Source organism: Aquimarina discodermiae (assembly GCF_040786235.1).
In the GTDB taxonomy this organism is placed as follows: Bacteria; Bacteroidota; Bacteroidia; order Flavobacteriales; family Flavobacteriaceae; genus Aquimarina.
The window spans coordinates 57,672-115,342 of the sequence record NZ_JBFMKP010000020.1 but is presented as its reverse complement, the minus strand read 5'-3'; the positions used below and the strand labels follow the sequence as shown (position 1 = coordinate 115,342).

Here is a 57,671-nt window from a genome sequence, read left to right as displayed (position 1 = left end):
TACCTCTACGATATATGCATACAACGGTAGAAATGGTTCATAGAGATGATGTTGAAAATGTAATCAAGCTTATCTACGAAAGCATTTTGAATATTAAGGATGGAGACACTTTTAGCTATTTCGATTAATTTAAAACATTGATAAATAAATAAAAAGCCCTCGTTTATAGTAACGAGGGCTTTTGTTTTTTACATACTTATAATGCATTTTCCATAATCTCTTCTACCACTTCTGGATTTAAAAGTGTAGAAGTATCTCCTAAATTAGAAGTATCGCTTGATGCTATTTTTCGTAAGATTCTTCTCATTATCTTACCACTTCTTGTTTTAGGCAACCCGTTTACAAACTGAACTTTATCTGGTTTTGCAATCGGTCCAATGGTATTTGAAACTTGGTTTCTGATTTCTGAAATAAGAGAATCATCTCCTGTTTGTCCTTCATACAAGGTTACATATGCATACAATGCGGTTCCTTTTATATCATGTGGAAATCCAACAATAGCAGATTCTGCCACTGCCAAATGCTCATTAATAGCATTTTCTATAGGAGCTGTACCCAAATTATGCCCAGATACAATCACTACATCATCTACTCTACCCGTAATCCTGAAATTTCCAGTAGCATCTCTATATGCACCGTCACCTGTAAAGTACATATTCTGATAAGTAGAGAAATATACCTCTTTGTATCGTTGGTGATTTCCATAAATAGTCCTAGCTATCGAAGGCCAGGGAAATTTAATCGCCAGGCGTCCTTCTGATTTTTCTGACTTAAATTCTATCTCATTTCCTTCTTCATCCATCAAAACCGGTTGAATCCCAGGTAATGGCAAGGTTGCAAAGGTTGGGCGTGTTGGTGTGATTCCGGCCAAAGGAGAAATCATGATCCCTCCTGTTTCTGTTTGCCACCAAGTATCTACAATAGGAGCATTTCCTTTTCCTATATTATCATTATACCAATGCCAAGCTTCTTCGTTTATAGGTTCTCCTACCGATCCTAAAACTTTAAGCGATGACAAATCATGTTGATTTACTAATTCTATGGGTTGTTTGGCCAATGCTCTAATAGCGGTTGGAGCCGTATAAAAATGAGTAACATTCAGCTTATCACAAATTTCCCAGAAACGTCCATAATCAGGATAACTTGGTACTCCTTCGAACATCACTGTCGTAGCTCCTGTTGCCAGGGGACCATAAATAATATACGAATGCCCTGTAATCCAGCCTATATCTGCTGTACACCAATATACATCACCGTTATTTCCTCCTTGAGACTTGTTTCCGGAAGCCGCTATGTGATCACATTGAAACACATTTGCAAAAGTATAGGCAGTATATACCATATACCCTCCTGTTGTATGCACCATTCCTTTGGGCTTTCCTGTAGAACCAGATGTATACAAAATAAACAACATATCTTCTGCATCCATAACTTCTGCAGGGCATTCTTTGCTCACTTTTTGCAATTCATCAAACCAAAACTTATCTCTTCCCTCTTGCATTGGTGTAGGCTCTACCGTTCTTCTATATACGATTACGGTTTCTATAGATGGAGTCTGCTTCAATGCTTCATCACACATTTCTTTTAGTTTTACTGGCTTTGCTCCTCTATAGACTTCATTAGCCGTAATAAGCATTTTACATTGCGAATCATTAATTCTACTAGCAATTGCTGTACTTGAGAATCCTGCAAATACAATAGAATGCACTGCTCCTATACGAGCACAGGCCAACATGGCAATTGCAAGCTCTGGAATCATAGGCATGTATAAACACACTCTATCTCCTTTTTTGATTCCATTATTCTTTAAGACATTAGCAAAGTGACATACTTTAACATAAAGTTGTCTATAGGTGATATGTCTCGATTCTTCATCTGGATCGTTAGGCTCCCATATGATTGCGGTTTTATTTCCAAGTTTTTCAAGATGACGGTCCAGGCAATTTTCGGTAATATTCAATTTACCCCCTTCAAACCATTTTATTTCAGGTTTTGAAAAATCCCAATCTAATGTTTTATTCCATCTTTTATGCCAGTAGAATTTTTCTGCTACTGTATCCCAAAATGCTTCAGGGTTTGTTACACTTTCCTGATAAGCTTCCTTATATTCTGCAAAAGAACGAAGTTGAAGCGTGTCTCTTATTTCCATGATTCGTGATTAATTTTGATGATGTTAATTTCAAATAAAATAGTCTAATGTCAAAAAAAAATCGACCATTAACTTTTAATTTAAAACCAACAACATATATTTTCAATTGATATTCGTATCTACGTTATTGTATTTGTAGATTTTTATTCATTTAATGTGTCGAAGATGCTCCTGCATTATTTGGTATTCTAATTTGTTCTACTATATCTTGTACATCTCTTGGCGGAGGTGAAGTAAAATAGCAGATTACTAGGGACACGATAAAATTAATGAGCATTGCAACCGCTCCAAAACCTTCTGGAGAAATCCCAAACCACCATTCATCAGGAGATGGAAGCACCTCATCAAACCACCCGAGTTTATATTTTACCATATATAATAGCATACAAACGATACCTACTAGCATTCCGGCAATAGCTCCTTCTTTGTTCATTCTCTTGTAAAAAATCCCCAGTACAATTGCAGGAAAAAAGGAGGCAGCTGCTAAACCAAATGCCAATGCCACTACAGCAGCTACAAAACCAGGAGGGTTAATCCCAAAATACCCTGCTACACAAACGGCAGCAACTGCAGATAATCTTGCTGCAATTAATTCTCCTCTTTCTGAAATATCTGGCTTAATCATTTTTTTAATCAAATCATGAGATACCGAAGAAGATATTACTAATAACAAACCTGCAGCAGTTGACAGTGCTGCTGCCAATCCACCTGCTGCAACCAAAGCAATTACCCAATTAGGAAGATTCGCTATTTCTGGATTGGCTAATACCATAATGTCTCTATCTACAAACAACTCATTTTTGGTTGCTACGTTAACATTGGTAATCCTTCGCTCTCCATGTTGTCCACGTTGATCCGGATCGAATATAGGTTTATTTTTATTTCCTTCTACTGCATGCCCATTGGCATATTGCACTTTACCATCTTTATTTTTATCTATCCATCCTAGTAACCCGGTATCTTCCCAATTCTTAAACCAAGTAGGTAGTTCCTGATATTTTTTGTGTTGTACTGACTCTATCAAATTTGTTTTTGCAAACACGGCCACCGCCGGAGCGGTTGTATAAAGTATGGCTATTAGTAATAAGGCATATCCCGCAGATTTGCGAGCATCTTTTACTCTTTTTACAGTAAAAAACCGAACAATAACATGGGGTAATCCTGCCGTGCCCACCATTAATGCCAATGTAATTGCAAACACATCTAACACCGATTTGGAACCATCTGTATATGCAGAAAATCCTAAATCGGTACTTAAACCATCTAATTTATCCAAAAGGTAGGTTCCTGATCCATCTGCTACGGTATCACCAAAACCTAATTGAGGAATTGGATTACCTGTCATTTGTATTGAAATAAAAATCGCGGGTACCATAAATGCAAAAATCAACACACAATATTGTGCTACTTGCGTATAGGTTATTCCTTTCATTCCTCCTAATACCGCATAAAAAAGAACAATGACCATACCTATGACTACACCCGTATTAATTTCGACCTCGAGAAATCTAGAAAACACTATTCCTACACCTCTCATTTGCCCTGCAACATAAGTAAAAGATACTAGAAGTGCACAAAAAACGGCTACCGATCTTGCTGTTTTCGAATAATACCGATCTCCTATAAAATCTGGAACTGTAAATTTTCCAAATTTTCTTAGATAAGGAGCCAAAAGAAGAGCTAGTAATACATAACCGCCGGTCCACCCCATAAGATAAACAGCACCATCATACCCTGCAAAAGCAATAATTCCTGCCATGGATATAAATGAAGCGGCACTCATCCAATCTGCCGCAGTCGCCATTCCATTAGCTAATGGAGACACCCCTCCTCCTGCAACATAAAAATCTTTTGTTGATCCTGCTCTTGACCAGATCGCTATTCCTATATATAAAGCAAATGTAATCCCTACCAAAATGTATGTCCAAACTTGTACTGTCATCTTAATTCGATTTATCGTTTAAGTTGCTATCATCTTTATCATATCCATATTTTTTATCTAGTTTATTCATTAATCTGACATAGATAAATATCAAAATCACAAAAACATAGATAGCTCCTTGTTGTGCAAACCAAAACCCTAGTCTAAATCCTCCCACCTTAATTTCATTGAGCGCTTCTTTAAATAAAATTCCTGCTCCATAAGAAACAATAAACCAAACAGAGAGAAGAATAAGTAAATATTTCACATTCTCCTTCCAATACGCCCTAGCGTTAGCATTATTTGAAGACATACATTATTTTTTTAGTCAATTAAAGTATTGAACTTTATACTTTCAATTTAAGCCAATGAAGTTAATCAATATTTATTATTTTGTGATTGAATCTTCTTTTTAATTAATTTCACTTTTTATAAGACTTTGTAATACAAGATGACAGATGAATACATTGATATATTAGATAAACACGGAAAACCAACCGGAGTGGTGCAATTAAAATCTGAAGCACATCGTTTGGGCCTATATCATGCAAGTGTACACATATGGTTTTTTAAATCATCCGGAGAGTTATTATTGCAAAAAAGAGCTTTTGATAAAGACACCTACCCAGGTTTATGGGATGTTTCTGTCGCGGGACATATAGGGACCGAAGAATCTGTTGTAAATGCTGCGATTAGAGAAATTAAAGAAGAAATAGGAATAGCTATTGAAATTGCTAATCTAGAACATATTGGTCTTTGGCTGTCTCAAAAAATACCTGTTGCTTATTTATTTGACAATGAGTTTCAACACATCTTTCTTGTACGATCTAATATTAACTTAGAGGATATATCTCTTCAAGAAGAAGAGGTCTGTGAAATTAAGTTCATTGACATCAAAAAACTACAAATGCATCTCAAAGACCCCATATATTCTAAAAAAATATGTGCCACATGGGGTCGAGTATTTTTCATTTATAATAGAAAGCGTTTTGAATCGATTAGCATAATAGTTCTATCATAACTAACTATTGTAATTTTAATTGTTCATAAGAAAACTATAGTACATTTGAATTAAAAACAAAAATGCAATAAACAAAAACTATAATGAAAGCCATTACAAAACCTAATCCTGAAATAATTGAAACGCTAAATACGGTAATACTCGATTATCATTTGTATTATCAAAAATTACGTACATTCCATTGGAGTATCTCTGGTCCGTATTATTTTGAATCTCATGTGAAATTTGAAGTGCTTTATGAAGCTGCCAAACAAAAAATGGACGAAATTGCAGAAAGTATATTAACCATAAATGGAACATCTGCAAATAACGAAACTAGCAATTGGTCAATCTTAAATTTTAAAAAAAAGGAAACTGATTTGACGGATGATAAAATAGTTTCAATTATTCATGAGTTGATTTCGACTTTACTTGAAGACAATGAAACATTATTAAAGGAATTAAATGTAATGACTCAGAAAGCAAGTGATGTTAATGATAAAGTGACTTTGGATATCATAGGAAGTTATTTAGAAGAATTAGAAAAAACAAGTTGGATGCACAATGCTTGGAATCAAAGAAAATAAGATATCGCGCATTACTTACTATATCCTTTTTTTACTGATAATAATAAGCTGTAAGAAATTTGGTAATGATAATTTAAAGGTTATTAATAAACTCGCAAAACCACTGGGTGAACTATCTGGAATTACCATATTATCTGATAGTTTGTTATACGGAATTAATGATTCTGGCAATAAGAATGAAATTTTTATTTTAGATCAAAAAGGGAATATTTTAGATAAAAAACGTATTCCAAATTCTAAAAACATAGATTGGGAAGATATAACTTATGATGCTCATAATAATTTGTATGTTGGTGATTTTGGAAACAATAAGAACGTACGAAAAGATTTAGCCATCTATAAAATTTCTGGTTTATTCGATTCAGAATTAAACGTCTCGAAGATAACTTTCTACTTCGAAGATCAGAAAAAATTTCCTCCAAAGAAAAAACGATTACGTTTTGATGTAGAAGCAATGATACATCTAAAAGGGTATTTATACTTGTTTACAAAAAACAGGATAAAAAACGATGATATACTTACCAATCTATATAAGGTACCTAGTACTTCTGGTAATCATGCTGCCCAATTTATCGGTAGTTTTAAAATTAATCATGATGCTACCGATTTTATAACAGGTGCAACTATTAATCAAACTAAAGATAAAATTGCTCTTTTAGCTCATAGTAAAATATGGTTGTTAAGTGATTTTAATAAAGATCCTTTTTTTGATGGTACTATTACAGTAATAGACTTAAAGCACTCTTCTCAAAAAGAAGGTATTTGTTTCAAAAACGATAGCACACTACTCATTGTTGATGAACGAAGAACACACACAAAATCATATCTATATGAGTACAAGCTACAGTAACGGCATTGTGTTAAAAATATTCAAAAAAGTTATTAACAACAACACACTTAAACCTATAATTTAACCTTTTATCGATCAATCCTTTAAAACTACTATGCTTGAATAGGTAAATTGTAATAAAAAACCTACTTATTAACAATTTATAAACTTTCAAAAGACAACAACTGTCGACGAACGGTTATTTATTATATCAATAATCCTTAATTTAGCACTAGCTGATTAAAAGAATTATAAACCCCAAAAAAAAATTACATGAAGGCCGCCCCTACCTATTTAATGTTTGTTTTTATAATATTATCAGGAACTCTATATTGTCAAAAAGATAATACATTCTTAAAAAAACAAACAAACGAAAACATTTCCAGAATCGAAGCTCCTCTTAAAAAACCTAATCAAAAAAAAATTATCCAGGAATCTAAACTTCAAGTATTTCCTGAAAGTAATATACATTCGAAAAACGTTGTAAATTCTGAAGTAAGCACAAAAGATTTGAATAAAACAGAAAATCAAGCCAAGGTTATCTATGAAATATCAGAAGTTGCTACCCCCAGAACTACAATAGATTTTTTCTAGCAAAATTTTATTTGGTTACTAATTAATTACTATTAAACTAAAGGGTTTATGATTATAATCATAAACCCTTATTTATAAATTAATTACATCAAAATCTATATCCATTGCATTACCTCAACAGAAGTTATAATGAATACAGTGATTATTCTAAAAACTCATTCCAAAACCAAAAGTAAATCGTATCCCTTCATCGCCAGAAAACACTCCTAATTGCCCTCCGAGTGTATCTACTGCATTTAACCACAGTCCTCCTCCAAAATCATCATGCCATACATCTATATCATTATCATCATACCACACACGACCAATATCATATCCACCAAAAACTCCTAATTGCAAAGGCATTATTCCTGTTTTAAATTTATTAAAACTATATCGAAGATCTCCGCTAAATGCTAATGCACTATTTCCTGTAAACCTTTCTTCTCTAAACGCTCTTAATCCTTTACTTCCTCCTAAGGTCGCTCCTTGATAAAACTCAAAATCGTTACCTAAGATAGTTTCTGCCATTACTTCTGTTTTAAGCACTAGTTTTCTATTTCTTGTTATCGAATTATAAAACCCCAGCTTTGGTTTAATATACCCAAAAACTCTATCGGTATTGTTTATATTCATAGTACCACCTGTAACCATTTTAAACAACATTCCTCTTGTTGGGTTAACAGGGTTATCATAGCTCCCAAAAACATATTGGACAGTAAGGTTTGTAAAGAATTTTCTATCAAAGAAATCATTATCCGTTGTTACAAAACCAAGTCCAGAGGTAATAAATCTATTTTCACTATCTTGAACTTCTACTCCTTGATACTCGGCTTTTAATAAAAACTCACTTCCCGAACGCCCTTTCTTAGCGATTCCCATACTACCAGACCACATACTGGTTTTTACTCTGTTATAGTCTAAATCAAGTTCTTCATCTGGATTAATTGTATTGTTTCCAAATCCAAAGAAATTTTGTGCATAATTCTCGCTAGTATATCGTCCATCAATAAGAAAATTCCAATTTCCGAGGGCATGAACAAATTCTCCAGAGTATGTCAATTCATATCCGTTTGTTTCAAAAAAATAAGCGGTTCCAAATTTGTGTCTGCTATGGTACGGATTATTTTTAAACCCTTTTACGGTATAAACATCGGTAACATTAATATTCATTCCGTCATCTGGATTAAACCCTATAAAAGGAGTAATCGTATTTGTTCTATCTATATATTTATAGTGATCAAACACGTTATAAGAGTAGATATCACTAAAAATAAACTTTGCACCTCCCTTTTTACGAATAGTATTAGGTTTTGATTTATGATCATATACCTTGATTTTTTTACCATTTTCGATTTCATAGATATCATTATTTTGTCCTCCAACTATTCTTATTCTAATAGGGTTTTGTCCATTTCCTTTTACTACAAATCGATCATCATCATCCAAGCCATACACCCAAATTTCTTTAGTTTCTTTCGAATCAAAAGTTCTTGTGCTATAAGGCTCTAATGGTTTTCCTTTTTTAATTCTGGATACATTTATAATCGTCTTATTGTTCTCTCTAAGTATTTCGAAATAATCATCCTTATCGGTTCCTTTTATAATACCATGTTTTGAAAGGTAATCATAATAATTGCCAGCAATGTCTTCTACCTGATTTCTTCTGGAAATAAGTGCGTTCATTATTCTTGTACTGGTTTCATCCCGAAGTTCTTTGGGTAATTCTGAAAATGCATTTTTTATGGCAGTATCTGATAAGTTCTCTTTGATATATTTTGCCTCTGTTAGCCAAATATTTTTCTCTGAATTCTGAGTCAAAATTCTATCCAAAGGAAGTCCGGACTGATTCATCCATCTCGGTTTTTTTATTTCGCCATCATAAACTTGAAATTTTCTCATTAAAGGAACTACAAATTTTATAGCATCTATAATCAAGCCGTCGTAATTACAAAACACTTGATCTCTGTCTTTAGGAATCGGTCTATATGTCTTACCGTTTTCTGTATCAAAACGAGCCCACCTCCATTGGTCTGAATGCCTATCCCAATCACCCAAAATCATATCAAAAAGACGCGTCCTGATATAATGTTTTTGATCTATCTGATATTCTTCATCTTTTCGTAGTTTTCGTAAAAAGTCTTCGGTCCCTTCAATATCATCAGGTTTACCAAAAGATATTTGATCATTATGTTCTTTTCCAGGTCTTTCTTCCAGAAAGTATAGTTCATCTCCAAAACTTTCGTTGTAGGTACCAAGAGCAGGGTGCTTAGGTATGAAATAAACTTTTGGATTGGCATGGTATACGCCTATAGCATCTGCCAACGTACCCACAGTCAAAAACGCATATGGATAACCAGAGGTATAAAAATCTAATAACAGATCTTCGGTAAAAGTATTATCAAAACTATCTTCGAGGTACGTATATTTAAAAACACCCTTTTGCAAGAATTGAGTAACACTTTTTCTCATTGCTCTAAGGCTATAGCGTTTACCCGTTTCTTTATTGACAAGCCTTAAGGATCTTGTAACCTGTCCTCCTCCTTGTCTTTCTATGGTAAATCCTCCCATCAAAGTATCTAATGTTGCTACTGGAAAAACAATACCCTTACCATACACTTCTCGATAATGGTCCCCCCAAAAGGATTGAAATAGTTTTGATTTCTTCACTTCATTCTTATCATAAATTGAAGCTGACATTTCATTTTTAAAAGAATTCTTATACGAACTGTAATCAAACACTTCTCTCTTTTTATGAATTTGTGTTTGATACACCAATTTAGGAGTTCCGTTTTCGCCTGCATAAAAACGAACATTCGATGCGCCATTTTTATATACATCTACAATTGCAAACCCTTGTCCCGGATAAGAGAATAAACCATCTTTGCCTAATCTGGCAGCAGTCACTTTCGAGCCTGACCCAGATACTATTTGCTTAAGGCCGTTGTCATCGATATATTGTAACGAATGTTCATGTCCTGAAGCAAAAACTACCCTATCCAAACCTCGTGTCATGGTAGCAATCCTTTTCATTAACTGGGTATAATGTAAATTTGAAGCATCTTGTACAGATACTCCTCCTTGTGAACGAATTAAAGTGGCTAGTGAACCTAAAACAGGTAAAGGAATCTTCTTTTTTGACGGAAAAATATGTTTGTCAAAACTATACCCTCCTCCATGCGGCCCATTCGTATGCATAGGATGATGCATTGCAATAAGAATAGTCTTTTTGCTATGTTTTTTTAACTCTCCTTCTAATTCTCCAAAGAATTTTTCTCTAGTTTTAATTTCACAATCATCATTTATAGTAGGATGTTTATCCCAATTGGCCAAATACCACTGAGTATCCAGAATAAGTAAATGTACTTCATCACTTACTTCAATACTTTGTATAGGGCACCCTTTGGCAGGCAAAAATGCCTTTTTGTTTTTAGTTTTCTTTTGCACATATTTTTCTTGCCTGGCTAGTCCTTCCAGACCATTATCATACCAATCGTGATTCCCTGGAATAAAAATCATTTCTCCTTCGAACTTTTTGGCTGCCTGTATTTGTGCATCAATTCTATGTTCTGATAATGCTCTATCTGCCGCTTCTTTTTTAGGCATTCCTTTTTGGTAAATATTATCTCCCAAAAAAAGCAAATAATCTCCTTTTGTTTTTGCAGTATCCAATACTTTTTCTAAAAGCGATAAGCCTTCTGTACTTTTATTCATAGTAGCATTTCCTGCATCTCCAACTAGATAGAATGTTTTCTCTATGGGTGTGTTTGGTAATGTTTTATCATAATTTTCGACTTTATACCTGGGAGAATATGTTGCGCATGAAGCAAGTAATAGTGTAATATAAATCGTTAGAATCTTGTTATATTTATTCATTATGTGAAGTATAATCTCTTTTTTTTAATTACTTTGTTATCGAAAAATTATAAGTATGTCTTCTTTACTAGAAAAAACAGATCGATTTGTTTTAGATCTTTTTGAAAACGAACTTCCTAAATCTTGTATATATCATAATTATGATCATACAAAAAGAGTGTTTAAAAGTACAAAAGAAATCATTGATAGTATGGGTTTATCCGAAGAAGATAAAGAGATTCTGTTGTTAACGGCTCTTTTACACGATACTGGATATTCTGTAAGTTCTCTAAATCATGAAGAAAGAAGTGTCGATATCGCTAAAGGTTTTTTAGAAAAGCAGGACATCTCGCAAAACAGTATTGATAGTATCGTTTCTCTAATTATGGCTACCAAAATGGAGCATCAGCCTGTTAATACAATGGAAGAAGTTATACGTGACGCAGATGCTTCACATTTGGCAAAAGATTATTATAAAGAGACCAGTGAGTTATTAAGGTGTGAGTTTATGCTTAATCATGGTAAAGATCTAAGTGCATCAGACTGGCTCAAGGCTAATATTGATATGTTTCAAAATAAACATCGATATTATACTGCATATGCTATTGAAAACTGGAAACCTAATAAAGAAAAAAATCTTTCGAAATTATTAGAAAAACAGGCCACTCTAAAAAAGGGAAAGAAAAAGGAAAAATTAAAAAAATTAGTAAAAGAAGAAAGTCCAGAAAAAGGAATACAGACATTATTTAGAGTTTCTTTAAGAAACCATTTAAAACTAAGTGATATTGCAGACACCAAAGCCAATATACTATTATCTGTAAATGCAATTATCATGTCATTAGCTTTGTCTAATCTGATCCCCAAACTAGATAACCCTTCTAATCAATATCTTATTTACCCCACGTTAATCTTTGTTACATTTTCTGTGATTTCTATTATTCTTTCTGTAATAGCGACAAGACCTAATATCACCGAAGGTGAGTTTACCCTCAAAGAGATTAAAGAAAAAAAAGTGAACCTATTATTCTTTGGTAACTTTCATAAAATGCCATTAAATGATTACAAATCTGCAATGCATGAACTGATGGAAGACAAAGAATATATATATGATACTATGATTAAAGACCTATATTTTTTAGGTAAAGTGTTACATAAAAAATATAAAACATTAAGAATTACCTACACGGTATTTATGATAGGTGTGATTGTAACCGTTATTTCTTTCGTTATTGCATTCAATACTTTACAATAAATAAAATTGAGATAATCTAGATTTTATTAATTTAGTTCTTTCATTAAATCTTCATAGGTATAATATTCTTTATCTTTTTCATTTTTATTGTAAAGAATATTGATTCGCAGTGCTTTTAACCCTGTGACTCCTTGTAAGTTTTCTAATTCTACTATTTCTATTTCATCCTCGAGATAGTTCTTAGACTGTAAAAAGTTAATGTATTTTATATATTCTCTTTCATCTGATCTTTGCGAGTAAATAATTACCAATTTACCTTTTTCGGTAACCCGCTGATCTGTTCCTTTTATCTTTGATTTATCAACACGTTTTTTTACAACTTCATACCTAGCATTATACGTACCATCTACATCAAATCTTTTTTCATCCATTCTAAACCTAACTGACAATGAAGAATTAAAAACCAACACCATCGAAGCTACATCCAATGCCATAGGAAGATCCTTTTTCATTTGATAATAAGCATTTTCCATCTCGCACATCATCTGTAATTGCCATAGTCTTAAATTATAAAGATACACTTCATTAAAACTATCTTGTTTTGTAATCGACTCACCAATATACATATTATGCTCTACTCCATCAGACTTAAAACGCTCAAAATAATGAGGGTAAATTTTTTGAGCTTCTTCTTGTTTTTGATCTAACAACGTTGCCATCTTTTTATTGATCTGCAAAACGCTCTCATCATATGCTTTTCTATGTTTATATATGGTGTTTATAACAGGGTCCAGGTCATTCTCATATTTCGTGATCAGCGTATCTAATTTTTGATCTTTACCTCTAATATGTTTAAACAGTGTGGTTATTTCCTGCTCTATAAAATTTACAATATTTTGTTCACTATCTACCTGTAATTCTTGTGTAATAGAGTTTATGTAAGTATCTGCTCTAAACTTTAATTGTTCATAAAAGGGTATTGGTTCTAAAGTAATTAAACGATTAATTATATTAGATACTCCTTTAAGTTGTAGAGCCATATCTTTTTGAATTGCCAGGTTACGGGCATCAGAAGATCCTTTGATATCTATCTGACCGTATAAAGGATATACGTTTTCAAAAGCAATTTCTCTAAATGAAACAGGTGTCTTATCTACTATAGCTCTTAAATATCTTTTTGCTTCTTGCTTAAATTTCCAATGTACGCTAGAGTGAATCGAAGTACATTCTTGCTGAATAATAAGTTCTATTTCACTTTCTGACTTTTCTTTAGATCGTAATACCGAGTCTACTAAATAAGGCATTACATCTTCTAGCTTATTAGCATTAATACTATTTAGATCCCTAACATTGGGAGAAACGATCTCTAAAACTCCTAAAAGCTCTCCATTACTCATGATCGGTGCAATAATTGCGCTATTAACACCTTGCGCCACCAAATTCTTATACATTTGCTCATTAGGGGCCATTTTTTCATATTTCTTTACATCAGAAATGGCAAAATAGGTTGATTTTTCGAACAAATGGTAATAAGTTCCTCTGCAAAGTGCAGCTTCACAACTATTAGAGTTGCTATCGTATAGTAGGTAGCTATCTATATTTTTAAAAGGTACACGTTCAAAAACTTTATCCTCTTGATTAAAACTGGAGAAACCTATTTTAATCTCTTTTAGATTGAAAATAGCTCTGAAAATTTGTTGAAATTCATCAGAAAAATCTACTTTATCCTTATCATATTTAATCAAACTGGTTTTAAAATCAGATAGGGAAACATCTGTAGTAACATCAAACATATTTGCTATGATGATCCCTTTAAACACCCAACTATTAGGGGGGAATTTTTCTTTCCAAAGCTCGACATTATCAAAATTATCTACCAGCTCTGCCACATCTGCATCGGTAATATCCTTGGCTTGATCTGTTTTGATAATATCTATAAAATCTGCATTGTATAATATCTTATAATGTCGTATTGTTCCTGTTGCATCAGGAATATCGTAGAAGAAAGGTCTTCTAAAATCAATATTATAATTATAATACATTCCTAAAATAATACTACATCCCATGATAAAATAATAGTCCTCATCAAAGTTCTTGATATGAGGTTCAAAATCATCACCAGCTGTTTTTATGATATTTTTATAACGAAGTGAGGATTTTAATACAGTACTATTAAATGGAATCGTTGCAATCTTTATTTCATTCAATTCCAACACTTTTGGAAAAGAATCTTCTAATACCAAATTAATTTGTGGTAATAACTCCTGCACTCTCTCTTCTGTCGCTATACCCTCTTCTAATTCGGGATATTCTTCTGCAATTTTTAAAATCATAGAAGCACGTTCTTTAAGCAACTCATTATCGCTATCCAAAAACGTTCTATACTGCTCAAAAAACTTCGAAAAACTGATCCATATATCTAATGGAAACTCTTGATCCAAAACATTCATACTACTACATTAAAAAGGATATACAAAAATACGATAATCAAATTAGGTAGTATCCCACCATTAACAATTTATTAAACCCATTTTTATACAATATAAAATATCTACTGTACATTATCAAAAAAACATTGTTTTTGTATTCCTTACATTGGTAAATTAATTAGTCTAAAAGCGCCTCTAATTATTACAACTCTAACAGATATTAACATTTATTTTTATATGCAACGTTAATTTTTGGAGTTTATATGTTGGATTCTTTATTTTTACATCTAATAAATTAAAACATTATGAAGAGAATTGCATTTATGGTTACAGTTATTTTACTCGTAGCTTGCCAAAAAGAGAAAAAAGGGTATCATATCTCTGCAGACACTGTAGGTTTTGATGACGGTACTGTCGTTTATGTAAACGCTATTAGTCAGTCTAACAGACCTGTAATCATTGATTCGGCTACAGTACAAAATAAAAAAATAGAAATTGCACTATCTTCTCCAGAAAGTAATGATTTTAATTATCTAACTTTTAAAGATATTTCTGGTAATGTTTTGTATTTGGCAGAAAACAATCCTATAAACATGACTATTTATAAGGATAGTTTACGTTCTTCTGTTGTTGAAGGTGGACCAGAAAATCAATTGTTTTTCAAATATCTTTCTACCGTACAAGAATTTGGTAAGCAAAAAATAGAATTGGATAAGCAATATCAAGTTGCCGCTAAGTTAGGCGAAACAGATAAGCTTCAGAAAATAGAGACCGATCGAAAAACATTGATCGAGAAAGAAAAGCAATTTAGAGCTGATTTGGTAAACAATAACAACGGTTCTCTTGTATCTGTTATGGCGCTTACAGATCTTGTAAATATAAGAGGAATAGCTGCCAAAGAAGCAAAAGAAAAATTTGACGCAATCAAAGATACTTTAAAAACTACGCGTTTAGGTAAAAACTTAAATCTAACCATAAACAATCTAGTAGCGCTAGCTTCACAAAAAAAGATTGATGTTGGTGTTGAGGCAGAAGATTTTTCTGCTCCAACCCCTTCTGGTAAAATTTTATCCTTAAAAGAAGCTATGGGTAAAATTACGATTATTGATTTTTGGGCTTCTTGGTGTAAACCCTGTCGAATGGAAAATCCAAATGTTGTAAAAGTATACAACAAATATCATGACAAAGGTCTTAACATTATAGGCGTTTCTTTGGACAGAAAACAAGAAGCTTGGACCAAGGCTATTGCCGATGATAATCTTAACTGGAGCCATGTATCTAACCTACAGTTCTGGCAAGAACCTATTGCCAAAGCATATGGTGTACGATCTATTCCTGCAACTTTTATTCTTGATGAACAAGGAAACGTAATTGCAAAAAATCTTAGAGGTCCTGCATTAGAACAAAAAATATCAGAATTGTTAGAGCAGAAAGCTTTATAAAACGAATCATTATACGACAATAAAAAAACGACCCTATTACGGGTCGTTTTTTTATTGATTATATTTTTCCTAATCGCTGTAAAACAAAAAGTATGATAATAGGAATTGCTAGCAATATGATCATCAATAAATTTTCCTGAAACAACCATGGGGCTAAAAACAAAGTAACAACATATCCCCCAACAGCTCCTCCAAAATGAGCATCATGTCCTATGTTACCAATACTATTTTTCATACCAAAAATTGAGTATAACAAATAACCAATACCAAAAACATAAGCTGGTATCGGAATGGGGATCAACATTAAATATAATTTCATATCTGGTCTAAACAAAATACCAGAATAAATAATCCCAGAAACGGCTCCACTTGCTCCAACAGCACTATAATGGTATTCATCTTTATGAAACACCAGAGAAAATAGATTCCCTACTAGTAAACTAACAAAATAAACTACCAAAAACTTAACACTCTCTAAATAACTCACCACTACAGGAGCAAAAAAATACAGAGTAAACATATTAAAAAACAAATGCATCATGTCTACATGCAGAAAACCAGATGACAACATTCTTATTTGTTCACCACGTCGTATACCTCCTATATTGAATTTGTATTTTTCGAAAAACGAAAAATCACTAAACCCCTTTAAGGACACTAAAATATTTGCGCCTATAAGGACTATGACCACCATATCAAGTTTGCCCATACATCTATAATTTTGCTCAAATATACCATATATTTTCGCCTCAGAAAATCTAAACTATTTTTATCATCTTAATAACAAAAAGTTTACAAAAAAAACGATTATTAGTATATTTACAGACTTCAAAAATCATGATAGATGCAGTTATTAATATATCGGTTGGTCTATCCAATTTTATGGATAATCTCTAAGCTACCCTGGCCATTATTTTATGCTTTTTCTACCAGTATATTTGTTCTTGTATACTATATCCTAGGGTATCGTAAAAAAACAGTAACTCAAAATCTTCAATTGGTTTTTCCAGATAAGTCAATGAAAGAAATCAGAAAGATTAGGTTTGCTTTTTATAAACATATGTGCGATATGTTTTTAGAAATGATCAAATCCATCTCAATTTCTGATGAAGAGATGAAACAACGTTTTAAAGTAACGAATATTGAAAAATTACATGAGTTAGAAACCGAAGGAAAAAACATTATTGTATTAATGGCGCATTATGCCAGTTATGAATGGTCTACTACCGTAGATATTCTTACTGGTTTTCAAGCTGTAGGCGTCTACAAAAAAATTAAGAATCAGTATTTTGATCAATTGGTTCATAAAATAAGAGCTCGATTTGGTTCTCGTTTAGTAGCAAACAGAGATGCTATGAAAGTGATTACAGAAGATCAAACCAAGCAAGGGTTATATATGTACGGATTAATTTCTGATCAAACCCCTTCGTTACAAAAAGCCAGTTATTGGACCGATTTTATGGGCGTAAAAGTGCCTGCATTTATGGGAGGTGAAGTGTTATCAAAACGACTAGATCTGAATGTTTATTACCTTCAGGTTGAAAAAGTAAAACGAGGACATTATGAAGCCACTTTTATAACAATTACCGAAGATGCTGCAAATTGTGATGATTACTCAATTATAAAAAAGTACCTGCGTTTGCTTGAAAAACAAATCCACAACAAACCGCAATATTATCTATGGACACATAAACGATGGAAACATAGAAATGCTATTCCACCACAAGATGCGGTAATCGATTAATCTATATTGCCTCTTCTATCTGATAAATAAGTTTATCTTTGTCGGTTTTAATCTTTTCTTTTATGCAGTTAGTGATTTATAGATTGGTGTACCCAATACTTTGGGCAATATCAAAGTTACCTTGGCGATTATTTTATTTTCTTTCAGATTGCGTGTATGTTTTGGTATACTATATTATACGATATAGAAGAAAAACCGTTATTCAAAACCTACAACTTGTTTTTCCAGAAAAATCTATAGAAGAAATCAACAAAATACGTAAAGCATTTTATAAACATATGTGTGATATGTTTTTAGAAATGATCAAGTCCCTTTCTATTTCTAAAGAGGATCTAATAAAAAGATACAAAGTGGTGAATCTGGAGGAATTTCATGAATATGAAAAAAAGAACAAAAGTATCATTACTATGATGGGGCATTATGGAAGTTTTGAATGGTCCAATGCTATTGACCTGGTATCATTAAACCCATGTGTTGGAATCTATAAAAAAATAGAAAACAAGTATTTTGATCGCTTAGCACATCGCATTCGAGGTCGCTTTGGGTCCAGATTAATTGCCAGTAGTAAAGTGGCACGTCAAATTATTAAAGATAAACAAGAGAATAATATCTGCGGATATGGTATGATATCTGATCAAACCCCTAAAATAAACAGTACAAAATACTGGACTGATTTTATGGGTGTTAAGGTTCCTATTTTTATGGGAGGTGAATTCCTAGCTCAGCGTCTTGATGTAATTGTTTTATACTTACATGTTGAAAAAGTAAAACGAGGACATTATGAAGTTCGATTTATTCCTATTACAGAAAATAGCAAAGAAGAAGATCCTTATTATGTTACTAAAAAATATCTACGTTTGTTAGAGGCTCAGATTCATGAGAAACCAGAGTTCTACTTATGGACTCATAAACGCTGGAAGCATAGAAATGCAGAAATTCCAGAAGGAGTTACGGTAGAATAACTATTTTGATGATACTAAAAACAAAACCTATCCCTATTGGATAGGTTTTGTTTTTAAAAATTATTTCTAAGCTCTGTATTATTTTGAATTAGCGTTTTTTTCTACTTCCTTCTTCAGGTCTTGAGCAAACTGTTCAAACACGTCATCAAACGGTGGTATTTTACTGGCAAATAATGGAAACATAAACCCTCCTATTTTCTCAGTCATTGTAAACAGAGTGCCGCTGTCTAATTCTTTCAGCGTATACGTACGTTTTCCCATAGCATCTCCCCAAACCATTTTTTGGTTAGTAATCATCTCTTTGATCTTTAATTTAAAAGTTCTTTTAGGGTCGAGAATACTTTTTAATTTAATCTTTTCACCTTGTTGAATTTTTCCTTCAATAGAAACGATAGTAGAATTCCATTTAGGATAATCCGCACTATTTGTCAATACATTCCATATCACCAAAGGATCTGCGTCAATGATTTGAGTAATGATTGTAGTACGGCTAAAGGTTGTCTTTTCTGTAGTAGCTTTTCCGTTTTGAGCGTTGATTGATAAATTGGTCATAAGTAAAACAAATATTAAGTAATTTTTCATCGTTTAGATTTTAAAAATCTAAAAAAGTAAAAATCTAACCAAATTCATTTAACATTTGTTAAAAAATCATTTTTTGCTTTGCTTTCCAGCTCTTATTCTAGATAAAGTGACCTGGGATACCTGTAACATAGAAGCAATGTCTTTTAGCGGTGCTACTTGTATAAATCTTGGAAACATATATTCTATATATTGATAATTTCTGGTAGCATCATTAGACAAAAGACTAACAAAAACATCAATAAGGTTAATATGTACTTTTTCGGTTAGATAGATACCAAACAATGCCCAGTTTTGAGATTCTTTATACAGTTGTAGCAAACGTTCTCTAGAAATAAACCAAACTTTGGTATCTTCATAAAACTGTAAACTAAACTGTGATGAATCCTGCGCTACAAAACTCTTATATTCTGTAATAAAAGTCTGTTCTGGTTTCATCCATAAAGTTTGCTCGGTTCCTTCAGAGTCCAAATAAAAGCATCTAGTGATCGATTTTTCTGCAAAAAAAAGATAATTAGAAATTTCACCAGCTTTAGATATAAGGTCTTTAGACTTAAACTCTTTTTCTTCAAAATACTTAAGCCCAAATGCTATTTCTTCTTTTGAAAAAGCACTATTATAATCTAATAGTGCTTTTGTAATAATATCTTTCATTTTCACATAACTTTTAATAGCTGTAAGGCATCTTATTATATCCCTGCGATTTCCTTTAATGTTGAAATAGTAGATTCTGCTAACTGATCTGCCTTTTCCTGGCTAAATGCTTCTGTATAAATTCTTATGATGGGCTCTGTATTACTTTTGCGTAAATGTACCCAACAATCTTCAAAATCAACTTTTACACCATCTACCGTAGATACTTCTTCTGCGTCATATTTTTTATGAAATCCATCCAATATAGCATCAACATCTAATTCTGGTGTTAACTGAATCTTATTTTTACTCATAAAGTAAGACGGGTAGCTATCTCTAAGGTCGCTTACACTACATTTTTTTTCTGCCAAATGTGTTAAAAACAAAGCAACACCTACCAAAGAATCTCTTCCGTAGTGAGATTCGGGATAAATAATACCTCCATTTCCTTCACCACCAATAATAGCATTATTTGCTTTCATTGTTTCTACTACGTTAACCTCTCCTACTGCACTGGCTTCGTAGATCCCATTATGTTTTTGAGTAACATCTCTAAGTGCTCTACTAGAAGAAAGATTAGAAACTGTATTTCCAGGAGTTTTACCCAATACAAAATCTGCGCATGCCACCAAAGTATATTCTTCTCCAAACATTTCTCCATTTTCACTCATAAAGGCTAAACGATCTACGTCTGGATCTACCACAATCCCTAAATCAGCTTTTTCCTTTACTACCAATTCTGATAAATCTGTTAGATGTTCTTTTAATGGTTCTGGATTGTGAGGAAAATGACCATTAGGTTCGCAATATAATTCTACGGTTTCTACCCCCATTTTTTTAAGTAATCCAGGTATTGCAATTCCTCCTGTAGAGTTTACTGCATCTACCACTACCTTAAACCCTGCTTCTTTTACCAAAGTAGCATTTACCAAAGGTAGATTAAGTACCTCATCTATATGCTTATCGATATAAGTATCATTAACTGTGATACCACCTAAATCATCAACTTCTGCAAATGTATACTCATCATTTTCTGCAATTTCAAGAATCTTTTTCCCGTTTTCTGCATTCAAAAACTCTCCTTTACCATTCAGAAGTTTTAGTGCATTCCATTGTTTTGGGTTATGGCTTGCTGTTAGTATAATCCCTCCATCTGCTTTTTCTATCGGCACTGCTACTTCTACGGTTGGTGTTGTAGAAAGTCCTAAATCAATCACATGAATTCCTAATCCAACCAAACTGTTCATAACAAGTTGCTGAATCATGGATCCAGAAATTCTGGCATCTCGCCCTACAACTACGGTGGGGTGTTCTTTACTTGATTCATTTTTTAACCAGCTACCATAAGCCGATGCAAATTTTACAGCATCTACTGGGGTAAGATTATCTCCTACCTTACCTCCTATGGTACCTCTAATCCCTGAAATTGATTTTATTAATGTCATGCTATTTTGTGTATTGTTTGTTTGATTTGAGCACAAATGTACAAGGTATGACAGACTACCGCAACTTTACATTTAAAGTTTACAAAAAAACAATTTAGGTAATGAACTCATCTTGGCTTTCTCTATTTCCTAAAAAATGGCTGAAATTCAACCATATTTCGTTACTTTCCTTAACCGTAGCGTTGCTATGATTTTCAAAAAGTGCCTCGTCTGGTCAAATTTCAACTCATTTTCGGTTAAAAACAAAAAGTCAAGATGAGTTCAATTCAAAAAATTGTAACTTTCACTAATGAATTTTTTAGCACACATTTATCTTTCGGGAGAAGATCCAGAACTTAAAATTGGTAATTTTATTGCTGATTCTGTAAAAGGAAAGAATTTTTCACAATTTCCCAATCGTATACAACAAGGAATTAGGTTACATCGCAAAATAGATTCTTATACAGACACTCATCCTATTGTAAAAGAAAGTGTCTCTAGATTATTTCCTAAATATGGACACTACAGCTCTGTCATTGTCGATATTCTTTATGATCATTACCTAGCAGCATATTGGGTAGAGTATTCTGACACCCCATTAGAAATATATGTAGCTGATTTTTATGAGTTGTTACAAGAGCATTATGTTCTTTTACCCAAGCCAATTCAGAACTTCCTACCATTTATGTTACGAGATAACTGGTTATTAAGTTATGCTACCATTCCTGGTATTGGTAGGATTTTATATCAAATGAATCATCGAACCAAAAATAGATCTAAAATGAACTTTGCAGTGGTAGAATTAGAAAAATACTACGCTGATTTTGAAAGAGAGTTTAGAGCTTTTTTTGAAGAACTTGAATTGTTTACTAAAAATGAAATGAGAACACTATGAAATTAAAAGTTATATCCTATTTGATCTGTGCACCATTATTTTTTCTTAATTTTTCTTGCAAAAAAATATCTGAGCTCAAAAAGAGTAGTGAACCAATTCTAGGGGTAATTACCGAGAAAGCAATGGTTGTTTCTGCAAGAAAAGAAGCTTCAAAAATTGGAGCAGACATCATGAAAAAAGGAGGTAATGCTTTTGATGCTATGATCGCTACAGAAATGGCACTTGCCGTAACCTACCCATATGCAGGAAACTTGGGTGGTGGTGGCTTTATGGTTTATCGTATGGCAGATGGATCCAGAGGAGCTCTTGACTATCGTGAAAAGGCGCCTTTGGCTGCTTCAAAAGACATGTACCTAGATGAAAATGGAGATGCTATTCCCGAAAAAAGCCAATTAGGTGCCATGGCCATAGGGGTACCGGGTACTATTGCCGGTATTTTCGAAGTACATAAAAAGTTTGGAACACTTCCTATAAAAGATATTCTAAGTCCAGTAGCCTCACTTTCTAAAAAAGGTTTTGTCATTACTGAAAAACAAGAAAAAAGATTCTTAAAATACAAAGATTTATTACTTAAGGTGAATGAAGATACCATTCCTATCCTAAGTGGCTACAAAGCTGGAGACACTCTAAAAAATCTTGCATTGGCAAAAACACTTGAACGAATCATAACCAATGGAAAAGACGAGTTTTACATAGGTGAATCTGGTAAAAAACTGGTTAATTTTATCCAGTCCAAAGGAGGTATAATAACACTCGAAGATCTTTCGAAATACGAAACAAAATGGCGTAAACCGGTTACATTTGACTACAAAGATCTTACCGTTACCTCTATGTCACCACCCTCGAGCGGAGGAGTTTGTTTGGCGCAAATCATGAAAATGATTGCTCCATATGATTTACATACCTATGGACACAATAGCCTTAAAACAATTCAGGTTATTACTGAAGCAGAGCGACGAGCATATGCAGATCGAAGTTTTTATTTGGGAGATCCCGATTTTGTTGAAGTTCCTGTAGATTCTTTGTTAAGCAATTCTTATCTTAAAGATAGAATGCAAAGTTTTGACTTTGATAAAGCGACTCCTTCTTCTGAAATTAATTGCGGTATGATCACTGGATACGAAAGTGATGAAACTACACACTATTCTATTGTAGATCAATTTGGGAATGCTATTTCGGTAACAACAACTCTTAATGGCGCTTATGGTTCAAAATTATATGTCCCCGAATTAGGTTTTTTTATGAATAATGAGATGGACGATTTTAGCGCAAAACCCGGCACCCCTAATATGTTTGGATTGGTTGGAGCCAAAGCTAATGCCATTGCTCCCGAAAAAAGAATGTTAAGCTCTATGACACCAACTATTGTAGAAAAGAATAATAAATTCTGGATGTCTGTCGGTACTCCAGGTGGTTCTACAATTATTACTTCTGTTTTGCAAACCATTTTGAATGTAGAAGAGTTTGGCATGACTATGCAAGAAGCTGTTAATGCTCCTCGCTTTCATCACCAATGGCTACCAGATACTATCTATTTTGAACCTAATTTGTTTCATCAAAAATTGTTCGATAGTCTACGCCAAAAAGGGTACGTTATTAGTGAAAAAGAATCTAAAATAAGTAGTAAAGTAGACGGAATATTAGTATTGCCTGATGGTCGCTATGAAGGAGGTGCCGATAAACGAGGTGATGATGCAGCAGTTGGCTTTTAAAACAATTTTACATGGATTTCATTTCTTCTTTAGTTACTCTATTAAAAAAAAATGCTAACCCAGATGAGGCTGGCAAAATGCAAGCGTATATGAGAGAGTTGTTTTCTTATTATGGAGTCAAAGCTCCTATAAGAAAAGCATTACTAAAAGAAACATATGCAACATATTTACCTGATTTATCCCATTCTTCTATAATTTCTATTGCGAAAGAACTTTACGAAAAACCTCAACGTGAGCTTCATTATTGTGCTATGGAAATAACCGATCGTTTTCTAAAAAAGAAATATATCATTGACGATATTCACTTTATAGAGTTTCTCATTACAACCCATTCATGGTGGGACACAGTAGATTTTATAGCAAAGCATATCCTTGGTAATTATTTGCTTCAGTATCCAGATCAGATACCTGCAATAATAAAGGAGTATTCAGAATCAAACAACATGTGGTTAAATAGAAGTGCTATCCTGTTTCAGTTAGGATATAAAAATAAGACAGATGCTCATCTTTTGTTTGCATTATGTGATCAGCACAAATCATCAACAGAATTTTTTATAAAAAAAGCTATAGGCTGGGCATTGCGAGAATACTCTAAAGTAGCTCCAGAAGCTGTTGTTTCATACATTTCTACTGCAAAACTACAACCTCTGTCAGAAAAAGAAGGGTTAAAAAGAATACCATGAAATAAGTTTTTGTGGAAATAATATTTTTGAACAAACGTAACTAAGGTCATCTTTCAAACCGCTTTTATTCCTAATTTTTCATTCTAAATCTGTGGGGTTACGTTGAATGTATATTAAAGTTTAATACATTATCAAAAAACTATTTATATATCAAATCCACTGATAATTATGGCAAATACCCTCACTATTTTTATCCCTTTAATCATAATGATAACAATAGTACTTTGATAACTATTCTTGTCTTTAAGAGCCTAAATTAACAATCATAACAACTACTTGATATTAAAATTATAATCTACAAGCCAAACTAACTCATATTATTCATAATCCATCTATTACAAAGCCAAACTACTTGCTATAATTGGAAATACTCTAAAATTGTATAGCACAAAATTGAGCTACAATTCTTTCACTAAAAATTTTCTGTGCTTCTCAATTCTATTGGTATTTTGACTTCTCATTACGAAATCTGATGAATAATATGGCAACCGATATAATTTCAAAAATTACTAAACAAACCAATTGCAAAATGCATTTAATATCTTAAAACAAACCGTTTATACAATCAAACAAACAGTTCACACATCAAAAGACTAACAAACAACAATTTACACATACTTTTAAAAACAACTTAAAAACTCTAAAACTTACAACTAATGAAAGTAACAATCATTAAACCAAAACAAATCATATGGGTTTACTTTATTTTATTTGGTGTTAACCAAATAAAAGGGCAAACCGTAAAAGATCATCATTCTGATCAAACATTTGAATCAAATGAAACAAAAGAAGTCAAACCAGAAAATTACTTTTTGATGGAGCAAAGCTTTGAATTTGAAAGTACAAAAAACCCAAAAACCAATAAAATACCGGAAGGAATCCGTGAAGCTGAAATCCGTTTTTCTAAAACTATTCCCGAAGGAAGCTTCTCTAAAAGTAACATCCAGGCTTCGAAAAATGGAAAATCTTCTAAATATTACTATTGGAAAAACAGAGGACCCTATAACCTCGGTGATGAAACAGTAGTACTAGCTATAGATACCTCTAATGAAAATGTAATATTTGCTGGTGGTAACCATTCGGGTTTATGGCGCTCTAAAAATGGAGGTAAATCATGGAGAAATGTGTTTCCACGAAAAACGTCTCCAAATGTCTCTTCTCTATTGCAAGATCCCAGATCAGGAAAACAACATATCTGGTATATGGGCACAGGGCTTAAATTGAATGGTTCTTCTTTAAATCCAGAAAATGTTGGTTCAGGGCTTTTTAAATCTTACAACGGGGGTAAAAGCTGGTTTCACATATCCTCTACTTTTCTTAACCTCTCATCTAAAACATTAGCTTTTGATGTCATTAACAATATGGTAATCAACCCGATTAACGGAGACCTATACGTTGCAGCCTATGATGGAATTTACAGATCTAAAGATAGTGGTCGTTCCTTTGAACAGGTATTAGAGAGTGGTAACAATTCGTTTACCAGAATAGCAATTACTTCTAAAGGAAAACTATATGTATCTATTGCCAGAGGGGATGTAGCAAAAGGATATTATACCAGTACTAGTGGAGACTCAGAAAGTTGGCAAGATATTACTCCTAAGTTTTTAAAAAACAAAATTATCGGCAGGGCCATTATTGAAATAGATCCATCCAGAGAGAATATTGTCTATTTCTTATCAGGTTCAGAGATTTGGGACAAAGCTTATCTGTTTAAGTTTGATGATAATTCTAGTAAATTTGAAGATGCATGGACTGATCTATCGGATAATGTCCCAAGAGGTAAACTTAGTATTTTACCTCCGGATTCATTTGACTATGGAGTAGCATTTGGGTATTCTTTAACCTTTGAAGTAAGCCCTGATGATCCCAATCTTATTATAATGGGAGGAACCAATTTATATCGCTCCACAACTGGATTTACTACCCCACCAGAAACCTTAGCTCATATTGGCGGGATCAACCCTAAGCAAGGGCTTACTTTATTTGATTCATTTGATTATCCAGATCATGGTAGGTTTCAAGGAGGTTTTGTTTTTTATCCTTCAAATCCAAAAAAGGCATTGTCTGGAACATACAAAGGCATTTCAGTTACTCAGGATATTACATCCAATCTTTCCAAGGACGAACTTGTTGATTGGATATCACTAAACAATGGATATATTACTACAAATATAGCAGATGTAGCTTTTGACCCCAACTCTAAACACGATCATATTCTAGCTAGTTTTCAAGAAAATGGATGTTGGTATACTTCATCTACCCACCCAAAAACCACATGGAAAAACCGATACTATGCTATAGAGCATACCTCGGGAGGCAATATTGCTATAGCAGATCAAGGAAAAACAAAATATGTTTCAAATAGATTAGTAGACGATATATATAGATTGGATTTAGATGAAAACGAACAGGTAATAGCTCGAACAAAAGTTACACCACGTTCCTCCTCTTTTTTTTCCTTTGGAGGGAAATTTATTTTAGATCCACGAAACGATAATGCAATGTATCTTGGTAAATCACAAACATTATACAGAAATAGCAATCTTGATGAAATCCCTAAAAATGGTACAGCAAATACTGATATAAACTGGAATTTTCTAGCAACTATACCACAAAATACAGGAGGAATAGAACACATAAGTGCAATTGGGGTTTCTTATTATCCAATTGCGGATAGATTATATTTTGGAACCACTAAAGGAAGACTCTATAGAATAGACCACGCAAATTTAAACCCAGTAGAGCTAATTGATATATTTTCAGAGAAAGGGTTTCCAGAAGAGGGGTATATAAGCGATATAAACGTAGATCCATCTAATGATAAAAGAGCAATCGTTACTTTTTCCAATTATGGTGTTATTAGTCTATTTCTTACTGAAGATGCGGGAAAAAATTGGGTAAATATTAGTGGCAATTTGGAGGAAAACCCTGACGGATCTGGTAATGGCCCATCTGTGAAGAGCACAGCATTTTTTGGAGGAAGCCAAGGATATTTGGGGTCTTTTCAAAAAATACTTACGGCTACAAGCACCGGATTATATTATACGTATAAGCTAAATGGTGAGGATACTTTTTGGTACAAAGAACCTTTTGGTATTGGTAATATTCAGGTAAACACTGTTAAAACTAGACGTGATGGATTCATAGTAGCGGCAACAAAAGGAAAAGGTGTGTTTTCTGCAAAATTTCCTGTAATCAATAATATTCCAAAACCATTGCTTAGAGTAAATAATGAACAAGATGATATATTGGTTACCAAAAGAACAAAGAAAGAAATAGATATCAAAGATTTCTTCATCCACTCCAAGGGAGATCCCATTACTATAACATCAATAAGCTCAGATCCGGGACTAGTAAAGACTTCTTTAAAAAGTAATTCTTTAGTACTTGATTTTGATCCACAGAAAAAAGGTAAAGTAAACATTACTCTTTTTGCTACTGCGGGGAAAGAAAAAGTATCCCAAAGATTTGAAATAGAATTAGAAGATCCATTTCTTTTGTACCGAAACAATGAAGATTTTGAAGTTTTTTATAACTTTTTCCCTTCTACCAAATATATTGGTTCTGATGTCCTGATTGAAGGTGCAAATGACTTTGTCATTCCTCAAGAAGAATCCTGGAGCATTAATGAAGTAAAAGCAAGAGGGCATGTAAGTAAGAAGTCGGTCATAGAAGTAACTAAGGCAACAGCGATTATTTATAAAAATGATAATGGAAAACCAGGCGAAGAAATTTATAATAGTGGTGAAATTTTGGTCACTCCAATTATAACACCTGTAACTGGATTTTATAGTGATTACAATTTTGTAGATATACCAATAGAGTTTCCTGAAAGAGTTAATTTAGAAAGTGGCATATATTGGTTGTCTATATATGCGATAACAGATGCAGCACCCAATGATAGTAATCAATGGTTTTGGATAGGATCCAGAAATATTATCGGGGAAGAAAGTTATTATAGAAATGAAGATGGTTTTTTTAAATTTGAAGCTCCAGATTGGACCAAAGGCTCTGTAGCATTTGCCCCTATTACATCTTCTAAGTACGATGGTGTCTTTAGAATTTTAGGAGAGGTTATGGATCAAAAACAAAACTCTAAATCCAATATCTTCGAAAAAAGTATCATTGTATCCCCCAACCCATCAAATGATAGTTTTATGTTTAGTTTTAAAAAAGGTACCACAAGCAATAATCAAAAAATTACTATTAAAATTTACGATATCACAGGTAAAGAGTTATTTTCAAAACCTTTAATTACAAAGAATCCTAAAATCACCTGGGATGCTTCCAAAATGTCTTCCGGATTGTATGTGGCAAAGATTTCGAGTCAAAAGCATTCGTATACACTTAAAATTTTTAAGAAATAATTTAAAAAATTTTGCGGCAATAAGAGGGAAGTGACTTAATTTTTATAATGTCACTTCCCTCTTTATTTAATTTCCAAAAAAACAAAGCACACTTATATTCATATGATCATAACAATAAAATCAAACAATTTTAAAATTTAATTCAAAAGCAAATAAACTATAAGGATAAGTCTATTAGGAATTCAACTGAAAATAATTTTTAATATTCCAAAGTAAGCTTCTAGATTACAATACTCAAAAAAGTCAGTTCAACTACCTGTTTTAAGTTTTCTATAAAACTACTTTTCAAAATAGAGCTTCATTAATATTAATCAAATAATATGATTTTAGAATAAAAATTTCGCATATAATCACATTCTTTTTCTACTATATTTTCTTCATAAGATAAAACAATAATTACGGCTTTTCTTTAATTTGATTCATCAATCTAGCGAAAAATCGTTGCAATTTCTTATACAAAATTCTCATCCAAAAATCATATACCTTATAATCTATTACGTCTTTTTGAGAAATTTAACAAAACAATTAGATAATATTATATTATCTAATATATGATTTATTTATCTTAGATATAGCTAATTTTTTACACAAATCATAAAGTAATCAATTGTTTTATTTTTATTCATATATAATTAATAACAAGTATTGTCTTCTTTGAAATCTACAAATTTTACAATTGATAACTTCTTTAATTTTCAATATTCTATAAAACCTTTTAATATGAAACTAAACTCAACATTCTTAGAAAAAATAACTTTAAACTTTCTTAAAACCACTTGTACCTTGGTTGCCGCCTTGTGCTTTGTTACATCGATGTATTCTGGCAATTTAACCACTGCATCAAACCTTAACAACCAAAATTTGGATACAGAGGCCCCAACAACTCCTACTGGTTTATCATATAATTATGATGCCGATAGCAATACATCATGGATTTCTTGGAATGCTTCTACTGATAATGTAGGGGTTTTAGTGTATGAAGTATTGGAAAACGGCAATCACTTTTATACTCTAGATCGAACAAAACTAGGTTTTGGAGGAAAGCCTAAAACAACTTCTACCTTTACCGTTTCAGCAATTGATGCAGCTGGCAACAAGTCTGCATTAAGTGTACCGATTGTAGTATCAGCAGATGAAGACCCTAATCCTTGTAATAGTGTTGAAGCATGGAGATCAGGAGTATCATATCAAACCGGGGATAGAATAACCTACAGAGGTCATCTATATGAATTACAAGCTTCTGGATGGGTATTTATCTCTTCTTGTCAGGGTTCTAGATCTACAAATAACAGTAGTAATATCACTAAGCTGGATACTGAAGCTCCAACAACTCCTACTGGTTTATCCTGGGAGTATGATGCAGATCGTAATGCTACATTTATTTCCTGGAATGCTTCTACAGATAATGTAGGAGTATCCTATTATCAAGTTTTTGAAGATGGCAATCACTTCTATTTCATAGATCGAACCAAATTAGGGTTCGGAGGAAAACCTAAGAGAACCGCTACTTTTACTATTTTAGCAGTTGATGCAGCTGGTAACAAGTCTGCATTAAGTGCACCACTTGTAGTATCAGCAGATATAGATCCTAATCCTTGTAATGGTATCGAAGCATGGAGATCAGGAGTATCATATCAAACTGGGGATAGAGTAACCTATAGTAGTAATCTATATGAATTACAAGCTTCTGGATGGGTATATATCTCTTCTTGTCAAGGTTCTGGATCTGCAAATAACAGTAGTAATACCACTATGCTAGATATAGAAGCTCCAACAACTCCTACTGGTTTATCATATACCTATGATGCAAATAATAATACATCATGGATTTCCTGGAATGCTTCTATAGATAATGTAGGAGTTTTAGTGTATGAAGTATTGGAAAATGGCAATCACTTTTATACTCTAGATCGAACAAAACTAGGTTTTGGAGGAAAACCTAAGAGAACTTCTACCTTTACCGTTCGAGCAGTTGATGCAGCTGGTAACAAGTCTGCATTAAGTGAACCGCTTGTAGTATCAGCAGATGAAGATCCCAATCCTTGTAATGGAGTTGAACCATGGAGATTTGGGGCTTCTTATCAAATAGGAGACAGGGTAACCTATAGAGGTAATTTATATGAACTTCAAACTTCAAGATGGGCATTTATCTCTTCATGTTCAGGCTCTAAATCATTAGCTAACGATAGCAAAATGGTTGACAATACTTTTGTTGCTTATCCTAATCCTGTGAGCAACAGGTTAAAAATTAATACTAACCCTTTTATTAGCCCATCAACATACTCAATCATTGATATGCAAGGAAGATTAATCTCTACCAAAGATTACTCCTCTTCTATTGATGTAGAAAATTTACCAAAAGGAGCTTATATAATTACTCTTATCGGAAAAGACAATAGCAAAATAGGAGAATCCCTTTTTGTAAAAGAATAATAATTTCAGGACGAGACAATACTTCCAAAAAAGGCTACTGTATAAATCAGTAGCCTTTTTACATTTTCACTTTGCAAAAAGTTGATCAATATTTTTAAATGCTTTAAACTCTAGCGCATTATTTTCTGGATCGTAAAAAAACATAGTAGCCTGCTCTCCTACTTCACCTTTAAACCTAATATAAGGTTGTATAACAAACTTGATATTTTTTTCTTGTAATGTATTTGATAGTGTGATCCAATCATTCCAATCCAACACCACTCCAAAATGAGGCACAGGTACCTGATGCCCATCTACCGCATTAGAAACAGGGTTTTTATTGATCACCATTCCTGCTTTTTGATGAATTACTAATTGATGCCCAAAGAAATTAAGGTCTACCCAATTTGCATCGCTTCGGCCTTCTTGACAGCCTAATACTTCTTTATAAAATTGTCTACATACTTCTAGATTGGCAACAGGAATTGCTAGATGAAAAGGAGTCATAATCGTTTTTTTTATGTAGTCTTAAAAAATGATGGTTACTTTCAGTACGACCATTTTTTTTAACTACGAGAAATACTAATATAAAAAAATGCGCAACGTATAGCTGCGCATTTATATACTATCCAGAAGTTTTATTACTTCACTTCTTCGAAATCTACATCTTCTACATCATTTCCTGAAGCATCTCCTCCTGTTGGCTGTCCTGCATCAGCATCGGGCCCTGGCTGTTGTGCATTTTGCTGAGCCTCGGCTTGTGCTTTGTACATTTCTTCACTAGCAACTTTCCATGCTTCATTGATTTTATCAAGGGCAGGAGTAATCACAGCAAGATCTTTAGTTTCATAAGCTTTCTTAAGCTCTTCTAAAGCCTCTTCGATTGGTTTTTTCTTATCATCAGATAGTTTATCTCCAAATTCTTTAAGTTGCTTTTCAGTTTGGAAAATCATTCCATCTGCTTCATTTAGCTTATCTGCAGTTTCTTTTGCTGCTTTATCAGCTTCAGCATTTGCTTCGGCCTCTTTCTTCATTTTTTCGATTTCTTCTTCTGTTAATCCTGAAGAAGCTTCGATACGAATATCCTGAGACTTATTTGTTGCTTTATCTGTAGCAGATACTTTAATGATACCATTTGCATCAATATCAAAAGTCACTTCGATTTGTGGCACTCCTCTTTGAGCTGGTGGAATACCATCTAAGTGAAAACGACCAATCGTCTTATTATCTGCAGCCATAGGACGCTCACCTTGTAAAACGTGAATTTCTACAGATGGTTGATTATCTGCTGCCGTAGAGAATACTTGTGATTTTTTGGTAGGGATAGTAGTGTTAGCTTCGATAAGCTTGGTCATTACGTTACCCATAGTTTCTATACCAAGAGAAAGTGGAGTTACATCTAATAATAATACATCCTTTACATCTCCTGTTAATACTCCTCCCTGGATTGCTGCTCCTACTGCAACAACCTCATCTGGATTTACTCCTTTACTCGGTGCTTTTCCAAAAAAGCTTTCTACCGCTTCTTGCACTGCAGGAATACGAGTTGACCCTCCTACTAATATAATTTCGTCGATATCACTAGTAGATAATCCAGCAGATTTAAGTGCTGTACGACAAGGCTCTATAGTACGTTTTACTAAGTCATCTATTAATTGATCAAATTTTGATCTTGTTAACGATCTAACCAAGTGCTTTGGTCCGCTTGCAGTAGCAGTAACATATGGTAAATTAATCTCTGTCTGCGCAGAAGATGACAATTCGATTTTAGCTTTCTCTGCAGCTTCTTTAAGACGTTGTAAAGCCATTGGATCTTTTCTAAGGTCCATATTTTCATCTGCTTTAAACTCTTCTGCCAACCAATCGATTATTTTTTGATCTACATCATCCCCTCCTAGGTGAGTATCTCCATCGGTTGATAACACTTCAAATACACCATCTCCTAATTCTAGAATCGATACATCATGTGTTCCTCCTCCAAAGTCAAATACAACGATCTTTTGATCTGTACCTTTTTTATCTAATCCATATGCCAAAGCTGCTGCTGTTGGCTCATTGATAATTCTTTCTACTTTAAGACCTGCAATCTCTCCTGCTTCTTTGGTAGCTTGACGCTGTGCATCATTAAAATATGCCGGTACTGTGATCACTGCACTAGAAACGTCTTGCCCTAGGTAATCTTCTGCTGTTTTCTTCATTTTCTGAAGTGTCATTGCAGATAATTCCTGAGGAGTATATAAACGACCATCGATATCTACTCGTGGTGTATCATTGTCACCTTTTACTACTTTATAAGCAGCTCTTTCTGCTTCTTTTGAAGATTCAGAGAATTTATTTCCCATAAATCTTTTTATAGAAGAAATTGTCTTGGTTGGGTTGGTTACTGCCTGACGTTTTGCAGGATCCCCTACCTTTATTTCCCCACCTTCAACAAAAGCAATTACAGAAGGAGTTGTTCTTTTACCTTCTGCATTAGGGATTACTACAGGCTCATTACCTTCCATTACAGAAACACAAGAGTTGGTTGTTCCTAAGTCTATTCCTATTATTTTACTCATTTTATAATAATTGTTAAACTATTTCTATTTTGTTCGTTATAATTTATTGCAGTAAGGACAATGATTATGCCATTACAATCTATATGACAGGATGTCACAATTACCGCTCGTCCTTCTGCTTTTCACCATACATAACCTTTTTAAAATAAGCAGCCTTATTGACACTATACCTTTATAATATATTCTTTAACTTAAAAATCTAAGTAAGAAGTTAGCGTAAGTAACCAAGTACGTCTTTTGTATAATTTGACAAACTTATATCACAACATCTAAAGAAAGAAATGTTTCTTAAAAGAAAGCCTAACTATGTGTCACTTAAGGTTTAAAAATGAACATTTGACAATTAAACTTAATATAATTAACTATTCATAAAAAAATAAACTTATTTGCTATCAAAAAACTATATTTACCGCAAAATTTTATCAATAATTAGTATATGGAATGTATCAGTATCTTTGATATGTTAAAAATTGGCGTAGGCCCCTCTAGTTCTCATACATTAGGGCCTTGGCAGGCAGGAAGAAGATGGATTTGTGAGCTTAAAGATGAGAATGTTTTTGAAGATGTAACAGCTATTACAATAGACCTTTATGGGTCTTTATCTCTAACGGGAAAAGGGCATGCAACCGATATTGCAGTCATCTTAGGACTGTGTGGACATGATCCAATAACCATTGATGTAAGTGCCATTGATTCTTATATAGATAACATAAATACAAATAAAACACTTCCTTTTAATAGTGAGTTACAAATATCTTTTGATCCTGCAACTCATATTATTTTTAATAAAAATTTCAAAGAGTTTCATCCCAACGGCATGACATTTCATGCCACTTTAAAAAATGGAAAAAAAATCTCGTCTTCTTTTTATTCTATCGGAGGTGGTTTTGTGGTTAAAGAAGAACGTAAACGAAAAGAGAAAAAGCTTACAGAGTTTAAAGAGTTTCCTATGCCTATAGAAAAAGGTACTGATCTATTGGCTTATTGTACTTCTAAAAATAAAAAAATATCTGAAGTTGTTCTTGACAACGAGCGTTCTTTACGTACTGACGAAGAGATTGACAAAAGAATCTTACAGGTTTGGAATGTCATGCTGGAATCTATGTATACAGGCTGTCATACTGAAGGAATATTACCTGGAGGGTTAAATGTAAAAAGGAGAGCGTATGATACTCATAAAAGACTAATAGGCTCTACTCCTTATACTACTCCACAAGAATGGATAGAAGCAATTCGTGATACCAAGGTAGAATTTAGACAAATTTTAAAATGGGTCTCTTGTTTTGCTTTGGCTGTTAACGAGGTAAATGCGTCGTTGGGTCGTGTAGTTACTGCTCCTACAAACGGAAGCGCAGGTGTAATCCCTTCTGTAATGATGTATTATATGGTTATAGAAAATCATGATGCTAATTTTGACGATATTAAACAATTTATGCTCGTAGCAGGAGAAATTGGTAGTATATTTAAGAAAGGAGCCACGATCTCTGCTGCTATGGGAGGTTGCCAGGCAGAAATAGGAGTATCCTCTGCTATGGCAGCTGGAGCGTTGACAGAACTTATGGGAGGTTCACCAGAACAGGTCTTAATGGCTAGTGAAATTGCTATGGAGCATCACCTGGGGTTAACATGTGATCCTATTGCCGGATTGGTACAAATACCATGTATCGAGCGAAACGCAATGGGAGCTATAAAAGCTATTAATGCCTGCGAAATGGCACTCGAAGCAGATGCTGCACATGCAAAAGTACCGTTGGACAAAGTGATTGAAACCATGTGGGAAACTGCGCAGGATATGAATACAAAATACAAAGAAACAAGCGAAGGTGGCTTAGCAATAAAAGTAAATTTAAGTGATTGCTAGTCGAACAATGTATGTATTTACAAATAATTGAATGAATATTCATTTCGTAACAGTTCCTTAATTTACAAAAAATCAAGGCGTTATATTTCAACTTAAAAAATAGTTACAAATAAAAGTAAAATACATAAAGATTTGTCTTGTTTTATAAGGTATAGCTTCATATATTTGCACCGCTTTTGAAATAAAGCAATTCATAAAAATAATGGTCGCGTAGCTCAGCTGGATAGAGCATCTGCCTTCTAAGGAGATTTTAAGATAGATTAGTGACCTGAATGTAAGTTCTTTAAAATATTAAAACAAAAAATTGCCCGAAAATTGCCCGATTTATTTATCGGTTTATTACATTTGGCAATTCAAAAAATAATGGTCGCGTAGCTCAGCTGGATAGAGCATCTGCCTTTAATGCTAGAGATTTTTAATCTCTAAAAACAGGAGTGCCCAAAGGGAAATCTTTGGAGTAGAACTACTCAAATTCGGGGAAGCCTTATCAATAGATTGGTAATCCCGAGCCAAGCCTTAAAGAAATTTAAGGAAGGTGTAGAGACTAGACGGGTAGCATCTAAGTTTACTAATTTAGTAAATATGATGAAGGGATAGTCCAGACTACAAATTCTAATCATGTTAGAAGCAACGAAAGTTGTAGCTAGTACGCTAAGCAGACGGTCACAGGTTCGAATCCTGTCGCGATCACAAAAAGCCAGACATTACGTCTGGCTTTTTTGTTTTTATACACTTCCGATTTTTCAAACAAGCAAAATAATATTGATTTATATCTCTATTCCAAACATAAGAGATAGAATATCACGACTAGCAATTATAAAAGAAATTATCAAATAAAGTATTGGGAGAATATTAATCAATATCCCTAAAAATATTTTAATAGTTTTTTTTCTGCCAAACTCAATTATCCCATAGATAAGCCCTGCAACACTTAATAAAGCAAGTAAGACGGGTAAAAACTGACATATATATTTAAGTATTATAATGTCAAGTTTTTGATGAACTAATACGCCTAATATAAATACAATGATTATCATTAAATTGATCATTGCTATTATGAACGAATACTCTGAATTATTTTTCATGGAAATACATATAAAACTTAAACCCCATCAAAATTGATGGGGTTGATACATTTAATTATTTATTTACCTCTCTACTAAAGCGTGCTATCCAACCATTTTCAATGACTGGTTCTGCTTTTAGCATTTCACTAATTTCTACTAAATTAATTTTTTGGCTATTTTCCTCAAAATAGATTTTGAATTGATCATACTCTTCAAAAACTTTTAAAAACTCAAAAAGCATATTTTCAAGTAAAGCATAAACTAAACCTTCAATTTCTTTTTTCTGAATTGAGTTCATTCCTTTAAATAAATTCTTATACCCATCAGTATTTTCAAAAGTTTCAACACTATTATTAATCATTCTATAATTTTGGTCAAAAACATTATTTACTAATAGTTTTCCAAATTCATCTAAAATCTCTTGATTACTTTTCATTTTACTATTTTTTTGATAATGAATTAATCTTTTCCCAAAGGTCGTATGACTCAAAAAATTCATCATGTAAAAAGTCATAACTCTCATCAAAATCATCTGGCATATCAACCAATATAAAATCTGATTTTTTACCAAACTCTTCTTTAGGTTCAGAGGTGCCATCAATTATGCTCAAAAATCTTAAAAATGAATCATCAAGGTTTCTTGTCAATACTTTTTTAATAATATTTTGTAAAAGCTTAGAGTTTTTTAAAGAGCTTATGTATTGCTCTTCTTCATCCGTTAAAACAAAATAATCCAGTGAGTTCTTTTCTTTATTATCAAATTTTTGGATAGTAAATACAATAGAATCATTTATTATTTGATGTATTTCTAATAAAATTGCATGCTTATTTTCTTCTGATAATTTCATTAGATTTTTATATTTTAAAGTTCTTCATTTACATTTCAAAACTCACTTAAATGTATTTTATATACAAATATTCAAACCCTTTTAAGCCAATTTCTATAGATACTGTTTAGGATTTTTTTCCCATTCTCTAATTACTATTTTAGCTTTCCAAGATCTTTTAGGGTCATTCATACTAACTATATCTTTCAAAACATTTATACATATATCACTATAATGTGGTAATAAAGCTACTGCTATTTTTTGTCTTATTCCAATATCATCGTCTTTCAAAAGTGGAATTAAAGAATCCAAAGCACCTTTCTCTTTCAAATATTCATAGGCAGGAGTTATTTTGTTTTTAACAATTTGATTATTTGTTTTAACATCTCCTACTTTCATTGCTTTTTCACACATTTTATAACCTTCTAATATAACCGATTTAGCATCGTTGACATTTTTAAAATTCATAAAACGAAACTATTTAATCAAACTTTAATGGTTCACCTGTCCACTCACTTATAATAACACGAGCATTAAATGAACAATGAGGGATATTTTTGTTTTCTATTTCCCGAAGTACTTTTATTGCTATTTCTTCATAAACGGGTAATAAAAATTGGGCAATCCAAACTAAAACTTCATCATTATCATGATTTAATAAGGCTTTCAATTCTTCTAACCCATAATTTTTTTCGATATAGTTTTTAATCTTCCAAATCTTGTCGGAGTTTTTATTAACTGTTTTTACATCTCCTTGTTTATTTGCTCTAATATGCATTAAAATACAATTTATCAGCATGAGTTTTGCTTCTCTTATATCCTTAAATTTCATACTTTTTAAGTTTAAATATCAACCCTCCTAGTTAGAGGGTTGATATTTCAAATTGTTTTCGTAAATCTAATCAATTATCCCTGTAACTCCATCCCAACCATTTTCTTTTAATATTTTAATCCCATAATCGTATTGAAACTGGAAACTTTTATCAGCCAACCATTCTCTAACGGTTTTACCTTGCGTAAAGTTAGGTTTTGAGTTATAATGCCCAGTCACTCTTTTATGTAAACTTCCTGCTTCTACACCCGGAATATCAATTATATTTTTAGTGTTATGAATATTTGTTTTTCCAAATTTTATCTCATTTTTGCTTTGAAAACCACCTCTTTCAACAATATGATGTAACTCATTGCCTGGAGAAGCATTTCCTTCTGCTTTTTGAAAAGCTCTATAAGATTTATGTCCTCGTCCACCAGCTAATGTTGTCTCAGCTATTTGTTTTAATTTATTTAGATGTGCTTTCAATGCTGCTTTTGTTATCTTTCCACCGCCATTGATTGCTAAGTAAGCACCACCACCCTTTGAAGGTGAAATAATTGTAACAACATCTAATAAATTAAACCCTAAATCAATAAAGTTTTGCCCTAATCCTATTTCATGTAAAATAGCAAATTCTGAGTTATCATATCTAATAGAGTATAAATCCCCTAGTACTTCGTCTGTTATATCTGAAGGCACATCAATTCCTTTCATTTTAAATACTTTTCTAACAAACCTACCTTCAAACTTATCCGTAACCCAAAACTCATAAGAAGCTAAGAGCATACTTTTTAATGCATCACTTCCAGCATGAAAAAGATCAGCACCAAAAGCTAAAATTAATTCTGGATCAGGAGAGGGGTTCCAAGGTTCTTCACAACAAGTAACAATTGATCCTTCAATATTGGGGATAGCATTTGGATTTAAATAAGAGCCTACGTCAAAAACAGTATTAGTATTTAACGAAGTAAGTAAATCATTTATCATTTGTACGGATATTGAACTTGAATTATTTTCTATCCCAAATTGAGTGATGGCGTTTATCAAAGGTTTTACTTTGCTATTCTCTTTATCTTCTATAAATTTTGTAAGGTTAGAAGTAATACTGCTATTATCTTTGAATAGATCAACCTGCCCTTGTGTTAAATTGAATTCATCTCTCAAATCCCGAACTCTCACCAGATGCCAGTACTTTTCGTAATCAAAACTAAAAAAGCTTTTAACTGCTTCTTTGGTTAACTCATCCCCTTGTAAAAACTGCGGAAAAAAGATTCTATCTCTTGATACCATAAAGCCTGTATCCCCAGTATAGAGAATTTCTATATCATACCGACCTAAATTATTAATATCAAAAACTCTAAATTTAAATTGAGAAAAAGCATTTTCTGCGGTAATATAGCTTGAAAGATCATACCCATTATCTTTTACCATATCCAGATAGAAACCTCCTATAAAAGCTCTTTGCTGTTTAGTAGTCGTTTCGAACCGTAGTTGCCTTAAAATATTAGGTAATCCATGGTATTTCCTTGTTCTTCCGCCGTTATGATGATGAAAATTTACTAAACGTGTTTGGTAATTCTCATTATGAAAATCCATAGTAAACAAAGAACCATTATCTAGGCTAAAGTCATATTTATTGAATGGAAAGTTCTTTGCTTTATCTGCAAAACTTTCTATAACATCCTTATACAAGTCCATTGATTCTTGCGAGAAAGTATGGTATTTTATATAATTATTAGATTCAAGCTTGATTTCAGCATTATCTGGTTTATTAATGAAATCATATACATTATCCCCCATTTGTGCATAAGCATAGTTTAAAACAGCAGTATCACCAGACACATTGGGAATAGTAGGGATTGCACCTGCTACACCTATATTCTCTGCTATATTTAATGTAGCAGATTGATATCTTGGAAGTTGGTAATCCAGTACCGCAGGGGGAAAATGATCTTGCCTAAAAGGGAAGGTGTTTACAATGTTTCCTTTAGACCAATTATCCCATATCATGTACTTGATCATTAACTTTACCTTGTCTAAATGACCATTATCGTTATAATGATTCATATACTCATTTACAACATGATCTTCTAATACTGTAGGATTGTTTTTTAGTTTATCAAGCCCATCTTTGATCTTTGAGCGTAAACTAGCTAAATTCGAGTTACCTGTTTCAAAACTATTGGTTTGTTTTAATCTATCATTCACCGTCCATGCATTCATATCTTTGATGAACATTGGTTTTGACGTATAGGGATTTGTAGCTGTTAGATCACCAAAGTCATATGTTGTACCAGAAGTTATTGCATCCAGAGCAACCCGTAGTGTTGCTTTTTCGTATGAATTTTTGGTTCTTGATTTTGTTGTTTTATTAATCAAAGAATTGTTATGTTTTTGGGCTTCTTCTATTACATGCCTAGTGTTTTCACCTCCCATAAAACTTCTAAAAAATGCTCTTTGAGTGCCTTCATAAGAACCGTAGTGACCTGCTGAAACATTCAAACGGTTTTCCATTTCTTTCTGGATAGCCACTTCTTGTTCTCTTAACCACTTTTCTCTCCTTTCATGTTCTAAGCGTCCAAGTATCAAGTTGGCTCTATCCATATCACTCTGAGTAAAACAAACACAAATGTTACCATCTAAAAGGCTATTCTTAGATTCACAATCAATGCATGCTTCTTTACCATCTTTTGAGTATTGATAGATTTGTGAGTATGTACTATTTGATAATAGGCACAGTAGTACCATTATCAGTATTTTATTTACTGTATTCATGTTATTTTTATTTATGTGTAAAGAGTTGGTTTAAAGTTTGATTACGGTTTTGCTATATGGCGATTCGTTGATAGTCATTTGTATGACATAAGTACCACTGGGTAGTGAAGAACTATCTACATGTAGTATTTGTTCTCCTTTAGTCAACCTTTTTTGAACTGGTAAGCTTAGTTTTTGTTTCCCATAAAAATCATAAATAGCTACTTGGACATCAGCAGTTTCATTTAGACTGTAAGCAATGCTAAAATTATCACCAATTGGGTTGGGGGATATTACTGCAAAATCCTTGTCAAGCTTTTGATCAGAAAAAGATGTACTCACTATCGAATTACCAAACTCTAATGATTTATTTAAAGATGTATTAGGTCGTAAAATCATTCTTAGATACTGAATAGGTTCGCCCCATTCTACAATAGAAGCCTTCCATTCCTTAGCTATATAAACTAACTTTTGGTTTATTTCAAATTCTTTTAATTGAATATGATCAATTTTATAAGTGATACGATCTTTATCTGGATGATCTTTATATAATCGTTTTAAAGGAAATGTTAAATTATCAAAGTAAATTTGATGGTTTTTTAATTCTCCAACTCCATTAAATATATTTCCATCAATAGTCAATTGATATTGTACATTTTTAGCATAGTTGGTAGTCTCTTCAATATCTAATTTTAAGGTAAAAGGCACATTACGTCTTACAAAACTACCTGACCAATCAAACTCTATAAAATTACCTTGATGTGTCGTATTTAATTTATTAAAATCAGAAATATTATTAACTGGATGTTGATTGATACCATAGCGTACAGCAGCATATTCTTCTGCCGGTAGTGTTATCCAATCATTATTTTGACTTTGTAAATGTTCTGACAAAATTTGACTGTTTAAAATGTCATTTTCTGTTAACATTTTAAGTCCTTTTTCTTTATCTTGAGGAAAACGAGGTGCTAATCCGAAATAATGAATTACAGCTAACCAATGTTTTGCCATTGGATGATTACTGTGTTCAAAAGCAGATTTGGCACTTAGATAATTTCGTCGATTAAGCGTACTTGTACTAAATCCTTTCATTCTAAAATATCCTTCAACATAATTCACCACATCTTTATTAAAACCTTGTCTTCCGGCTTTAGAGATATAATTTATTGCATTTTTATAATCAGAATTCCTCTGACCAAATCTAAATGCATGTTCGTAATATAACATACCTATTTTAAAAGAAGCACGACCAGAACCACTTGCAGAAGCCGAGTTCATTAAATTATAACCTTCATATTCAGTTTCACTTGATAAATTAAACTTTAACCATCCCAGAGCGTATAATGCATCTAGGTTATCCTTGGTTGCACAAGGTTCTATATAAGTGATCATTTGATCAATATGCTCTGGAGAAAAGTTTTCTATATCCGATTCAAAATCTAATATGACCTTGGCTTTTTCTTCGCAAGTCATTTCGATAAGGTCTTGTGACCAACTAAAGTGTGTTAAAAATAGGGCAATACTGATCACCCCCAAGAAATTTGGTGTTTTCATTTTTTGTGTTTTAAGAATTAATATTTATTCGTTAGCTAACTGATTACAATAGTAGAGAATGGTAGTTTCATTTTTTAAAACTCGCGTTAACATTTCTTCTGTATTTTGTTAATCTTTGACTAAAAAATCTTAAAAAAAATAGCCATCGCTCTAAAATTGTAGCTCTATATGTATTAGTGTTATACAAATTCGAATTGTACTTGTTTACATAGTTTTATTTTAATGACGAAAACCCTAATTCTTTACTTTTAAGATATAGTGCAAGTATTTTACCATAGAGTACTATGGCACTGGGATCGTCATAACTAAGTTTTAGCATAAAATCGTTGGCATCGATGTCTAACTCGTGCAAAATATTGTGAAGTATATGCAGAGGAACAGCATTACTATAATCTATGGGCATTTTATATACTGGTTTTAAAAAATTAAAAGAATACAGGAGCAATCGAACTAGTTGGGGTAATTTAACACAAACTCAATTTTTACTTTGACAAATGATTACTCCCATATTCTTAATGACTATGTTGTACTACGAAATAGGTGTATTAGTAAGAGTATGGGGCGAAATGAAGTAGTTAAGATGCCCTATTTATCTCTAGATATTCAAGTAGTATACGATCAATAAAATCATTGTTTTTTTTTGGAATTGTAATAATATCCTTTCCTTTAAAATAAAGTATATGACGTGCAGTATAAATACGATCAATACTATCTTGTACAGATTTGCCTTCATGGTATAATTGATGAATCCAAGAGTACATTTTTGTATCATAGGGTACATTGTTCGCTACTCTCGTAAAAAAAAGTATGGGGTCTAAATGAAATGCTTTTAATATTTGAATATAAAAGTCATAATACTGTTGGTCTTTTTTAATATTCATGGTTTTAAGGTTTTAGTAATTACTTTATAGAGATATTCAAAGTCTCATCTTTTTTAAATATGTATATAATTGTAAGATTCTTTCATCATCGATTTTTCTTCCTTTTTTAGTAAACTTCTGAATTGTTCCTATTGGAAAAGAAAGTTCTTTTTCAATGCTTCTAATCCTTAATCGATGTTTAAATTTTTTCAAATATCTTTCTACTTTCCCTCTTTTATAATCTATTCGTTGGTTGTTGTTTTCCATGATTATTAATGGATAAAAAAGAATAAAATAAGCGAAGCTCGAACATTTGCCGAGTGGGGAATCTTCAGTATTCTTTATTGGTTAGCTATTATGTTTATTAAAAAATTAAATAATCTCGTTCTCAATTTATAATAGGGTTTTACATTTTCTACTTTCTAAAAAAAATCTCAAACTTTAATTCGTTGTCTTCTCTAAAAACATTTTAATATATATTTGTTTAGTAAGGGAACGACAAAGGAACAAATTTACCCAAATATAATACATTTGTTCCTTTTTAGGAAATTTTTTTCCTTTTATTTAAAAAAATAATTTTACATGGATTTTTACTTTAGACTTGGTAAGCTTAAAAAAGAGAAAAACTACACCTATGAAATTCTTGGAAAGAATATTGGTATGTCTAAAGATGCATTCAAGCAGGCTTTCTATAGAAAAAGTTTGAGTGATTTAGAAAAAAGAGAGCTGAATAAAGTCTATGATTTAAAATGCCCCGAGTATGTTATCCAGTATGATGATGAAATTCTACATAATAAAATAAAGGAATTTTCATCTTTTTTTGTTCAATATGAAGGGGAATGTTTACAAGACCCAACAATCAATAATATTATTGAAAAACGTGTTGCAAAAAGACTTGTGGAAATAACAAGAAATGAGGAAGAGATTAAAAAGTTTTTGAATAGTTAGATTTCTATTTTAATGAGATTATTATAGTAACTGGTTGCAATCGAATAATCATCATCAAAGATATTAGCAATTAATTCTTTAATTTTTAACTTCTCTGTTTTTATTTCTTCTTCCAATAAAATATTAATCTCATTTTCTAAGTGTTCGAACATTTTGGGGCTTAAAAATTCTTTTTCTTTAGATTCTCTAATTATATCTTTTCCGTCAGTCCTATTCATTATTATTTTTTTACAGATTCTCTATTTACCTCCTTTAATTCCTTTAGTGCGTCAATCAAGTATTCTTTTTTGTCGTCTTTTTTTACATACTTATAATAAACATCATAGGATAAATACTTAGTTAAACGTCTTATCTTTTCCTTAAGTTCATCAAGTGTATAAACTTCTCTTCTAACCCATTTTATATAGCAGTAGATACCAACATTTATAACGATTGAACCAACTATTAAAAGAATATAGTATTTTCTATAAGAAAAATCATTTCTGGGGTACAAAGCATAGATGCAAAACCAAACCGAAACAAAAGCAAAAAAAGATAGTACAATACGTACAGTTCTTCTGTAGTATTTACTATCTTTTTCTTTGTTTTTATAAACCCAAAAGCAGAAAAGTGTTAAGGCTGCTAAACAAAAATAGGGGGAACCTCCATATATAAATCGTTGCCAATTACTCCACCCAAATACTTTATTTATTACCTCGCTTTCTACTTTTTGAATATTGGAAATTTTACCGTTCTTGACATTAATCTCTATGCCATCAAAACTATTTATTCCTTCTCTTAATGTAACATCACTATAAGAATATTTATAATCAATCTTACTTGAAAGAAATGTATGTGTTAATGGTGTGAAAGAAATGGCACAAAATACAAACGCTATTAAATAATAATTAACGTAGTTCGATTTCTCCTTTACCCGTTGAAAAAGTCTCTTCATCATTTAATCCTTGTTCTTCCTCTACAGAAGGGGCTGTACAGGAGGTTACAGTTGTAAGTGATAAAAATATGAAAGAAATTAAGAATAATGTTTTTAAATAATTCATCTGTAAAAAAAATTAGTTTTGTTAAATTAATAATGCTATATAATCAATTGATTTACAGATAAAAGTAAAATGATATTTTCAAATAAACATTACTGTTTTTTTTCTTTTTTTAGGCTACTTTTGCAGCATTTTAGGTGAGTTTTTACATGTTTGTACAAGTATTTTTATCCTGTTTTTTTGTGAAAATTCTTATTTGAGAACTTTATCTTATAAAAACAAAAGAAAAACAGCTCTATTTAACTGTTAATCAATATGTTAAAACAACATTTGACGTGTGGTTTTTCCGTAAAAAACTTTATGGAAATCCGTAAATAAAATTTAACTTCTAGATTAAGATATATTTTCCCTCCCTCTCACCAGATCGATACAATTTTGCCAGTTCTGTATGGTGTTTTCCAAATCGCATTTGAAAGTGTGGTTTATCTATAAATTTCCAATCTCCGCCCCATTCAAAACCCAATGATTTACCAATGTCAGCAATTCGTTTCCAGTTGGGGTTGTTCCAGATCGCCTTACCGTTCTTTATTTCGACAACATCTAATGCCAAACCGTAGTTATGGTAACTTTGCCCTGCTTTGGCATTCGTTACTCGTTTACCTGGAGAGATCCTTCCTTTGTTATACAGCTCTGTCTGTTCTTCCCATGTTCTAAAACCAGAAGTAACGCGTAGTTTGATTCCTAGCTCTTTTTCTGCTCGTATAATAAATTCCTTTGCTTTGGCTCTTATTTTGGGATGTAGGGTGTTTATTCGTCTATCGGTATAGATATCCCATGTTTTCATTTTAAGGTAATTTATGGCATCTGTAGTAATTGCTTTTATCGCTTTTCGTTTTCTAAATAAAATAACCGCAACAACAATTGCTACGGTTAGTATCATGACAACTTTGCCAGTGGTGTTAGGTTTAAAACTTATTCTCATCATGTTATTAGGTTACTATGTTCCACCAGTTCTGAAAATCGGACGCGCTTAACTCTTTACGCATCCTATCTGATAGGGATTCATTAAACTTTAATTTATAGGCATCTGCTACCTGTTGTAACTTGCCTTTGGTTTGGTGCGCCAAAGCTTTGATTTCGTCCTCACTTGTACCATCAAAATTGATCATCCACTTAATACCCGATCTATTAACCGCAGCCCTATACTGGTGTGCTAATTGATTGATACTATTGCCCTCGTTTTTATCAAACTTTCGTTCTCGATACCTACGAATTGCCTTAGCTATTTTTTTTTTGAATACCCAATAAAGGATAAGTAGTACGATGGCTATTTGTACATTTCTGTTTGAGAAAAATTTTCTTGCTCCATTGGCTATATTGGCTACTAATAAGGGGTTCATAGTATGAGGTATTTGAGATTTTTAATTAGGTTATTGGTTAATCACTAAAACGCTCGAAAGCTTTTTTAGCAATGACCATATAATCGGTGATGGTTAACTCCTGTCCTTCTTCAGGAACAACTTCTTTAACAAACTCAACAATTTCTGGATTGTCCACTATAACATCTACAGAGCTTATAAAATCTTCATGCTCTAAATGGTCTTGTAAGTCCTGAAATGCTTGTAGTTTTTCGGTTAATTGTTCTTTGTCGTTCGCTTTTACTTCGATGGTTACTTTATAATTATTCATGCTCTTGTGTGATTTGTGGTATGGTTTCTTCTTGTAGTTCTGGTGTTTCCTGTTCTTTTAGAAAATTATCCTCATATATATTGGTGTCTGGCTCGGTTTCCGCTTCATCGGCGAACTCAAAGCTTACCTTTTTTCGCTCTCTTTTGGGTGTCTCTGTTTTTCCTAATGTGGCTTTAGTTTCCGTAGATGTTCCCAACCATTGCTTTACCAGTCCACCCAATACATTAGGTATATGTTTTGCATACCCTTTTATATTCTCGCTCATTTCTTTGTCACGTTCTTCCAAAATAGTTTCTCTAGCGATCAAGTCTTGTTCTCGCTCTGCAATCCTGTTTTCGCGCTCCTGTAACATCATTTCTTTAAACTTTAGGGTTTGCTCTGCCAGTTTATTATGTAAATCGGCTTGGTAACGCTGTTCTTTGAGTTCCCCCTCTTTTCGTAATCCTTCCAGTTGTAACTCCATTTCCTGACGCATCATATCGCTAGGGGATTCGATAATCGGAGTTTCAATTGTTGGTGTACTTAGATTGATATTTACATTTCCGTTTTTATCCAACTTATGAGGTACACCATTGATTTTGATGGTTTCCTCTTCCTCCGGCTCTATCCATTCGATCGCTTCATTTATACGTATAAAAATGGGTGTGTTCTGTCTACTGGACTGCTCATTGGTACCAAACTTTACCTGTACTTCGGCATCTACATTGTCGGTAATGATTTTGTCTAAAAGGTCGGCAAAACTCCTTCCTTCTTGGGCATCTTCTGACGAGGTAATGGTAACCCCGTTCTCATCTTTGATCGACCAATACTTATATCTGGCAATCTTCTTTTTGGCTAAATCGGGTGCTATATAGTTTTTAACTTTCTTCATTTAGTAATGGATTCTTAAAAGTTGTACAAAAAAGTTTTGGTTCTGTGCTTTGATCTTTACCGTACCAATGGCACGAATAATAGTATTGTTACACCCCTTATACGTATTCTCCGGTGTGAATTGTAGTATCTGTGTAGGGGTAGTAATTTCTATATTAAAATCTGCATCCCCACAATGAAAAAAATGTAAGTATACCACTTCATTTACTGCCACTTTGATCTCGTTTGGATTGTGTACCACTTCATCATGTTTGTATTGAGGTTCTACACCTTTTTTCATTTCATCGGTAGCCACCAAGTGACATAACAGAGTATCATTACTTTTCATCGGCTGTGAGTAGGTATAGGTTTACAGTTTTTGTTTGATTGTCTATGTTTTTAATATTTCCCCGAATAATGGAACAGTCTTTTAATTCCTGTTCCCATGTAATGATACGTTTGGCAGGCGGAAGCTCCAAAGCATTCGTAACAAGGGTGGCAAGGCTATCGATTTCAAGCTCGGTTTCATTATAAAAACTTACCGATATCTCGGTATGATTGCTATGCAATACCCCTGTAATCTTCTTACCCTTGCTTTTGATTTTATACTGAAAAGCTTTACGCTCTTGTGGGGCTAATGAACCCGTAAAAAGTATGGTCATTTTTGATTTACTCATTGCTTAATTCTAGGTATATTTTAAGGGTATAGGGATAGCGTATCACTTCTTTGGGGCTATCCTGAAAATCAATTTCGATCTTAGCTCCGTTAGCAATTTCCTGTAATGGAAAAAAACGGTCTTTGGGGGCTACTCCGGCATTACTTTGTAAAAAAGCAACATCAAAGTTTTTGGGCAACACCTCGTTACCATCTATAGTGCAAGAGCGTAGGTTATGCGAGTCACCTATATGATGTAACACAGCAATTCCTGTAAGGTATTTGTAATTCTGGTCAATATCTTCGGAAATACGCACCACACTATTAGCGGCAGTAATTTCCTTTTCTATGAGCTGTATTTTCTTTTTCATGTATAAATAGGCTCTGATGGATTCGTAGTATCCCCTACAGGTGTAGGTGTAGGGTCTTGGTTATCATTATTAACCTCCCAACAGGAAGTTGCCCCATGAATAAAAATGCCATAGGCTAGGATGCCGGTTTCTGTAGTGCGTATTTTAGAAGGTAATAGCTCCCGTTCTTCTTCGGATAAATGGATAATAGAACTTATCACACTTTCACAGGTTTGTTTACCTTCTTGAAGGTTTGCGATGGTACTATCTTTTTGCTCTAATAATGAAATTAGTTCTTGTTGAGTTAGGTTTGTATAATCTGACATGGTAAATTGTTATAAGGTTAAAACACTGCAACCTTATTGATTGCAGTGTATAGATGATTGATGAATTAATGACCATATACAGAAGTACCTTCTAAGAATATTTTTACATATCCCTGTACTTCTTTAGGTAGATTGATATTAAACTCGATCGGCGTTTGTGGGGCGATATTTTTAGGGTTATTCAGCACATACAGTCCAAAAGGTTTCCCTGTATTGTACCCGTAAAATCCATCGAAAAACTTACGTATCGGTTGCTTTTCAAACACCTTTTGTCCGTTCAATTCCAATTCCCATTCTCCGTTTAACAGATCAGCAGGGAAAGGGTCGGTAAAACAACCGTCGATCTTCTCTTTATCAAATAACAATCGGATACCCGATAAGGTTAAGTAACGGTCTTTGTTTAGCTTACCGTTGTCGATATTGGTAATCCCAATGTTTTCGGGAGTACTTAATTTAATGAGTTCTGATCGCGTTCCTCGAAGCTCGGCAGTGGCATAGTATGGAGCATCAGAAATCTGAGCCGTTCCTTTGATTAGTGATCCTTGTATATGTCTGGGTAGTGTATGCAAACGGTCTAGAAAATGCCTTCTAAAACGGGAAGCTCCCATTTCATTTTTGACAGATTTGCGTATGTTGCGTTGTCTGCGTCTGCCCCTTCTTCTACGTCTACGGGCATGACCTAGACCGTCCAGATCATCGTCATCCATATCATCTTCATCATCGAAATCGTCCATATCATCGAAATCATCGAGTTCGCCTAAGCCTTCTAAAATAAGTTCGTCGTTTATATAATCGTCCATAGTGTCCATAATAGTTTTGGTTTTTAATTAATAATAAGATCATTATATCATTTTTGAAGCCCTTTTAAGTAAGGTGCTGTATTTGGTTTTTGGGTGTTTTTTCTGCAATTGTTTGGCTTTGGCATGCATTTGTTTTAAACGGTTAGTATTGCTACGCTTTCTTGTTTTTGCACGCCCTAAACTGGCAGACCCAATCGCCAAGGTTTTGGGTTTGCTTCTAGAAATTCGTCTGGTCGTCGTTCGCTTTGGGGCAGCTCCTAAAGCACGTTTGCGATTTCGGGCTCTAGTTCTAGCAGCTTTAACCCCAGCAAGCGAACGTTTCTTTTTCTTTTGTTGCTTTTGATACATCACTACTCCTACAATGATGATGATACCAGAGATACCACCTATGATGAATTTCTTTTTATGTCTTTTAAAAAAGGCGATGGCTTTATCTTTAAAACTTAGGTTAGCGGTTGGGATTCCAGATGGGTTTTGTGGTATCATATGTTGTTGGGGTATAAAAGAAGAATTTGTAGTTGGGTTAAAGGATGGGGGTTGTACAAAAGTGTCAGTATGCATCGTATTGTGATGGGTAGGGACTACCGGCATCGTAGTTGGTGTTGAAGTACTAGGCATTGTTTGTGGAACACTAACCCCTTGGTTGTTTTTCTTGCCTTTTATCTTATCCTTGATCTTTTTAAACAATCTAGCAGGATTGATAAACTTCAGTATCTTTTTCATAAACAGGATAAAAGGACTTGCCGCTGCCGTGGCAGTGGTAGTACTGGCTACTGCTCCTAATCGTAATCCTGTCTTTTTTGCAGCACGTCCCTTCACAATAGAGCGTCTTACGTATTTGGCTTTTCCGCCCAATCGGGTATAGAACTTCTCGGCTCTGTCTTTGGCACGTACAATCTTACGCCATTCATTAAGGTCTAAGCCTTTTTGTTTTGCCTGTGCTTCGGTAAGGTATCCGTAGATTAAACGGGAAGCTATTTTAAATAAATTGGTGCTTAGTACTAATCGTATGGCTGCTCTGGCTGCTACAGTTAAAGGGTTGATGGTTTTAATAAATTTCCACGCCTTTTTTAATCCTTTACCTACTTTTTTGGGGAGCTTCTTAATGCCTTTCCATGCTTTTTTAGCAACCTTTCTAAGTCCTCTTCCGATCCTCTTAAAAAAGCCACCTCTGCGTTTGCGTCTAGCTCTACGTCTTGCCCTTCTCCTTCTTCTACGGCTACGACCGTCTAATTCTCCTAGCTCAAAAACTTCTGAGGTTTCATCTTGATCGTCCTCAAAATCTTCATCTACATCAAAATCATCTATTCTACCAATATAAATTGGCTCGTCCAAAGGCTGATCGTCAAAACCTTGTAAACTCTCATCATCTAACTGCGATAAACCGTATTGTATGGCTTTATAAAAATTGATATAACTACTCCCTGAGTGAATAGCTTCTTGTAGGGCTGCATCTCTGGCGGTAGCATTACGCCATTTCTGTATAATAGTAGTTAGCAATGCTAATTCTCTAGGGATATTTAGCGTTTTACTATAAATTGTTACATTCTTTTGCTCTCTTAACAAGCCTAGTTTTGCTTTTTGTAATTCGGCTAAAAAACCACGTTCTATAAGTGCCAGAACATCATTTGTACCGTTTAACACAATTTCGGCTTCTTCTTCGGTAGCCACTTCACCAAAACCATGTAAAAAAGACCCCATAAAGTTGGGAGCTTCTTCGGTATCCTCATCAAAACCCGATAGTTCAAAAGGTTGGTTTAATTCGTCTTGTATGGCTTGGTGTTCTTCTTCGATAAGGGAATTGATAGCCGTATCAACACCCGATAATTCGTGTAATTCCATAGGGATGGTTTTTAAGTCAATAATAGGTTGGGCTTCATAGTTGAAATGGGGAATCTCTGGGACAACATCGAGGACAAAAGCATTGCCCGATGCATCAAAAGCAACGGGATAGATGTGTCCAAACTTGCCTTTTTGCTTATATGCCGTTACTCGGTATTCATGTCTGATACCAAGGTTTAAAAGCATAGCAGAAATAAGGATGGTATAATCGTCACAATCAATCCCGAAATTAGGATCTGTCAGTCCCTTGTTACCATCGACCAAACTACGGGCGGGGGTTCTAAGTTCTTCTATACCATTTTGATCTAGTTTGTAACGGGTATTTTCACGTAAATAATTCCAGATGTTTTCTGCCGTTGCTGCAACGGTATCCCCCTGTAGAGATTCTGCCAACGCTTTTACCTGTGGGGCATCCCTACGGGCAATACGTTGCATATTTTCTAAAGTATCGTTTAGACCCGCATTTTTTTTGAGGGTCTTTCTAAAACCTTCATAACCGGAAACCGTAACAATACCACTTAACGGTTTGCTTCTCTTTAACAGGTTAAATCCTCGTTTAATGATATTATCTAGGTGTCGTGAAGCTTCTAAAACCAGTTTGATATCTGGATATACTTTTCCTTTGTAAGAAGGTTTTACCAAAAATTGGTTTTTAATACCCTGCTCGTCTAGCTTATAATGGGTATACACTTCAAAGGTTCTGGCGAATACTTCGTTACGTTGATTCCAGTAATCGGTTTCTTTTTTTATATGTTGTAAAAAAGTAGTTTCATCACCATTCTTATTGTAATACAGGATATTAAACAGCTCTTCGAATTGCTTTTCAAAATAATTACCATGTTTGGCGATATACTCGTTATATCCTTTACGGGTGGTATCTCCACCAGAAACAAAAGGTTGTTTTTTCTGTCCGGTATGAAAGGAAATGAGGTTATCCAGAGCATGAGCAAACTCATGGGCTAGTGAACCTATCCCTTTAGTTTTGGTCAAATTAATTACCGAACGCGATAAAGGCTCATAATGTGCTTTGGCATTTCCTGTACCTCTTGCGCCTAATGCCAGTGATAGCTTTCCATTCAATCCAATTTGAACATGTTTTAAATCATAGAGCAAGGCTAAATGATGTAAAGACAAGGCAGAAGCATATAAAAAATTGGCTCTGTCCTGTTGGCTCATCCAGTTACCAAACTCGATGCTACGTAGGTTAAACTCTTTTAATGCCAGTTCGCTATCAAAAAGCCAATCGTTTGATATTCGGTCGTTGAACAGTTTTTTAAAATCCAGACTGATGCCTTGACGATCCCAATACCTGTCAATACCGCCACCTTGTACCACTTTTCCGGCATCTTCGATTTTTCCGATACTGTTGTATGTTTCATCTGGATAATTCATGAGTCTCGACGGTATTGGTTATGTAATTTGGAGAGTTGAGAAGATTGTACATTTACTTTGCTGTACAGTTCTTTTATATCGGTTTTAAGTTCTATGATATCGGTTTCGATACCTTTATCGATTTGTACCTGAATACCACTAATAAGAGTACGTAATTCTTGAGTGTATTCGGTAAGCTCTTTTAATAAGATTTTAAACTCGGTATGTACGGTACGTAAGAAGTAGCCAAGCATAGCAATTATGCCACTAAACAATACCGAAAAAATTAAAAAATAGGTTTCTTTCATATACTAAATAGTAATAGGTTCGTTAATGGGGATTTGGGTATTTTCAACTTCTACAAAGCCTTGTAATATGATGGGTAATCCATACTTACCCGAAGTGAGGTAATTCGCTGCAACGCTTGTAAGTCCTCCTATAGATCGTAAAGAGCTAATCACATTAGCAGCATTGATCCTAAAAGATAAAGGAAGTGTACTATTTTGATTAGGGGCAAGTGTAAAAGGATTTGCTAAGGGTGCGATCTGTTCGGCTAGTAACTGCCCGTCTCGGGTATAAGCATTTACTTTTATCTGGGAAATCATAAAAGTACTGCTACTAAAATTACCCAAAGACAGGACGATGTTACTAATAGGGGTAAAGGAAAAATTAAGTATGTGGAATTTCTGAACTCCTATTTTTAGGCGTTTGGCATGGCGCACCTTTCTATAGACACGCCACCCCTTAACGCTTGCAATGAAAACAACTAAAAAAAAGAAAAGAAATGTGACCTTTTTCATAGGTCAAAGATGTGACCTATATAGATAGTGGTTTCCTGAAAGTGTGAATATCGGGTATAAAGTGAGGGACGAAGAATGTTAAAGCTAAAAATTATGGTTTTCTTTCCAAAAAGGTGTTGCTTTTCCTGATATAATCTTATATCCTTTGCAAACTTGTAGGAAAATTTATAACTTCAATTAAAATTATCCCATTTATAGCCATATTAATAATAATTTTTAAATGGGAATCCCTGTATTCATAACCACTATTGTACTTATTGCAACTTTCTATATTCATCATATAAAAAAGAGGTTACGTGATCAAGATATTTATTTTATATGGTTCATTAACATGCTCACTGTATCCATTTTAGTTTTTACCATTTTGGAAAGTGTAAACCTAAACAAGGTTTCTATTGGTTTGTTAGGAGTGTTATTGGGAACATTTATCTTACGTGTATTACATAGAAAACATAAGCTAAGTCGAAAAGAAAGAATCTCAATAGTTTTTATTTGTATCTACATTATAATCATACTAACAATGCTTTGGTTTAGGTTGAAAAAGTAATTTTCTTTTTCTAAACATTTTTCTTTTTCTAAGCATTGATTAAAATAAGCCTTATTTAGACTGTTCTCTGCATGTTAAAGTATATAAAAAGCATAAAAATAGAGGATATTGTGTTTAATCCTTTGATCGAATTATTTGAATAATAAACAAAAATCAAAAAGATCAATATTGATAAAATCGAAATGATTAACAAAAATGAATTTTGTTTAATCCAGTTTGCAAATTTCATTGTTAATTGGTTTTCATATTCGTTACTTCTTTCATCTTTAAATCACTGTCAACAAATTATATAGTTCAACCCACCAATTGCTATTAAAAAAAGCATATAGAAATATAATTATTGAAAGTATAATAGGGAGTATTGCGTAAAGAAAGAGTTTATTCTTGATAACAAAACCTATAAAATTCGAAACTTTAATAAACATAATTTTTTGTTTATTTTTTGAAGCAAATAAATCTTTTTGCATAAAAGCAATCTTTGTCAACATCAGGTCATCAAAGTGTTTAACTATAGCTTCTATGATTTTTTTCTTTTTTACTATATCATGATTTAGATCAAGTAAAATTATTTGTTCTCGATCGATACGGTACGAAATAGTCCACATTGACGTGACAATATTATTTTCTCCTGTTTTAACTTCAACATTGTTCTCAAGCAAAATAGCCTTGTCCATAACTTGAAAATTTTCAATAGTACCACTTGATACCCTTGCACATATTTTCTTTATTGAAAATTCAATTTCATTGTAAATCCTTTGCTTGTTTTCCTCCAAATAAAAACGTCGATATCCGAAAACGAACTCTTTCCATTCTATTCTCATTTCTTGAAAGAATCTAATAGCATAATAGAAATACCCAATCCATATTACAGTATAAAATTGAGAACCACTAATATTAATAGAAATATTTAAAAGTTTAATATTCTCTATGTCTGGCTTAGTAAGAAATAAAAAGAAAACTAAAATATTAATAGCTAAAAAATTTTTTCTTACTGATTTAAAACTACCATCATCTTCAATTACATTCATTCATTTATTTTTTTGTTTTAATTCTGTAAAATAATTCTTCGGAAAGATTATTTAGCAAGGTTTAATGACACTCAACGCCAAATATATGAATTGGAGCAAGACAAGTATGCCTGAACCAATTGATCTATCAGCGCATTTCTATTTCTTATTAAGCATATAAAAGTTTAGCGCCATTGCAAAAAGGAAATGACCTTTTGATCTGGTACTAAAATTTGCTCTGATTTCATATATGATTTTGTTAGTAACTATGCTTTACTAGTCAGCTAGAAAATCCTCGAAAAATTCTGAAGCGCCTGATTGTCGATATTGTATTGATCCATATAAATCCGCCAAGGCTAGTTCTTCTGGGAATTCCCAACTCGCCTTTCCCGTGTCATCAATAAATTCCAATCTATAATGTGTAACCCAATCAAATTCTTCTTCATCGTAGTAATGACGGCTTTCGTATTTATATATTCTTATGTTTTTTTCTTTAACCTTTGAGACATATGAATTTCCAAGTAATCTTTCTAAACCTGTCAAAGAATCAATCGTAGTTCTCCAAGTTGACCATTCTATATCGCCAGATTTGGTTAAGTCGTTTAACTTTAATATTGTTTTTAATGATTGTCCACTCATGCTGATAATGATTTGTCTTTGTTTCTTTTAATATTTTCGATTTGACGTATTACCCCATAGAGTTTGGAATAGATTAGCCAATTGTCATCATAAGTAGTTTTATAAATCCGTTTTGGATGTTTAGTTAAAAAGCCCAAAAGATAGTTTTCATTCTGTTCTTTTTTTTCAAAGGGCTTCGTTAATCTACGTTTGATAAAGTAAATAAGAAACCTGCTTTTTAGACTTTCCCAAAATCCTAGTTTCGATTTCAAATCTTGTAGTTCAGATAAACAAACTCTCAATTCAGCTTTTATTAAATCACGATTTGTGTCATATTCGTCGTAGAGTCGATTTAGAGCAGATGCAGTTTTTTTAAGCGATTTTGAATGTTCTTTTATACGATTGTCAAAAATGTAACTAAGTTTAAGCCTTGTTAGTTCAGATTTCACAAAAAGAGCAACAATCAACGAAATTACCGTTATTCCGAAACCAACTATTTCAAGAACATTTGCCCAAGTATCAAGTTCCCAATTTGTAAATAATTTTTCTATCAATCTTTTTCGGTTATGACGAATGCCTCTTTTGCCTTGTTAGTAACTATATTTTCGATATTCAGAAAATATGGTCACCCTATTTTAATAGCTAAAATACAATCGATATTTAAAATTCCTTTTGTAGGAAATCATAAAAAAACACTAAATTTTATAAAGTATTAATTTTAAATATTTTGTAAGTGTTTTGACAGTTTTCTGCTCGATAAAGTATATAAATAGCATAAAATTAGGGGGTATCGTGTTTGAGTTAGACTACTTCCAGTCAATAAAAACACTTTTTAAAAAGTAAAATTGAAAAGTTTAAAACGTCAAAACAACACTACTACGCTACTACCGGATTTTTTTAATGGCAATTTTCAGAAAATACAACTACACTAAAACTACGTTTTACTTATATATATACTTTATATTATATATATATAATAATATATTATACATAGTATTAATAGGGGATGGAGAGGTTTTGAAAATCTTAGGTAGTTAGGTAGTAGCGTAGTTTGTACTTTTCCAGCTTTTTTGAAAAATGTAGCTTTCGTATATTTTCTATTAGAATTGTAGTTAGCAATAGGGTTGATTACTAAAAATGATTTTAAAAGCTTGTAATGCTAAAAAAATAAGCCGATAAGGAAACTATCGGCTTTGTGAAATAAAAGTA

The 57,671-nt window shown here is 33.0% G+C and carries 54 protein-coding genes (1 of these 54 only partly in view); 16 read left to right on the top strand and 38 right to left on the bottom strand.

The genetic code is table 11. From position 1 onward, the window contains the following. On the top strand, positions 1 to 128 hold the 3' end of the coding sequence (locus tag ABW636_RS14345; RefSeq protein ID WP_367590754.1) for a M42 family metallopeptidase. Its footprint begins 961 nt before the window's first position; 128 of the gene's 1,089 nt are visible here — the last part of the coding sequence; its start codon lies off the left edge, out of view; the stop codon is at positions 126 to 128. 68 nt (positions 129 to 196) lie between these two features. Here the strand turns inward: ABW636_RS14345 and acs are convergent, their stop codons facing one another. The 3 genes from acs to ABW636_RS14330 all read right to left on the bottom strand — a co-directional run bounded on the left by acs (position 197) and on the right by ABW636_RS14330 (position 4,383). After that, the gene (gene acs, locus ABW636_RS14340; protein ID WP_367590753.1) at positions 197 to 2,149 is read right to left on the bottom strand and encodes an acetate--CoA ligase; all 1,953 of its coding nucleotides are present in this window, start codon (positions 2,147 to 2,149) and stop codon (positions 197 to 199) included. Positions 2,150 to 2,300: 151 nt separating this feature from the next. Next, positions 2,301 to 4,091, bottom strand: a complete 1,791-nt coding sequence (locus ABW636_RS14335) for a sodium:solute symporter family protein (RefSeq protein WP_367590752.1) — start codon at positions 4,089 to 4,091, stop codon at positions 2,301 to 2,303. A gap of 1 nt (position 4,092) precedes the next feature. Beyond that, entirely contained in the window at positions 4,093 to 4,383 is a 291-nt protein-coding gene (locus ABW636_RS14330; RefSeq protein WP_367590751.1) for a DUF4212 domain-containing protein, read from the bottom strand. A 138-nt stretch (positions 4,384 to 4,521) separates the two neighbouring features. On the opposite strand from ABW636_RS14330, the gene ABW636_RS14325 reads away from it, so the two are divergent. The 4 genes from ABW636_RS14325 (at position 4,522) to ABW636_RS14310 (ending at position 7,080) form a co-directional block, all read left to right on the top strand. Continuing rightward, positions 4,522 to 5,091 carry an NUDIX hydrolase gene (locus ABW636_RS14325; protein ID WP_367590750.1) on the top strand — a complete coding sequence of 190 codons (570 nt, stop codon included), beginning with the start codon at positions 4,522 to 4,524 and terminating at the stop codon, positions 5,089 to 5,091. Between the two features lie 83 nt (positions 5,092 to 5,174). Beyond that, complete coding sequence (locus ABW636_RS14320) at positions 5,175 to 5,657, top strand: Dps family protein (protein WP_367590749.1); 483 nt, start codon at positions 5,175 to 5,177, stop codon at positions 5,655 to 5,657. After that, positions 5,635 to 6,507 carry a hypothetical protein gene (locus ABW636_RS14315; protein WP_367590748.1) on the top strand — a complete coding sequence of 291 codons (873 nt, stop codon included), beginning with the start codon at positions 5,635 to 5,637 and terminating at the stop codon, positions 6,505 to 6,507. Before ABW636_RS14320 ends, ABW636_RS14315 begins: the two co-directional genes overlap by 23 nt. A 252-nt stretch (positions 6,508 to 6,759) precedes the next feature. Continuing rightward, positions 6,760 to 7,080 carry a hypothetical protein gene (locus tag ABW636_RS14310; protein WP_367590747.1) on the top strand — a complete coding sequence of 107 codons (321 nt, stop codon included), beginning with the start codon at positions 6,760 to 6,762 and terminating at the stop codon, positions 7,078 to 7,080. A 147-nt stretch (positions 7,081 to 7,227) separates the two neighbouring features. On the opposite strand, the gene ABW636_RS14305 is transcribed toward ABW636_RS14310, so the two are convergent. Further along, positions 7,228 to 10,935, bottom strand: a complete 3,708-nt coding sequence (locus ABW636_RS14305; RefSeq protein WP_367590746.1) for a metallophosphoesterase — start codon at positions 10,933 to 10,935, stop codon at positions 7,228 to 7,230. A gap of 55 nt (positions 10,936 to 10,990) precedes the next feature. Between ABW636_RS14305 and ABW636_RS14300 the strand changes: the two genes are divergently transcribed. Beyond that, on the top strand, positions 10,991 to 12,166 hold the full coding sequence (locus ABW636_RS14300) for a Pycsar system effector family protein (protein WP_367590745.1): 1,176 nt from the start codon (positions 10,991 to 10,993) through the stop codon (positions 12,164 to 12,166). A gap of 26 nt (positions 12,167 to 12,192) precedes the next feature. Here the strand turns inward: ABW636_RS14300 and ABW636_RS14295 are convergent, their stop codons facing one another. Further along, positions 12,193 to 14,556 (bottom strand): GAF domain-containing protein, encoded by a 2,364-nt coding sequence (locus tag ABW636_RS14295; RefSeq protein ID WP_367590744.1) that lies wholly within the window; start codon positions 14,554 to 14,556, stop codon positions 12,193 to 12,195. 284 nt (positions 14,557 to 14,840) lie between these two features. Here ABW636_RS14295 and ABW636_RS14290 point away from each other — a divergent pair, with 284 nt between their 5' ends. After that, a complete protein-coding gene (locus ABW636_RS14290) occupies positions 14,841 to 15,977 on the top strand; it encodes a redoxin domain-containing protein (RefSeq protein WP_367590743.1) in 1,137 nt (378 codons plus the stop codon). A gap of 58 nt (positions 15,978 to 16,035) precedes the next feature. Here the strand turns inward: ABW636_RS14290 and ABW636_RS14285 are convergent, their stop codons facing one another. Then, positions 16,036 to 16,686, bottom strand: coding sequence for a rhomboid family intramembrane serine protease (locus ABW636_RS14285; protein WP_367590742.1), 651 nt, complete (start codon positions 16,684 to 16,686; stop codon positions 16,036 to 16,038). Positions 16,687 to 16,821: 135 nt separating this feature from the next. On the opposite strand from ABW636_RS14285, the gene ABW636_RS14280 reads away from it, so the two are divergent. Together ABW636_RS14280 and ABW636_RS14275 are read left to right on the top strand one after the other, a co-directional pair. Beyond that, positions 16,822 to 17,721, top strand: coding sequence for a lysophospholipid acyltransferase family protein (locus tag ABW636_RS14280; RefSeq protein WP_367590741.1), 900 nt, complete (start codon positions 16,822 to 16,824; stop codon positions 17,719 to 17,721). Between the two features lie 62 nt (positions 17,722 to 17,783). Then, the gene (locus ABW636_RS14275) at positions 17,784 to 18,683 is read left to right on the top strand and encodes a lysophospholipid acyltransferase family protein (protein ID WP_367590740.1); all 900 of its coding nucleotides are present in this window, start codon (positions 17,784 to 17,786) and stop codon (positions 18,681 to 18,683) included. Between the two features lie 78 nt (positions 18,684 to 18,761). On the opposite strand, the gene ABW636_RS14270 is transcribed toward ABW636_RS14275, so the two are convergent. The 3 genes from ABW636_RS14270 to glmM form a co-directional block, all read right to left on the bottom strand. Further along, positions 18,762 to 19,235 (bottom strand): SRPBCC domain-containing protein, encoded by a 474-nt coding sequence (locus tag ABW636_RS14270; RefSeq protein ID WP_367590739.1) that lies wholly within the window; start codon positions 19,233 to 19,235, stop codon positions 18,762 to 18,764. A gap of 96 nt (positions 19,236 to 19,331) precedes the next feature. After that, on the bottom strand, positions 19,332 to 19,916 hold the full coding sequence (locus tag ABW636_RS14265; protein ID WP_367590738.1) for a Crp/Fnr family transcriptional regulator: 585 nt from the start codon (positions 19,914 to 19,916) through the stop codon (positions 19,332 to 19,334). 35 nt (positions 19,917 to 19,951) lie between these two features. After that, complete coding sequence (gene glmM, locus ABW636_RS14260; protein ID WP_367590737.1) at positions 19,952 to 21,340, bottom strand: phosphoglucosamine mutase; 1,389 nt, start codon at positions 21,338 to 21,340, stop codon at positions 19,952 to 19,954. A gap of 289 nt (positions 21,341 to 21,629) precedes the next feature. On the opposite strand from glmM, the gene ABW636_RS14255 reads away from it, so the two are divergent. From ABW636_RS14255 to ABW636_RS14235, 5 genes are all read left to right on the top strand, one after another. After that, positions 21,630 to 22,214 carry an acyl carrier protein phosphodiesterase gene (locus ABW636_RS14255; RefSeq protein WP_367590736.1) on the top strand — a complete coding sequence of 195 codons (585 nt, stop codon included), beginning with the start codon at positions 21,630 to 21,632 and terminating at the stop codon, positions 22,212 to 22,214. Further along, positions 22,211 to 23,926, top strand: coding sequence for a gamma-glutamyltransferase (gene ggt, locus ABW636_RS14250; RefSeq protein ID WP_367590735.1), 1,716 nt, complete (start codon positions 22,211 to 22,213; stop codon positions 23,924 to 23,926). The genes ABW636_RS14255 and ggt overlap by 4 nt, the downstream gene beginning before the upstream one ends. Before the next feature lie 11 nt (positions 23,927 to 23,937). Beyond that, positions 23,938 to 24,609 carry a DNA alkylation repair protein gene (locus ABW636_RS14245; protein ID WP_367590734.1) on the top strand — a complete coding sequence of 224 codons (672 nt, stop codon included), beginning with the start codon at positions 23,938 to 23,940 and terminating at the stop codon, positions 24,607 to 24,609. A gap of 656 nt (positions 24,610 to 25,265) precedes the next feature. Next, positions 25,266 to 28,976 carry a T9SS type A sorting domain-containing protein gene (locus ABW636_RS14240; RefSeq protein ID WP_367590733.1) on the top strand — a complete coding sequence of 1,237 codons (3,711 nt, stop codon included), beginning with the start codon at positions 25,266 to 25,268 and terminating at the stop codon, positions 28,974 to 28,976. A gap of 720 nt (positions 28,977 to 29,696) precedes the next feature. Next, entirely contained in the window at positions 29,697 to 31,409 is a 1,713-nt protein-coding gene (locus tag ABW636_RS14235) for a T9SS type A sorting domain-containing protein (RefSeq protein ID WP_367590732.1), read from the top strand. Between the two features lie 66 nt (positions 31,410 to 31,475). Here the strand turns inward: ABW636_RS14235 and ABW636_RS14230 are convergent, their stop codons facing one another. Together ABW636_RS14230 and dnaK are read right to left on the bottom strand one after the other, a co-directional pair. Further along, positions 31,476 to 31,895, bottom strand: coding sequence for a VOC family protein (locus ABW636_RS14230; RefSeq protein WP_367590731.1), 420 nt, complete (start codon positions 31,893 to 31,895; stop codon positions 31,476 to 31,478). A 134-nt stretch (positions 31,896 to 32,029) separates the two neighbouring features. Next, the gene (gene dnaK, locus ABW636_RS14225) at positions 32,030 to 33,946 is read right to left on the bottom strand and encodes a molecular chaperone DnaK (RefSeq protein WP_367590730.1); all 1,917 of its coding nucleotides are present in this window, start codon (positions 33,944 to 33,946) and stop codon (positions 32,030 to 32,032) included. A 436-nt stretch (positions 33,947 to 34,382) separates the two neighbouring features. Between dnaK and ABW636_RS14220 the strand changes: the two genes are divergently transcribed. After that, positions 34,383 to 35,807: an L-serine ammonia-lyase gene (locus ABW636_RS14220; protein WP_367590729.1), complete on the top strand. Its 1,425-nt coding sequence runs from the start codon at positions 34,383 to 34,385 to the stop codon at positions 35,805 to 35,807. 1,140 nt (positions 35,808 to 36,947) lie between these two features. Here ABW636_RS14220 and ABW636_RS14215 read toward each other — a convergent pair. From ABW636_RS14215 to ABW636_RS14175, 9 genes are all read right to left on the bottom strand, one after another. Beyond that, positions 36,948 to 37,310: a hypothetical protein gene (locus ABW636_RS14215; RefSeq protein WP_367590728.1), complete on the bottom strand. Its 363-nt coding sequence runs from the start codon at positions 37,308 to 37,310 to the stop codon at positions 36,948 to 36,950. A gap of 4 nt (positions 37,311 to 37,314) precedes the next feature. Beyond that, a complete protein-coding gene (locus tag ABW636_RS14210; RefSeq protein ID WP_367590727.1) occupies positions 37,315 to 37,722 on the bottom strand; it encodes a hypothetical protein in 408 nt (135 codons plus the stop codon). 93 nt (positions 37,723 to 37,815) lie between these two features. After that, entirely contained in the window at positions 37,816 to 38,169 is a 354-nt protein-coding gene (locus ABW636_RS14205; protein ID WP_367590726.1) for a hypothetical protein, read from the bottom strand. Between the two features lie 13 nt (positions 38,170 to 38,182). Then, on the bottom strand, positions 38,183 to 38,533 hold the full coding sequence (locus ABW636_RS14200) for a hypothetical protein (protein WP_367590725.1): 351 nt from the start codon (positions 38,531 to 38,533) through the stop codon (positions 38,183 to 38,185). A gap of 66 nt (positions 38,534 to 38,599) precedes the next feature. Further along, entirely contained in the window at positions 38,600 to 41,290 is a 2,691-nt protein-coding gene (locus ABW636_RS14195; RefSeq protein ID WP_367590724.1) for a hypothetical protein, read from the bottom strand. 30 nt (positions 41,291 to 41,320) lie between these two features. Next, complete coding sequence (locus ABW636_RS14190; RefSeq protein WP_367590723.1) at positions 41,321 to 42,823, bottom strand: T9SS type A sorting domain-containing protein; 1,503 nt, start codon at positions 42,821 to 42,823, stop codon at positions 41,321 to 41,323. 214 nt (positions 42,824 to 43,037) lie between these two features. After that, positions 43,038 to 43,226, bottom strand: coding sequence for a hypothetical protein (locus ABW636_RS14185; RefSeq protein WP_367590722.1), 189 nt, complete (start codon positions 43,224 to 43,226; stop codon positions 43,038 to 43,040). 172 nt (positions 43,227 to 43,398) lie between these two features. Continuing rightward, positions 43,399 to 43,704 (bottom strand): hypothetical protein, encoded by a 306-nt coding sequence (locus ABW636_RS14180; protein WP_367590721.1) that lies wholly within the window; start codon positions 43,702 to 43,704, stop codon positions 43,399 to 43,401. A gap of 36 nt (positions 43,705 to 43,740) precedes the next feature. Next, positions 43,741 to 43,950, bottom strand: coding sequence for a hypothetical protein (locus tag ABW636_RS14175; RefSeq protein WP_367590720.1), 210 nt, complete (start codon positions 43,948 to 43,950; stop codon positions 43,741 to 43,743). Positions 43,951 to 44,265: 315 nt separating this feature from the next. Between ABW636_RS14175 and ABW636_RS14170 the strand changes: the two genes are divergently transcribed. Next, a complete protein-coding gene (locus ABW636_RS14170; protein WP_367590719.1) occupies positions 44,266 to 44,631 on the top strand; it encodes a hypothetical protein in 366 nt (121 codons plus the stop codon). Here the strand turns inward: ABW636_RS14170 and ABW636_RS14165 are convergent. The 18 genes from ABW636_RS14165 to ABW636_RS14080 all read right to left on the bottom strand — a co-directional run bounded on the left by ABW636_RS14165 (position 44,628) and on the right by ABW636_RS14080 (position 57,016). Further along, entirely contained in the window at positions 44,628 to 44,849 is a 222-nt protein-coding gene (locus tag ABW636_RS14165; RefSeq protein ID WP_367590718.1) for a hypothetical protein, read from the bottom strand. The genes ABW636_RS14170 and ABW636_RS14165 overlap by 4 nt on opposite strands. Before the next feature lie 2 nt (positions 44,850 to 44,851). Next, positions 44,852 to 45,568 carry a hypothetical protein gene (locus ABW636_RS14160; RefSeq protein WP_367590717.1) on the bottom strand — a complete coding sequence of 239 codons (717 nt, stop codon included), beginning with the start codon at positions 45,566 to 45,568 and terminating at the stop codon, positions 44,852 to 44,854. Next, complete coding sequence (locus ABW636_RS14155) at positions 45,519 to 45,671, bottom strand: hypothetical protein (RefSeq protein ID WP_367590716.1); 153 nt, start codon at positions 45,669 to 45,671, stop codon at positions 45,519 to 45,521. The genes ABW636_RS14160 and ABW636_RS14155 overlap by 50 nt, the downstream gene beginning before the upstream one ends. Positions 45,672 to 45,996: 325 nt before the next feature. Further along, positions 45,997 to 46,593 carry a M15 family metallopeptidase gene (locus ABW636_RS14150; protein WP_367590715.1) on the bottom strand — a complete coding sequence of 199 codons (597 nt, stop codon included), beginning with the start codon at positions 46,591 to 46,593 and terminating at the stop codon, positions 45,997 to 45,999. A gap of 4 nt (positions 46,594 to 46,597) precedes the next feature. After that, positions 46,598 to 47,008, bottom strand: coding sequence for a hypothetical protein (locus tag ABW636_RS14145; protein WP_367590714.1), 411 nt, complete (start codon positions 47,006 to 47,008; stop codon positions 46,598 to 46,600). Positions 47,009 to 47,045: 37 nt separating this feature from the next. Next, the gene (locus tag ABW636_RS14140) at positions 47,046 to 47,297 is read right to left on the bottom strand and encodes a hypothetical protein (protein ID WP_367590713.1); all 252 of its coding nucleotides are present in this window, start codon (positions 47,295 to 47,297) and stop codon (positions 47,046 to 47,048) included. After that, complete coding sequence (locus tag ABW636_RS14135; RefSeq protein WP_367590712.1) at positions 47,290 to 48,168, bottom strand: hypothetical protein; 879 nt, start codon at positions 48,166 to 48,168, stop codon at positions 47,290 to 47,292. Before ABW636_RS14135 ends, ABW636_RS14140 begins: the two co-directional genes overlap by 8 nt. Further along, positions 48,169 to 48,495, bottom strand: a complete 327-nt coding sequence (locus ABW636_RS14130; protein WP_367590711.1) for a hypothetical protein — start codon at positions 48,493 to 48,495, stop codon at positions 48,169 to 48,171. It abuts the gene before it with no gap. Then, positions 48,485 to 48,823: a hypothetical protein gene (locus tag ABW636_RS14125; protein WP_367590710.1), complete on the bottom strand. Its 339-nt coding sequence runs from the start codon at positions 48,821 to 48,823 to the stop codon at positions 48,485 to 48,487. The genes ABW636_RS14130 and ABW636_RS14125 overlap by 11 nt, the downstream gene beginning before the upstream one ends. Beyond that, entirely contained in the window at positions 48,816 to 49,172 is a 357-nt protein-coding gene (locus tag ABW636_RS14120; RefSeq protein ID WP_367590709.1) for a hypothetical protein, read from the bottom strand. Before ABW636_RS14120 ends, ABW636_RS14125 begins: the two co-directional genes overlap by 8 nt. Next, positions 49,169 to 49,477, bottom strand: coding sequence for a hypothetical protein (locus ABW636_RS14115; protein ID WP_367590708.1), 309 nt, complete (start codon positions 49,475 to 49,477; stop codon positions 49,169 to 49,171). The genes ABW636_RS14120 and ABW636_RS14115 overlap by 4 nt, the downstream gene beginning before the upstream one ends. A gap of 65 nt (positions 49,478 to 49,542) precedes the next feature. Beyond that, entirely contained in the window at positions 49,543 to 50,286 is a 744-nt protein-coding gene (locus ABW636_RS14110; protein WP_367590707.1) for a hypothetical protein, read from the bottom strand. Between the two features lie 33 nt (positions 50,287 to 50,319). Continuing rightward, complete coding sequence (locus ABW636_RS14105) at positions 50,320 to 53,511, bottom strand: LPD1 domain-containing protein (RefSeq protein ID WP_367590706.1); 3,192 nt, start codon at positions 53,509 to 53,511, stop codon at positions 50,320 to 50,322. Beyond that, positions 53,508 to 53,798, bottom strand: a complete 291-nt coding sequence (locus tag ABW636_RS14100; RefSeq protein ID WP_367590705.1) for a hypothetical protein — start codon at positions 53,796 to 53,798, stop codon at positions 53,508 to 53,510. The genes ABW636_RS14105 and ABW636_RS14100 overlap by 4 nt, the downstream gene beginning before the upstream one ends. A 3-nt stretch (positions 53,799 to 53,801) precedes the next feature. Further along, entirely contained in the window at positions 53,802 to 54,290 is a 489-nt protein-coding gene (locus ABW636_RS14095; RefSeq protein ID WP_367590704.1) for a hypothetical protein, read from the bottom strand. A gap of 813 nt (positions 54,291 to 55,103) precedes the next feature. Then, positions 55,104 to 55,865, bottom strand: coding sequence for a hypothetical protein (locus tag ABW636_RS14090; RefSeq protein WP_367590703.1), 762 nt, complete (start codon positions 55,863 to 55,865; stop codon positions 55,104 to 55,106). A gap of 255 nt (positions 55,866 to 56,120) precedes the next feature. After that, entirely contained in the window at positions 56,121 to 56,483 is a 363-nt protein-coding gene (locus ABW636_RS14085) for a hypothetical protein (RefSeq protein ID WP_367590702.1), read from the bottom strand. Next, complete coding sequence (locus tag ABW636_RS14080; protein WP_367590701.1) at positions 56,480 to 57,016, bottom strand: hypothetical protein; 537 nt, start codon at positions 57,014 to 57,016, stop codon at positions 56,480 to 56,482. Before ABW636_RS14080 ends, ABW636_RS14085 begins: the two co-directional genes overlap by 4 nt. Positions 57,017 to 57,671: the final 655 nt, after the last annotated feature.

What these genes read in the sequence shown, in the direction of transcription:
- ABW636_RS14190 (WP_367590723.1), bottom strand. Translation starts at nt 42,823, where the DNA reads ATGAAAACACCAAATTTCTTGGGGGTGATCAGTATTGCCCTATTTTTA.
- ABW636_RS14300 (WP_367590745.1), top strand. Translation starts at nt 10,991, where the DNA reads ATGTCTTCTTTACTAGAAAAAACAGATCGATTTGTTTTAGATCTTTTT.
- ABW636_RS14210 (WP_367590727.1), bottom strand. Translation starts at nt 37,722, where the DNA reads ATGAAATTATCAGAAGAAAATAAGCATGCAATTTTATTAGAAATACAT.
- ABW636_RS14230 (WP_367590731.1), bottom strand. Translation starts at nt 31,895, where the DNA reads ATGACTCCTTTTCATCTAGCAATTCCTGTTGCCAATCTAGAAGTATGT.
- ABW636_RS14125 (WP_367590710.1), bottom strand. Translation starts at nt 48,823, where the DNA reads ATGAGTAAATCAAAAATGACCATACTTTTTACGGGTTCATTAGCCCCA.
- ABW636_RS14290 (WP_367590743.1), top strand. Translation starts at nt 14,841, where the DNA reads ATGAAGAGAATTGCATTTATGGTTACAGTTATTTTACTCGTAGCTTGC.
- ABW636_RS14160 (WP_367590717.1), bottom strand. Translation starts at nt 45,568, where the DNA reads ATGATGAAGAGACTTTTTCAACGGGTAAAGGAGAAATCGAACTACGTT.
- ABW636_RS14265 (WP_367590738.1), bottom strand. Translation starts at nt 19,916, where the DNA reads ATGAAAGATATTATTACAAAAGCACTATTAGATTATAATAGTGCTTTT.
- ABW636_RS14240 (WP_367590733.1), top strand. Translation starts at nt 25,266, where the DNA reads ATGAAAGTAACAATCATTAAACCAAAACAAATCATATGGGTTTACTTT.
- ABW636_RS14140 (WP_367590713.1), bottom strand. Translation starts at nt 47,297, where the DNA reads ATGAATAATTATAAAGTAACCATCGAAGTAAAAGCGAACGACAAAGAA.
- ABW636_RS14200 (WP_367590725.1), bottom strand. Translation starts at nt 38,533, where the DNA reads ATGAAATTTAAGGATATAAGAGAAGCAAAACTCATGCTGATAAATTGT.
- ABW636_RS14205 (WP_367590726.1), bottom strand. Translation starts at nt 38,169, where the DNA reads ATGAATTTTAAAAATGTCAACGATGCTAAATCGGTTATATTAGAAGGT.
- ABW636_RS14085 (WP_367590702.1), bottom strand. Translation starts at nt 56,483, where the DNA reads ATGAGTGGACAATCATTAAAAACAATATTAAAGTTAAACGACTTAACC.
- ABW636_RS14285 (WP_367590742.1), bottom strand. Translation starts at nt 16,686, where the DNA reads ATGGGCAAACTTGATATGGTGGTCATAGTCCTTATAGGCGCAAATATT.
- ABW636_RS14335 (WP_367590752.1), bottom strand. Translation starts at nt 4,091, where the DNA reads ATGACAGTACAAGTTTGGACATACATTTTGGTAGGGATTACATTTGCT.
- ABW636_RS14280 (WP_367590741.1), top strand. Translation starts at nt 16,822, where the DNA reads ATGCAGTTATTAATATATCGGTTGGTCTATCCAATTTTATGGATAATC.
- ggt (WP_367590735.1), top strand. Translation starts at nt 22,211, where the DNA reads ATGAAATTAAAAGTTATATCCTATTTGATCTGTGCACCATTATTTTTT.
- ABW636_RS14310 (WP_367590747.1), top strand. Translation starts at nt 6,760, where the DNA reads ATGAAGGCCGCCCCTACCTATTTAATGTTTGTTTTTATAATATTATCA.
- ABW636_RS14145 (WP_367590714.1), bottom strand. Translation starts at nt 47,008, where the DNA reads ATGAACCCCTTATTAGTAGCCAATATAGCCAATGGAGCAAGAAAATTT.
- ABW636_RS14150 (WP_367590715.1), bottom strand. Translation starts at nt 46,593, where the DNA reads ATGATGAGAATAAGTTTTAAACCTAACACCACTGGCAAAGTTGTCATG.
- ABW636_RS14120 (WP_367590709.1), bottom strand. Translation starts at nt 49,172, where the DNA reads ATGAAAAAGAAAATACAGCTCATAGAAAAGGAAATTACTGCCGCTAAT.
- ABW636_RS14175 (WP_367590720.1), bottom strand. Translation starts at nt 43,950, where the DNA reads ATGGAAAACAACAACCAACGAATAGATTATAAAAGAGGGAAAGTAGAA.
- ABW636_RS14185 (WP_367590722.1), bottom strand. Translation starts at nt 43,226, where the DNA reads ATGCCCATAGATTATAGTAATGCTGTTCCTCTGCATATACTTCACAAT.
- ABW636_RS14255 (WP_367590736.1), top strand. Translation starts at nt 21,630, where the DNA reads ATGAATTTTTTAGCACACATTTATCTTTCGGGAGAAGATCCAGAACTT.
- ABW636_RS14305 (WP_367590746.1), bottom strand. Translation starts at nt 10,935, where the DNA reads ATGAATAAATATAACAAGATTCTAACGATTTATATTACACTATTACTT.
- ABW636_RS14105 (WP_367590706.1), bottom strand. Translation starts at nt 53,511, where the DNA reads ATGAATTATCCAGATGAAACATACAACAGTATCGGAAAAATCGAAGAT.
- ABW636_RS14315 (WP_367590748.1), top strand. Translation starts at nt 5,635, where the DNA reads ATGCTTGGAATCAAAGAAAATAAGATATCGCGCATTACTTACTATATC.
- ABW636_RS14090 (WP_367590703.1), bottom strand. Translation starts at nt 55,865, where the DNA reads ATGAATGTAATTGAAGATGATGGTAGTTTTAAATCAGTAAGAAAAAAT.
- ABW636_RS14235 (WP_367590732.1), top strand. Translation starts at nt 29,697, where the DNA reads ATGAAACTAAACTCAACATTCTTAGAAAAAATAACTTTAAACTTTCTT.
- ABW636_RS14325 (WP_367590750.1), top strand. Translation starts at nt 4,522, where the DNA reads ATGACAGATGAATACATTGATATATTAGATAAACACGGAAAACCAACC.
- acs (WP_367590753.1), bottom strand. Translation starts at nt 2,149, where the DNA reads ATGGAAATAAGAGACACGCTTCAACTTCGTTCTTTTGCAGAATATAAG.
- glmM (WP_367590737.1), bottom strand. Translation starts at nt 21,340, where the DNA reads ATGACATTAATAAAATCAATTTCAGGGATTAGAGGTACCATAGGAGGT.
- dnaK (WP_367590730.1), bottom strand. Translation starts at nt 33,946, where the DNA reads ATGAGTAAAATAATAGGAATAGACTTAGGAACAACCAACTCTTGTGTT.
- ABW636_RS14320 (WP_367590749.1), top strand. Translation starts at nt 5,175, where the DNA reads ATGAAAGCCATTACAAAACCTAATCCTGAAATAATTGAAACGCTAAAT.
- ABW636_RS14180 (WP_367590721.1), bottom strand. Translation starts at nt 43,704, where the DNA reads ATGAATATTAAAAAAGACCAACAGTATTATGACTTTTATATTCAAATA.
- ABW636_RS14115 (WP_367590708.1), bottom strand. Translation starts at nt 49,477, where the DNA reads ATGTCAGATTATACAAACCTAACTCAACAAGAACTAATTTCATTATTA.
- ABW636_RS14135 (WP_367590712.1), bottom strand. Translation starts at nt 48,168, where the DNA reads ATGAAGAAAGTTAAAAACTATATAGCACCCGATTTAGCCAAAAAGAAG.
- ABW636_RS14270 (WP_367590739.1), bottom strand. Translation starts at nt 19,235, where the DNA reads ATGACCAATTTATCAATCAACGCTCAAAACGGAAAAGCTACTACAGAA.
- ABW636_RS14295 (WP_367590744.1), bottom strand. Translation starts at nt 14,556, where the DNA reads ATGAATGTTTTGGATCAAGAGTTTCCATTAGATATATGGATCAGTTTT.
- ABW636_RS14245 (WP_367590734.1), top strand. Translation starts at nt 23,938, where the DNA reads ATGGATTTCATTTCTTCTTTAGTTACTCTATTAAAAAAAAATGCTAAC.
- ABW636_RS14130 (WP_367590711.1), bottom strand. Translation starts at nt 48,495, where the DNA reads ATGAAAAGTAATGATACTCTGTTATGTCACTTGGTGGCTACCGATGAA.
- ABW636_RS14170 (WP_367590719.1), top strand. Translation starts at nt 44,266, where the DNA reads ATGGATTTTTACTTTAGACTTGGTAAGCTTAAAAAAGAGAAAAACTAC.
- ABW636_RS14155 (WP_367590716.1), bottom strand. Translation starts at nt 45,671, where the DNA reads ATGAATTATTTAAAAACATTATTCTTAATTTCTTTCATATTTTTATCA.
- ABW636_RS14165 (WP_367590718.1), bottom strand. Translation starts at nt 44,849, where the DNA reads ATGAATAGGACTGACGGAAAAGATATAATTAGAGAATCTAAAGAAAAA.
- ABW636_RS14100 (WP_367590705.1), bottom strand. Translation starts at nt 53,798, where the DNA reads ATGAAAGAAACCTATTTTTTAATTTTTTCGGTATTGTTTAGTGGCATA.
- ABW636_RS14275 (WP_367590740.1), top strand. Translation starts at nt 17,784, where the DNA reads ATGCAGTTAGTGATTTATAGATTGGTGTACCCAATACTTTGGGCAATA.
- ABW636_RS14195 (WP_367590724.1), bottom strand. Translation starts at nt 41,290, where the DNA reads ATGAATACAGTAAATAAAATACTGATAATGGTACTACTGTGCCTATTA.
- ABW636_RS14215 (WP_367590728.1), bottom strand. Translation starts at nt 37,310, where the DNA reads ATGAAAAGTAATCAAGAGATTTTAGATGAATTTGGAAAACTATTAGTA.
- ABW636_RS14095 (WP_367590704.1), bottom strand. Translation starts at nt 54,290, where the DNA reads ATGAAAAAGGTCACATTTCTTTTCTTTTTTTTAGTTGTTTTCATTGCA.
- ABW636_RS14110 (WP_367590707.1), bottom strand. Translation starts at nt 50,286, where the DNA reads ATGGACACTATGGACGATTATATAAACGACGAACTTATTTTAGAAGGC.
- ABW636_RS14330 (WP_367590751.1), bottom strand. Translation starts at nt 4,383, where the DNA reads ATGTCTTCAAATAATGCTAACGCTAGGGCGTATTGGAAGGAGAATGTG.
- ABW636_RS14220 (WP_367590729.1), top strand. Translation starts at nt 34,383, where the DNA reads ATGGAATGTATCAGTATCTTTGATATGTTAAAAATTGGCGTAGGCCCC.